Annotated in this window: 46 protein-coding genes and 2 pseudogenes (1 of these 48 only partly in view); 22 read left to right on the top strand and 26 right to left on the bottom strand. The window is 71.7% G+C overall.

Annotated features, from left to right (window positions below):
- The 5 genes from KUM38_RS23320 to KUM38_RS23340 form a co-directional block, all read right to left on the bottom strand.
- Positions 1–48: the beginning of a DUF190 domain-containing protein gene (locus KUM38_RS23320; RefSeq protein WP_217131370.1), read on the bottom strand. 300 nt of this gene lie to the left of the window's left edge; the window shows 48 of its 348 coding nt (coding positions 1–48); the start codon lies at positions 46–48; its stop codon lies beyond the left edge, outside the window.
- Positions 45–488: a fluoride efflux transporter CrcB gene (crcB, locus tag KUM38_RS23325; protein ID WP_217131371.1), complete on the bottom strand. Its 444-nt coding sequence runs from the start codon at positions 486–488 to the stop codon at positions 45–47. The genes KUM38_RS23320 and crcB overlap by 4 nt, the downstream gene beginning before the upstream one ends.
- 75 nt (positions 489–563) lie before the next feature.
- Positions 564–821, bottom strand: coding sequence for a helix-turn-helix domain-containing protein (locus KUM38_RS23330; protein WP_217131372.1), 258 nt, complete (start codon positions 819–821; stop codon positions 564–566).
- A gap of 165 nt (positions 822–986) precedes the next feature.
- Positions 987–2,546: an arabinogalactan endo-1,4-beta-galactosidase gene (locus KUM38_RS23335; protein WP_217131373.1), complete on the bottom strand. Its 1,560-nt coding sequence runs from the start codon at positions 2,544–2,546 to the stop codon at positions 987–989.
- Positions 2,547–2,661: 115 nt separating this feature from the next.
- Positions 2,662–4,683: a beta-galactosidase gene (locus KUM38_RS23340; RefSeq protein ID WP_217131374.1), complete on the bottom strand. Its 2,022-nt coding sequence runs from the start codon at positions 4,681–4,683 to the stop codon at positions 2,662–2,664.
- Between the two features lie 184 nt (positions 4,684–4,867).
- On the opposite strand from KUM38_RS23340, the gene KUM38_RS23345 reads away from it, so the two are divergent.
- The 5 genes from KUM38_RS23345 (at position 4,868) to KUM38_RS23365 (ending at position 9,533) form a co-directional block, all read left to right on the top strand.
- Positions 4,868–6,184, top strand: a complete 1,317-nt coding sequence (locus tag KUM38_RS23345; protein WP_217131375.1) for an ABC transporter substrate-binding protein — start codon at positions 4,868–4,870, stop codon at positions 6,182–6,184.
- Positions 6,181–7,107: a carbohydrate ABC transporter permease gene (locus KUM38_RS23350; RefSeq protein ID WP_217131376.1), complete on the top strand. Its 927-nt coding sequence runs from the start codon at positions 6,181–6,183 to the stop codon at positions 7,105–7,107. Before KUM38_RS23345 ends, KUM38_RS23350 begins: the two co-directional genes overlap by 4 nt.
- Positions 7,104–7,997 (top strand): carbohydrate ABC transporter permease, encoded by an 894-nt coding sequence (locus KUM38_RS23355; protein WP_217131377.1) that lies wholly within the window; start codon positions 7,104–7,106, stop codon positions 7,995–7,997. Before KUM38_RS23350 ends, KUM38_RS23355 begins: the two co-directional genes overlap by 4 nt.
- The gene (locus KUM38_RS23360) at positions 7,994–9,025 is read left to right on the top strand and encodes a LacI family DNA-binding transcriptional regulator (RefSeq protein WP_217131378.1); all 1,032 of its coding nucleotides are present in this window, start codon (positions 7,994–7,996) and stop codon (positions 9,023–9,025) included. The genes KUM38_RS23355 and KUM38_RS23360 overlap by 4 nt, the downstream gene beginning before the upstream one ends.
- A gap of 118 nt (positions 9,026–9,143) precedes the next feature.
- On the top strand, positions 9,144–9,533 hold the full coding sequence (locus KUM38_RS23365) for a MarR family transcriptional regulator (RefSeq protein ID WP_217131379.1): 390 nt from the start codon (positions 9,144–9,146) through the stop codon (positions 9,531–9,533).
- 18 nt (positions 9,534–9,551) lie between these two features.
- Here KUM38_RS23365 and KUM38_RS23370 read toward each other — a convergent pair whose 3' ends face one another.
- Complete coding sequence (locus KUM38_RS23370; RefSeq protein ID WP_217131380.1) at positions 9,552–9,956, bottom strand: SseB family protein; 405 nt, start codon at positions 9,954–9,956, stop codon at positions 9,552–9,554.
- A 199-nt stretch (positions 9,957–10,155) separates the two neighbouring features.
- Here KUM38_RS23370 and KUM38_RS23375 point away from each other — a divergent pair, with 199 nt between their 5' ends.
- Both KUM38_RS23375 and KUM38_RS23380 read left to right on the top strand, forming a co-directional pair.
- Positions 10,156–11,601 carry a glyceraldehyde-3-phosphate dehydrogenase gene (locus KUM38_RS23375; protein WP_217131381.1) on the top strand — a complete coding sequence of 482 codons (1,446 nt, stop codon included), beginning with the start codon at positions 10,156–10,158 and terminating at the stop codon, positions 11,599–11,601.
- 160 nt (positions 11,602–11,761) lie between these two features.
- Positions 11,762–12,730, top strand: coding sequence for a hypothetical protein (locus tag KUM38_RS23380; protein WP_217131382.1), 969 nt, complete (start codon positions 11,762–11,764; stop codon positions 12,728–12,730).
- A gap of 24 nt (positions 12,731–12,754) precedes the next feature.
- Here KUM38_RS23380 and KUM38_RS23385 read toward each other — a convergent pair whose 3' ends face one another.
- Positions 12,755–14,569, bottom strand: a complete 1,815-nt coding sequence (locus KUM38_RS23385) for an FAD-dependent monooxygenase (RefSeq protein ID WP_217131383.1) — start codon at positions 14,567–14,569, stop codon at positions 12,755–12,757.
- A 233-nt stretch (positions 14,570–14,802) separates the two neighbouring features.
- Between KUM38_RS23385 and KUM38_RS23390 the strand changes: the two genes are divergently transcribed.
- The 7 genes from KUM38_RS23390 to KUM38_RS23420 all read left to right on the top strand — a co-directional run bounded on the left by KUM38_RS23390 (position 14,803) and on the right by KUM38_RS23420 (position 20,104).
- Positions 14,803–15,927 carry a SchA/CurD-like domain-containing protein gene (locus tag KUM38_RS23390; protein ID WP_217131384.1) on the top strand — a complete coding sequence of 375 codons (1,125 nt, stop codon included), beginning with the start codon at positions 14,803–14,805 and terminating at the stop codon, positions 15,925–15,927.
- Positions 15,928–15,996: 69 nt separating this feature from the next.
- The gene (locus tag KUM38_RS23395) at positions 15,997–16,464 is read left to right on the top strand and encodes a cupin domain-containing protein (RefSeq protein ID WP_217131385.1); all 468 of its coding nucleotides are present in this window, start codon (positions 15,997–15,999) and stop codon (positions 16,462–16,464) included.
- Entirely contained in the window at positions 16,461–17,729 is a 1,269-nt protein-coding gene (locus tag KUM38_RS23400) for a beta-ketoacyl synthase (protein WP_217131386.1), read from the top strand. The genes KUM38_RS23395 and KUM38_RS23400 overlap by 4 nt, the downstream gene beginning before the upstream one ends.
- Entirely contained in the window at positions 17,726–18,970 is a 1,245-nt protein-coding gene (locus KUM38_RS23405; RefSeq protein ID WP_217131387.1) for a ketosynthase chain-length factor, read from the top strand. Before KUM38_RS23400 ends, KUM38_RS23405 begins: the two co-directional genes overlap by 4 nt.
- Before the next feature lie 27 nt (positions 18,971–18,997).
- Positions 18,998–19,258: an acyl carrier protein gene (locus KUM38_RS23410; RefSeq protein WP_217131388.1), complete on the top strand. Its 261-nt coding sequence runs from the start codon at positions 18,998–19,000 to the stop codon at positions 19,256–19,258.
- A 2-nt stretch (positions 19,259–19,260) separates the two neighbouring features.
- Positions 19,261–19,743, top strand: coding sequence for an SRPBCC family protein (locus KUM38_RS23415; RefSeq protein ID WP_217131389.1), 483 nt, complete (start codon positions 19,261–19,263; stop codon positions 19,741–19,743).
- A 25-nt stretch (positions 19,744–19,768) separates the two neighbouring features.
- Positions 19,769–20,104 (top strand): TcmI family type II polyketide cyclase, encoded by a 336-nt coding sequence (locus KUM38_RS23420; RefSeq protein WP_217131390.1) that lies wholly within the window; start codon positions 19,769–19,771, stop codon positions 20,102–20,104.
- A gap of 84 nt (positions 20,105–20,188) precedes the next feature.
- On the opposite strand, the gene KUM38_RS23425 is transcribed toward KUM38_RS23420, so the two are convergent.
- The 4 genes from KUM38_RS23425 to KUM38_RS23440 all read right to left on the bottom strand — a co-directional run bounded on the left by KUM38_RS23425 (position 20,189) and on the right by KUM38_RS23440 (position 24,950).
- The gene (locus tag KUM38_RS23425; RefSeq protein ID WP_217131391.1) at positions 20,189–21,217 is read right to left on the bottom strand and encodes a methyltransferase; all 1,029 of its coding nucleotides are present in this window, start codon (positions 21,215–21,217) and stop codon (positions 20,189–20,191) included.
- 54 nt (positions 21,218–21,271) lie between these two features.
- A complete protein-coding gene (locus KUM38_RS23430) occupies positions 21,272–22,339 on the bottom strand; it encodes a nitrous oxide reductase family maturation protein NosD (RefSeq protein ID WP_217131392.1) in 1,068 nt (355 codons plus the stop codon).
- A gap of 176 nt (positions 22,340–22,515) precedes the next feature.
- Complete coding sequence (locus KUM38_RS23435) at positions 22,516–24,093, bottom strand: MDR family MFS transporter (protein WP_254397644.1); 1,578 nt, start codon at positions 24,091–24,093, stop codon at positions 22,516–22,518.
- A 176-nt stretch (positions 24,094–24,269) separates the two neighbouring features.
- The gene (locus KUM38_RS23440) at positions 24,270–24,950 is read right to left on the bottom strand and encodes a TetR/AcrR family transcriptional regulator (protein ID WP_217131394.1); all 681 of its coding nucleotides are present in this window, start codon (positions 24,948–24,950) and stop codon (positions 24,270–24,272) included.
- 189 nt (positions 24,951–25,139) lie between these two features.
- On the opposite strand from KUM38_RS23440, the gene KUM38_RS23445 reads away from it, so the two are divergent.
- Together KUM38_RS23445 and KUM38_RS23450 are read left to right on the top strand one after the other, a co-directional pair.
- The gene (locus KUM38_RS23445; RefSeq protein ID WP_217131395.1) at positions 25,140–25,895 is read left to right on the top strand and encodes an IclR family transcriptional regulator; all 756 of its coding nucleotides are present in this window, start codon (positions 25,140–25,142) and stop codon (positions 25,893–25,895) included.
- Positions 25,896–26,015: 120 nt separating this feature from the next.
- Positions 26,016–27,185 (top strand): 4-hydroxybenzoate 3-monooxygenase, encoded by a 1,170-nt coding sequence (locus KUM38_RS23450; RefSeq protein ID WP_217131396.1) that lies wholly within the window; start codon positions 26,016–26,018, stop codon positions 27,183–27,185.
- An 80-nt stretch (positions 27,186–27,265) separates the two neighbouring features.
- Here KUM38_RS23450 and KUM38_RS23455 read toward each other — a convergent pair whose 3' ends face one another.
- Complete coding sequence (locus tag KUM38_RS23455) at positions 27,266–29,068, bottom strand: NAD(P)/FAD-dependent oxidoreductase (RefSeq protein WP_217131397.1); 1,803 nt, start codon at positions 29,066–29,068, stop codon at positions 27,266–27,268.
- Positions 29,069–29,227: 159 nt separating this feature from the next.
- Between KUM38_RS23455 and KUM38_RS23460 the strand changes: the two genes are divergently transcribed.
- A complete protein-coding gene (locus KUM38_RS23460) occupies positions 29,228–30,247 on the top strand; it encodes an SMP-30/gluconolactonase/LRE family protein (protein WP_217131398.1) in 1,020 nt (339 codons plus the stop codon).
- A 4-nt stretch (positions 30,248–30,251) separates the two neighbouring features.
- Here the strand turns inward: KUM38_RS23460 and KUM38_RS23465 are convergent, their stop codons facing one another.
- Both KUM38_RS23465 and KUM38_RS23470 read right to left on the bottom strand, forming a co-directional pair.
- Positions 30,252–30,836 (bottom strand): TetR/AcrR family transcriptional regulator, encoded by a 585-nt coding sequence (locus tag KUM38_RS23465; RefSeq protein WP_217131399.1) that lies wholly within the window; start codon positions 30,834–30,836, stop codon positions 30,252–30,254.
- 44 nt (positions 30,837–30,880) lie between these two features.
- Positions 30,881–31,519: a TetR/AcrR family transcriptional regulator gene (locus KUM38_RS23470; protein ID WP_217131400.1), complete on the bottom strand. Its 639-nt coding sequence runs from the start codon at positions 31,517–31,519 to the stop codon at positions 30,881–30,883.
- Between KUM38_RS23470 and KUM38_RS23475 the strand changes: the two are divergent.
- A pseudogene (locus tag KUM38_RS23475) lies at positions 31,504–31,659 on the top strand (SDR family oxidoreductase); the annotation flags it as partial. The gene KUM38_RS23470 and the pseudogene KUM38_RS23475 overlap by 16 nt on opposite strands.
- Before the next feature lie 13 nt (positions 31,660–31,672).
- Here KUM38_RS23475 and KUM38_RS23480 read toward each other — a convergent pair.
- The 10 genes and pseudogenes from KUM38_RS23480 to KUM38_RS23525 all read right to left on the bottom strand — a co-directional run.
- Positions 31,673–32,578 (bottom strand): LysR family transcriptional regulator, encoded by a 906-nt coding sequence (locus tag KUM38_RS23480; RefSeq protein WP_217131401.1) that lies wholly within the window; start codon positions 32,576–32,578, stop codon positions 31,673–31,675.
- Between the two features lie 36 nt (positions 32,579–32,614).
- Positions 32,615–33,814: a glycine C-acetyltransferase gene (locus KUM38_RS23485; RefSeq protein WP_217131402.1), complete on the bottom strand. Its 1,200-nt coding sequence runs from the start codon at positions 33,812–33,814 to the stop codon at positions 32,615–32,617.
- 28 nt (positions 33,815–33,842) lie between these two features.
- Entirely contained in the window at positions 33,843–34,871 is a 1,029-nt protein-coding gene (gene tdh / locus KUM38_RS23490) for an L-threonine 3-dehydrogenase (RefSeq protein ID WP_217131403.1), read from the bottom strand.
- A 168-nt stretch (positions 34,872–35,039) separates the two neighbouring features.
- Positions 35,040–35,615 carry a GAF domain-containing protein gene (locus KUM38_RS23495; protein ID WP_217131404.1) on the bottom strand — a complete coding sequence of 192 codons (576 nt, stop codon included), beginning with the start codon at positions 35,613–35,615 and terminating at the stop codon, positions 35,040–35,042.
- A gap of 58 nt (positions 35,616–35,673) precedes the next feature.
- Positions 35,674–36,303 carry an ATP/GTP-binding protein gene (locus tag KUM38_RS23500; protein WP_217131405.1) on the bottom strand — a complete coding sequence of 210 codons (630 nt, stop codon included), beginning with the start codon at positions 36,301–36,303 and terminating at the stop codon, positions 35,674–35,676.
- Entirely contained in the window at positions 36,281–36,652 is a 372-nt protein-coding gene (locus tag KUM38_RS23505) for a DUF742 domain-containing protein (protein WP_142191808.1), read from the bottom strand. Before KUM38_RS23505 ends, KUM38_RS23500 begins: the two co-directional genes overlap by 23 nt.
- Positions 36,653–36,654: 2 nt before the next feature.
- Positions 36,655–37,089: a roadblock/LC7 domain-containing protein gene (locus tag KUM38_RS23510; RefSeq protein WP_217131406.1), complete on the bottom strand. Its 435-nt coding sequence runs from the start codon at positions 37,087–37,089 to the stop codon at positions 36,655–36,657.
- Between the two features lie 56 nt (positions 37,090–37,145).
- Positions 37,146–38,981, bottom strand: a complete 1,836-nt coding sequence (locus KUM38_RS23515) for an ATP-binding protein (RefSeq protein WP_217131407.1) — start codon at positions 38,979–38,981, stop codon at positions 37,146–37,148.
- Between the two features lie 777 nt (positions 38,982–39,758).
- The gene (locus KUM38_RS23520) at positions 39,759–41,129 is read right to left on the bottom strand and encodes a hypothetical protein (RefSeq protein WP_217131408.1); all 1,371 of its coding nucleotides are present in this window, start codon (positions 41,127–41,129) and stop codon (positions 39,759–39,761) included.
- 325 nt (positions 41,130–41,454) lie between these two features.
- Positions 41,455–41,798 (bottom strand): annotated as a pseudogene (locus KUM38_RS23525) (MBL fold metallo-hydrolase); the annotation flags it as partial.
- 98 nt (positions 41,799–41,896) lie between these two features.
- Here KUM38_RS23525 and KUM38_RS23530 point away from each other — a divergent pair.
- The gene (locus KUM38_RS23530) at positions 41,897–42,712 is read left to right on the top strand and encodes a methyltransferase domain-containing protein (RefSeq protein WP_308409024.1); all 816 of its coding nucleotides are present in this window, start codon (positions 41,897–41,899) and stop codon (positions 42,710–42,712) included.
- A 174-nt stretch (positions 42,713–42,886) separates the two neighbouring features.
- Here the strand turns inward: KUM38_RS23530 and KUM38_RS23535 are convergent, their stop codons facing one another.
- Positions 42,887–43,897 (bottom strand): nitronate monooxygenase family protein, encoded by a 1,011-nt coding sequence (locus tag KUM38_RS23535; protein ID WP_217131409.1) that lies wholly within the window; start codon positions 43,895–43,897, stop codon positions 42,887–42,889.
- Positions 43,898–44,147: 250 nt separating this feature from the next.
- Here KUM38_RS23535 and KUM38_RS23540 point away from each other — a divergent pair, with 250 nt between their 5' ends.
- Together KUM38_RS23540 and KUM38_RS23545 are read left to right on the top strand one after the other, a co-directional pair.
- Positions 44,148–44,930, top strand: coding sequence for an alpha/beta fold hydrolase (locus tag KUM38_RS23540; RefSeq protein WP_254397614.1), 783 nt, complete (start codon positions 44,148–44,150; stop codon positions 44,928–44,930).
- Positions 44,931–45,385: 455 nt separating this feature from the next.
- Positions 45,386–46,564, top strand: a complete 1,179-nt coding sequence (locus KUM38_RS23545; RefSeq protein WP_217131410.1) for a low temperature requirement protein A — start codon at positions 45,386–45,388, stop codon at positions 46,562–46,564.
- A 108-nt stretch (positions 46,565–46,672) separates the two neighbouring features.
- On the opposite strand, the gene KUM38_RS23550 is transcribed toward KUM38_RS23545, so the two are convergent.
- Positions 46,673–47,740: a ferritin-like protein gene (locus tag KUM38_RS23550; RefSeq protein WP_217131411.1), complete on the bottom strand. Its 1,068-nt coding sequence runs from the start codon at positions 47,738–47,740 to the stop codon at positions 46,673–46,675.
- A gap of 494 nt (positions 47,741–48,234) precedes the next feature.
- On the opposite strand from KUM38_RS23550, the gene ilvC reads away from it, so the two are divergent.
- A complete protein-coding gene (gene ilvC, locus KUM38_RS23555; RefSeq protein ID WP_217131412.1) occupies positions 48,235–49,233 on the top strand; it encodes a ketol-acid reductoisomerase in 999 nt (332 codons plus the stop codon).
- Positions 49,234–49,517: the final 284 nt, after the last annotated feature.

Here is a 49,517-nt window from a genome sequence, read left to right on the forward strand (position 1 = left end):
GCCGACGTACACGGTCAGGCGGAGGACGGTGCCGGTCAGCCGGGTCATGGCTGCCTCCTGATCAGAACGCGGCGGGTCGCCGAGGCGGCCGCCCACACGGCGGCGAGCGCCGCGAGCGGGGTCACCGCGAGGTACACGAGACCGGCGCCCGCCCTGCCGGCGTCGAGCAGGTTCCGGACGTCGACGGCGTACGTCGAGAAGGTGGTGAAGCCGCCGAGGACGCCGGTGCCGAAGAACGGGCGCAGCAGGGGGTGGGCGGTGCGGACCTCGGTGATGATCACCATGAACACGCCGATGACGGCGCAGCCGGTGACATTGACCCCGAGGATCGTCCAGGGGAACCCGTGCGCCGAGGTCGGCCACCACAGGGACGCCGCGTACCGGGCCGCCGCCCCCGCTCCCCCGCCGAGCGCGACCACGGCGACGACGGGGCCCTGGGTGCGGAAGGCGTGGCGGACCCGAAGGCCCTCGGTTTCCGGGGCTGTCACCGTCGTACGTCTCCCACTCGCTCCGGATCAGCGTAACGCCCCGGAACGCGACGGGGCACGTCGCGGCCGTGGGCGCTACCAGCCCTTCTCGAACAGCCGCGTCACCTCGGCGATCCGCGCCTCGTCGCGCCGGTAGCGCACGCGCCCGGCACAGCGGCCGGTGCGCAGCAGGCCGAGGGCCGTGAGCAGCCGCAGGTGGGTGAGGGCGGCCGGGCGGGGCAGGCCGAGCCGTGCGGCGACGGCCTCCGCGGTCAGGCCGTCGGCCGCCGCGTCCTGTTCCCGCAGCAGCGTCAGGATGCGCAGTCGCGTGCCGTCGACGGGGGTCCTCAGCATCTCGTACACCTCCGCGCCGGGCCTCGCGCTCCGGAGCCCTTCCACTCTGCCGCGCGCGAGGGCTCCGTGTCCCGGACCGCAGGCACCTTGTCCGGGACTCAACGTACCTACGGAGAAAGGCTGTTCGGCCCCGCCCCACAAGTCGGCGGGGCGGGGCCGGCGGGCTCACCGGTGGCGGAACCAGGCCATCGCGGGCAGCGCGCGGTCGTCGTAGCCGAACAGCGCCTGGTTCTCCCAGCCGTTGCCGGAGGACGGGTCGGCGGGGTCCCAGCCGTTGCCGGCGCGGGCGGTCCAGGTGGCCTCCCAGTAGAAGACGCCGAGGCCGCGGCCGTTCGGGACGGCCTCCACGATGCTCGCCACGTCGTTCATCCAGCGGGTCTGGCCGGTGGCGGACGCCGGGTAGCCGGGGACGAGTTCGGCGTCGAGGTCGATGATGTTCTCGAGGCCGTCCTCGGTGTCCAGGCGGAACGGGTAGGCCGTCTCGGCGACGAAGACGGGCTTGCCGTAGCGGCCGGCCGCGTCGTCCAGGGTCGTCTGGAAGTCGTGCAGCGTGCCGTGCCAGTAGCCGTAGTACGACAGACCGATGGCGTCGAACTTCACGCCGTGGGAGACCGCGTTGTCGAACCACCAGCGGGTGCCGTCGAGGTCACCGCCCTCGGCGAGGTGCAGCGCGGCGACCGTGGACGGGCTGACCGCCTTGACCGCGTCGTAGCCGGAGTTGAGCAGTCCGGCGAGCTGGGTCCAGTTGTCGGTGGAGCCCTCGTTCCACAGCATGCCGCCGTTGATCTCGTTGCCCACCTGCACCATGTCGGCGGTGGTGCCCTGCTTCTTGAGGGCGTTGAGGACGTCGTACGTGTGGTCGTAGACGTCCTTCTTCAGCTGTCCGTAGCCGTGTCCGGCCCAGGCGGCGGGCTTGTACTGCTTGCCCGGGTCGGCCCAGGCGTCCGAGTAGTGGAAGTCGACCAGCAGCTTCATGCCCTGCGCCTTGATCCGCTTGGCCATGGCCAGGACGTGCGCCTTGTCGTTGTAGCCGTCGGCCGGGTCCACCCAGACCTTCAGGCGGGCGTAGTTCATGCCGGCGGACTTCAGGAGGGCGACCGGGTCTCCGGCGGTGCCGGACGCGGTCCGGTAGACCCCGCCCTTGGCCTCGCTCTTGGGCAGGGAGGAGATGTCGGCGCCCTTGACCGGCAGGCCCGAGGTGCCCCGGGCGAAGGTCAGGTCGTCGACGTTGATCCAGTTGCCGGCGCCTGCGTCGCTGTGGACGCTGATCGTGCACTGGTTGTTCGTCACCCGGACCGGCACGACGATCCGTATCCAGCCGGAGTCGGAGACCGGCAGGTCGGTGCGCTGTTCGGCGCCGCCGCAGTTCTTCAGGGCGAGGTACGCCGCGTTCTGGCCGCCGCCGGAGCGGACCCAGGCGGTGAGCTTGTAGTCGCCGTTGGCCAGGCCCGACAGGTACTGGTACGTCTCCGCCCGGTAGGCCGAGGACGACCAGTGGGACAGCCGGTGACCGCCGCTGCGGCCGCCGGACTCCGTGTACGAGGCGGCCGTGTCGCCGTACTCGGACCAGCCGGCGGGGGTGGCGGTGCCCGAACCGTCGCTCTCGAAGCCGCCGTTGGTGAGGGTGCTCGCGGCCGTCGCGGTCTGGGCGGGCAGGGCGGTGAGGGCGAGCCCGGCCACGAGCGGCGGCAGCAGGGCGCGGAGTGTGCGTCTGGGATGGAACATGGGCGTTCGTCGTCCCTTCGACGTGGGGAGGGGGATGCCCGGCGCCCGGAGGGCGAGGGCGAGGCCCCCTCCGCCCGCGGCCTGTGTGCTCACGCGGGCGGAGGGGAGTCGCGGCTCAGCCGTCGAGTCGGACGACCCGGACGGCTCCGGCCGGGACCGCGAGGCGGCCCGCGGCCCGTTCACCGGTCAGCAGCTCGGTGCCGGGGGCGTCCAGCGGCACCTTGGCGTCGGTGGCGGTGTGGTTGATCGCGAACAGGAAGGTGCCCGACTCACCGGCGCGGCGCACCACTTCGACGTCGCGGGGCAGGTCGGCGCGCGGGGCGATCGAGGTGTCCTCGACGGCCCGGCCGAGCAGGGTGGCGAGGCCCTCGGCGCCGAGCCGGGTGGAGACGTACCAGGCGGTGCCCTCGCCGAGGCGGTGCCGGGTGACGGCCGGGCGCCCCTCGGTCAGGCCGTCGGCGTACGTCCACACCGTCTCGGCGCCGCGCGGCACCACGAACTCCGTCCACACGTCGGCGTCGAGTTCCGCGCCGTCGGGGCCGGTCAGGCGGACCCGCTCGCCCTGGAGGAGGGGGGAGAACTCCTCGACGGTCAGGCCGAGGACGTCGCGCAGGGCGCCCGGGTAGGGGCCCTCGTGCACGGCGTCGTGTTCGTCGACGATGCCGGAGAAGTACGACACCACGAGGGTGCCGCCGTTCTCGACGTACTCCTTGAGGTTGTTCCCCGCCGCCTCCGTCATCAGGTACAGGGCCGGTACGACGACAAGCGGATACCTCGACACGTCGGCTTCGGGGTGGGCGAAGTCGACGGTGAGGTGGTGGTCGTAGAGGGCCTCGTACCAGGCGTCGGCGCGTTCGCGGGCGTCGTGGTCCTCGCTGGGGCGCCAGTCGAGGTTCTGCGCCCACCAGGACTGCCAGTCCCACAGCACGGCGACGTCGGCCTCGGTGCGGGTGCCCCGGATCGGCGCCAACGACCGGACGGACGCGCCGAGTTCGGTCACCTCGCGGAAGACGCGGGTCCCGGTGCCACCGTGCGGCAGCATCGCGGAGTGGAACTTCTCGGCGCCGCGCCGGGACTGGCGCCACTGGAAGAACATCGCGCCCTCGGAGCCGCGGGCCACGTGGGCGAGGGAGTTGCGGGCCATCTGGCCGGGGGCCTTGGCGGGGTTGCGGGGCTGCCAGTTGACGCCCGAGGTGGAGTGTTCGAGCAGCAGCCAGGGGGCGCCGCCGGCGACGGAGCGGGTGAGGTCGGCGGCCATGGCGAGGTTGACGTGGGTGCGGCGGCCGTCGGTGATCAGATAGTGGTCGTTGGTGACGAGGTCCACCTCGCGGCCCCAGGCCCAGTAGTCGACGGAGTCGCACTGGCTGAGGGCGGTCATGAAGTTGGTGGTGACCGGGACGCCGGGTGAGAGGCGGTGCAGGATGTCCCGCTCGGCGGTGAAGTTCTCGCGCATGGTGGCGTCGGCGAACCGCCGGTAGTCCAGCACCTGGGCCGGGTTGCCGACCGTCGGGGTCCGGCGCGGCGGGTTGATCTCGTCGAAGGCGGCGTAGCGCTGGCCCCAGAAGGCGGTCCCCCAGGCCTCGTTGACGGCGTCGACGGTGCCGTACTCCCGCTCCAGCCAGCGGCGGAAGTGGGCGGCGCAGGAGTCGCAGTAGCAGGCGGAGACGGGGACGCCGTACTCGTTGTGGACGTGCCACATCGCGAGCGCGGGGTGGTCGCCGTAGCGCTCGGCGAGCTGGGTGGTGATGTTCGCGGCGGCGGCCCGGTAGTCGGCGTTGCTGTGGCAGATGGCGCCGCGGGAGCCGAACCCCAGGCGCACGCCGTCCTCGGTGACGGGCAGCGCGTCGGGGTGGGCCCGGTAGAACCAGGCGGGCGGCACCACGGTGGGTGTGCCGAGGTCGACGCGGACACCGGCTCCGTGCAGCAGGTCCAGGTTGCGGTCGAGCCAGCCGAAGTCGTACGCGCCGGGCGAGGGTTCCAGCAGGGCCCAGGAGAAGATCCCGGCGCTCACCATGGTGACGCCGGCCTCCCGCATCAGCCGGACGTCCTCGTCCCAGACGCTTTCCGGCCACTGCTCGGGGTTGTAGTCCCCACCGAAGGCGAGCCCGGTGAGGCCCCTGGGGGTGGTCTCCGGCATGGATTCTCTCCCGATGTGTCGATCTTTTGGGAACGTGCACACACATTTTCGGCGGTGCGGAGCCAACATAACCGCACAGCAACAACCATTGACAAGTGTCCGGGATGTTTCTCTACTGTGAACGCTCACAGAAGCATGGCTGGTCTTCGCATCAGGCGAAGGCCCCAGGTCAGGGGAGAGTTCCATGCCGTACACGAAGCGCCGTCGCCTCGTGAGTTCCGCCGTCGCCGTCGCGCTCGGCGCCACCGCACTCGCCGCCTGCGGCTCGTCGTCCGACGACGAGGCGCAGTCGGGCCCGGTCTCACTGACGTACTGGACCTGGGCCCCCGGCATGGACAAGGTCGTGGACCTGTGGAACAAGGGGCCGGGCAAGAAGGAGCAGATCACCGTCACGGTGAAGAAGCAGGCGTCCGGCGACACGCTGGTCACCAAGATCCTCACCGCGCACAAGGCCGGCAAGGCGCCCGACCTGGTGCAGGCCGAGTACCAGGCGCTGCCCACCCTGGTCAGCAATGACGCGCTCGCCGACATAGCGGACAGCGTGGGCGACGCGAAGGGCAAGTTCGCCGAGGGCGTCTGGCAGCAGACCACGCTCGGCACGGACGCCGTCTACGCGGTCCCGCAGGACATCGGGCCGATGATGTTCTACTACCGCGAGGACCTGTTCAAGGAGTACGGGCTCTCCGTCCCGGCCACCTGGGAGGAGTTCGCCGAGACCGCGCGCAAGCTGAAGAAGAAGGCCCCCGACAAGGACCTGACCACCTTCTCCGCCAACGACTCCGGTCTGTTCGCGGGCCTCGCCCAGCAGGCCGGCGCCCAGTGGTGGACCACCTCCGGCGACAAGTGGAAGGTCGGCATCAACGACGCGGCGACGAAGAAGGTCGCCGCGTTCTGGGGCGGCCTGGTGAAGGAGGGCGCCGTCGACAACCAGCCGATGTACACCCCGGCCTGGAACAAGGCGCTCAACACCGGCAAGCAGATCGCGTGGGTGAGCGCGGTGTGGGCGCCGGGCACGCTGACCACGGCCGCGCCCGACACCAAGGGCAAGTGGGCGATGGCCCCGCTCCCCCAGTGGAACGAGGGCGAGAGCAGCACCGGCAGCTGGGGCGGCTCCTCCACCGGTGTCACCACCGACTCGAAGAACAAGGAGGCCGCCGCGAAGTTCGCCGCCTGGCTGAACACCGACGCCGACGCGCTGAACGCGCTGGCGAAGGAGAGCGGCATCTACCCGGCCTCCACCTCGGCCCAGCTCAGCGGCGCCTTCACCAGCCCGCCGGAGTACTTCTCCAACCAGCCCGACTTCTACGAGAAGGCCGCCGGGATCGCGAAGACCACCGCGCCGTCCGCCTGGGGACCGAACGTCAACGTCGCCTACACGACGTTCAAGGACGCCTTCGGCGCCGCCGCGAAGAACAAGTCGGACTTCACCGCCGCCCTGGACACCATGCAGCAGGACACGGTCGCCGACCTGAAGAAGCAGGGCTTCGGAGTCGCGGAGTGAAGTCCCCGGCCCGCCGGACGTCGTACGGGGTCAAGGGGGCACCGTACGCGTTCCTCGTCCCCGCGTCCCTCTTGTTCCTCCTGTTCTTCGCGCTCCCCATCGGGTACGCCGTCTGGCTCAGCTTCCGCAAGGTGCAGGTCTCCGGCCTCGGGCTGGGCGCCGGTGCCCGCGAGGAGGTCTGGGCCGGTCTGGAGAACTACACCGACGCCCTGTCCGACAGCGAGCTGCTGAACGGCGCGCTGCGCGTGCTCGGTTACGGCTGCATCGTGGTGCCGGTCATGCTGGGCCTCGCGCTGCTGTTCGCGCTGATGCTCGACTCCGAGAAGGTGCGGCTCGCCCCCTTCACCCGGCTCGCGATCTTCCTGCCGTACGCGATCCCCGGTGTGGTGGCGGCCCTGCTGTGGGGCTTCCTCTACCTGCCGGACGTGAGCCCGTTCTACTTCGTGCTCGACACGTTCGGTCTGCCGCAGCCGGATCTGCTGGACGGCGGGCCGCTGTACCTGGCGCTGTCGAACATCGCGGTCTGGGGCGGCACCGGCTTCAACATGATCGTCATCTACACCGCGCTGCGGGCCATCCCCGCCGAGGTGTACGAGGCGGCCAAGCTGGACGGCGCCACACCGCTGCAGATCGCGCTGCGGATCAAGATCCCGATGGTGGCGCCCTCACTGGTGCTGACCTTCTTCTTCTCGATCATCGCGACGCTCCAGGTGTTCAGCGAACCGACCGTCCTCAAGCCGCTCACCAACTCCGTGTCCACCACCTGGAGTCCGCTGATGAAGGTGTACCAGGACGCCTTCGGCAACGGCGACATCCACGCGGCCGCCGCCCAGGCGACCCTCATCGCGCTCGCCACCCTGGTGCTGTCCTTCGGCTTCCTGCGGGCGACCAACCGACGCGACAAGCAGGAGGCCGCACGATGAGCTCCCTCGCCCTGCGCAAGGCCGAGCCCGCGGCCGGCACCGCCCGCGGCCCGGCGCGCCCCCGCCGGACCGCGCTGGTCCCGACCGTGGCGCTGCTGCTCGGCGCGCTGTACTGCCTGCTGCCGGTCGCCTGGGTGGTCATCGCGTCCACCAAGTCCGGCTCGGAGTTGTTCTCCACCTTCACGTTCTGGCCGGGCACCGGCTTCGCCGACAACCTCTCCGACCTGAGCGCCTACCGCGACGGCGTCTACTGGCAGTGGATGGGCAACTCCGCCCTGTACGCCGGTCTGGGCGCGCTGCTGTCGACGTGCGTGTCGGCGGTCAGCGGCTACGCGCTGGCGGTCTACCGCTTCCGGGGCCGCGAGACGCTGTTCAACGTGCTGCTCGCGGGCGTGCTGATGCCGCCGGTGATCCTCGCCGTCCCCCAGTACCTGCTGCTGGCGAAGGCGGACCTCACGGACTCCTACCTGTCGGTGCTGCTGCCGCAGATCCTCTCCCCGTACGGCGTCTACCTCGCGCGGATCTACGCCGCGGCCGCGGTGCCGGCCGATGTGGTGGAGGCCGGGCGGATGGACGGCGCGGGCGAGTGGCGGATCTTCTCCCGGGTCGCGCTGCCGATGATGGCGCCCGGCCTGGTGACGGTCTTCCTGTTCCAGTTCGTGGCGGTCTGGAACAACTTCCTGCTGCCGTACATCATGCTCAGCGACGACGAGAAGTTCCCGATCACCCTCGGTCTGCACACCCTGCTCGAACAGGGCGCCAACACCCCGGCGCTGTACACCCTGGTGATCACGGGCGCGTTCCTCGCCGTGTTCCCGCTGGTCGCGCTGTTCCTGGTCGTCCAGCGGTTCTGGAGTCTGGATCTGCTCTCCGGGGCCGTAAAGTCATGACCATGGGCAATACGGGGGGCAGGCGCAAGCCGCCGACGATCCACGACGTGGCGCGCGAGGCCGGTGTCTCGCGCGGCACCGTCTCACGGGTGCTCAACGGCGGCCACTACGTCAGCCCCGCCGCGGCCCAGGCGGTCGACGCCGCCATCCGCAAGACGGGCTACGTCGTCAACCGGCACGCCCGCTCGCTGATCACCGGCCGGTCCGACTCGGTGGGCTTCCTGCTCACCGAGCCCCAGGAGCGGTTCTTCGAGGACCCCAACTTCAACGTCCTGCTGCGCGGTTGCACGCAGGCGCTGGCCGCACACGACGTGCCACTGCTGCTGATGCTGGCCGGCACGGACGACGAACGGCGGCGCATCACGCGGTACATCACCGCCGGGCACGTCGACGGGGTGCTGCTGGTGTCCAGCCACTCCGGTGACCCGGTGGCGGAGGAGCTGCGGGCTGCGGGGGTGCCGCTGGTCGCGTGCGGCAAGCCGATCGGGCTGGGCTCGAAGGTGAGTTACGTGGCCGCCGACGACCGGGACGGCGCGCGGGACATGGTGCGGCATCTGCTGGCGCTGGGGCGGCGGCGGATCGGCGTGGTGACCGGTCCGCTGGACACCCCCGGCGGTGTGGAGCGCCTGGCCGGTTACCGGGAGGTGCTCGCCGAGGCGGGCGTCGAGGCCGACGAGCGGCTCGTCGTCTCCGGCGACTACAGCCGGGCCAGCGGCGAGGCCGGCGCCGAGCGGCTGCTGGCGCGGGCCCCGGACGTGGACGCGGTGTTCGTCGCCTCCGACCTGATGGCGCAGGGCGTGCTCACCGCGCTGCACCGGGCGGGGCGCCGGGTGCCCGAGGACGTCGCGGTCGGCGGTTTCGACGACTCCCCCGCGGCCGTCGCCGCGAGCCCCGAGCTCACCACGATCCGCCAGCCGTGGGACCGCATCAGCACCGAGATGGTGCGGGTGCTGCTGGCGCAGATCGGCGGCGAGGACCCGGCGGCGGTGATCCTGCCGACGGAGCTGGTGAAGCGGGACTCGACGTAGGCCCTCCGGACGGGCCGGGCGGGCGGGATCGGAGAAGCCGTACGACGCTCCCCCGGCCCGGCGTGAGGGGACGTCATCGCACGTTCATTGAATGTCGAACAAGTGTTACCGTTCGAGTATGGCAGCGGAGACGGCCGACGCGAGGCTCGAGGAACGGTGGCGCGGCATCCTCGCGGTGCACGCGCGCACCCTGGGCGAGATCGACCGCGCGCTGCATCCGTACGGCCTGGGCGCCTCCGACTTCGAGGTGCTCGATCTGCTCGCGACCGCCACGCCCCCCGACGGCGAGCAGTGCCGGGTGCAGAACCTGGTGGGCCGGGTCCACCTCAGCCAGAGCGCGCTGTCCCGCCTCATCGCCCGCCTGGAGAAGGACGGCCTGGTGGAGCGCAGCATGTGTCTGGAGGACCGGCGGGGCGTGTACGTGCAGCTCACGCCGAAGGGCCGCGAGCTGCACGCCGAGGCGCTGCCGGTGCAGCGCGCCGCCCTGGCCCGCACGCTGGGCGAGTAGCGCGCGGGCCCGGCCGGCTCACGGGCGGGCCAGCAGCGTGCGCACTCCCTCCGAGGTGAGCGTCAGACGGTGCTCGGAGCTGCCGTCGATGGTGAGTGACAGCTCCTCGGCCGGCCACTGGGCGGCGAGCGCGCCGAGCGGGACGAGCCGGTAGCGGGAGACGAACGGCAGCAGTCCGGCCATCTCCAGTTCGGACGTGAACACGGGCACCACCTGGGTGCCGCCCGGCTGCTCCAGCACCGGAAGGGCGACCGCACCGGGGTCGGCGGCCTCCTCGTCGCCCGCGTCGTCCGGCACCGGGATCAGTACGTCGCTGTTCGCGAGGGCGTCCAGCGCCCTCGCGTCCTCGGTGTTCTCCGACAGTGCGTCCAGGGCCCGCTGCGCGGGCGTGGGGGCGTTGTTCTCGTGCGCGGGTGTTTCCATGGCAGATTCCCTGGTAGCGGCGGTCGTACGGCCCGCCCGGGACAGACTCCGGCCCGGGCACAGTGCTGCACGCGTACCCGTTCGCATGTCGCGCAACCCTGCGAGTCCCGGCGCCTCCTCCCGCCTTCCGGCACCCCCTCCGGGCCCGACAACCCGCATGGCTATCATATGAGCACCCTCTAGCTCGAAAGATGATCCTGTGACTGTCAACGAAGACTCGTTCACCCGTTGGAAGCACCGCGAGGAGATCGCGGAGTCGATGATCCCGATCATCGGGAAGCTGCACCGGGAGCGGGACGTGACCGTCCTGCTGCACAGCCGCTCCTTGGTGAACAAGTCGGTGGTCAGCATCCTCAAGACCCACCGCTTCGCCCGGCAGATCGCCGGTGAGGAGCTCTCGGTCACCGAGACGCTGCCCTTCCTGCAGGCGCTCACCACGCTCGACCTCGGCCCGTCCCAGATCGACATCGGCCTGCTCGCCGAGGCCTACCGCGCCGACGACCGGGGCCGGTCGGTGGCCGAGTTCACCGCCGAGGCCGTCGCCGGCGCGACCGGCGCCGACAAGATCGACCGCCGCGAGCCGCGCGACGTCGTCCTCTACGGCTTCGGCCGCATCGGCCGCCTCCTGGCCCGGCTGCTCATCGAGAAGTCGGGATCCGGCAACGGGCTGCGCCTGCGCGCGATCGTGGTCCGCCGGGGCGGTGAGCAGGACATCGTCAAGCGGGCCTCGCTGCTGCGCCGCGACTCCGTGCACGGTCAGTTCCAGGGCACCATCACCGTCGACGAGGCGAACAGCACGATCGTCGCCAACGGCAACACCATCAAGGTGATCTACGCGGGCGACCCGACGGAGATCGACTACACGGCGTACGGCATCAAGGACGCCATCCTCATCGACAACACCGGCAAGTGGCGCGACCGCGAGGGGCTTTCGCTGCACCTACGGCCCGGCATCGACAAGGTGGTGCTGACCGCGCCCGGCAAGGGCGACGTGCCCAACATCGTGCACGGCGTCAACCACGACACCCTCAAGCCGGACGAGCGGATCCTGTCCTGCGCGTCCTGCACCACCAACGCGATCGTCCCGCCGCTGAAGGCGATGGCGGACGAGTACGGTGTGCTGCGCGGGCACGTGGAGACCGTGCACTCGTTCACCAACGACCAGAACCTGCTGGACAATTACCACAAGTCGGAGCGCCGCGGCCGTTCGGCGCCGCTGAACATGGTGATCACCGAGACGGGCGCCGCCTCGGCCGTCGCCAAGGCGCTGCCGGACCTCGACGCGACCATCACCGGCAGCTCGATCCGGGTCCCCGTGCCGGACGTCTCGATCGCGATCCTCAACCTCCAGCTGGGCCGCGCGACCGACCGTCAGGAGGTCCTGGAGCACCTGCGCAACGTGTCGCTGACCTCGCCGCTCAAGCGCCAGATCGACTTCACCAGCGCCCCCGACGCGGTCTCCAGCGACTTCATCGGCTCGCGCCACGCCTCGATCGTCGACGCCGGCGCGCTCAAGGTCGAGGGCGACAACGCGATCCTCTACCTCTGGTACGACAACGAGTTCGGCTACTCCTGCCAGGTCGTCCGGGTCGTCCAGTACGTTTCCGGGGTGGAGTACCCGACGTACCCGGCCCCGGCGGTCTGACCCGGGAAGCCGGCAAGCGGAACGGACGCGGCGACGGGGCGGGGCCGGTGGGATGCCCGGCCCCGCCCCGGTCTGCCCGCAGTACCGGCGGTAAGGGGCAGATCGGTAACGATCATCCCGTCCGGGTTGCCGGGGCCCGTGAAGTTCCTAGTCTTCCGGCATGGCCCTCTTCAGCAGTCGCACCAGCAGACGCCCCCGTATCGTGCCCGCCCTCGACGACGCCGAGCTGGCGCGCGTGCTGGGGCGGTTGAGCAAGCGGAACGGGAGCGGCAAGGCCGCGGACGTGACCCTCGTGTCCTCCTTGCTGAAGGAGACGGGGGACGACTGGGACCGCCGCGGTCACCGGGTGTCCGTACTGGCCGAGGCGACGGCCGACGCGGGGATCGCGGCGGCGTGGCTGGGCAGGGAGCCGCAGAGCGCGGACGCCCTGCTGTTCCACTCCTGGACCGAGTTGGCGCGCGGTCTGCGGGACGGGCGCCTGGAGGACGCCGGGCAGCTGATCTCCCGGTGCCACCAGGCCGCCGAGCGAAGACCGGAGGATCCGCTGCCGTGGGTGGTCCTGCTCGGTGTGTCGCGGATCGAGCGTTACGGCCAGAACGACGTCAACGCCATCTGGCGGGAGGCCACCGGGCGCGACCGCTGGCACCGTGAGGCGTATCTGCAGATGCTCGCCTATCTGTCGCCGGAGGAAGGGGGGTCCAGCGCGGCCGTCCTCGACTTCGTCGACGTGGTGCGCACCCGTATCCCGGCCAACGCACCGTGTGCGGCGGTCGAGTTGACCGCGGCCGTGCGGCAGTACCAGGGGCTGCTGGCACAGGGCGGGGTGCGGGCCATGACGGCCGGTCAGCTGTGGGAGGGCGGGCAGATCGCCGCCGCGCTGGAACAGGCGGCCGCGCTGTGGGCGAAGCCGGGCTTCTTCCAGCACGCGGCGGCGCAGGCCGATCTGAACGTGCTGGCGTACGCGTTGTGCGCGGCCGGGCGCGCCGTCGACGCGCATCATGTGTTCGAGACACTGCAGGGCACGGTCACGCCCTGGCCGTGGAACACCGACGGGCCCGCGATCCAGCGGTTCGAGCAGCACCAGTCCAAGGCGGAACGGGGACGGCAGGGCGGCGTCGGCGGAGCGTGACGCCCGCCGACCGCCGCTCCCCCGTCAGCTCCGCGCCAGGACGGTGGTGACGGCCTCCCGCAGCGCCGCCGCCGGGTCCGGTACGGGCCCTTCGGAGCGCCAGGCGACGAAGCCGTCGGGGCGGACCAGTACCGCGCCGTCCGCGGTGATCCCGTGCGTCCGGGCCCAGTCGGCACCGTCCTCGGGAGTCAGTTCCGCGCCGGGGCCGTCGCCCACCCGGTACGCGTCGAGCGGTACGGACAGGTCCTTCGCGACCTTCGCCGCCGCGGTGTGCCAGTCGCAGGCGCCGTTCGCGGAACTCAGCAGCACGCACGACCGCTCGTACAGGTCGAGCGTGGAGATCCGGGTGCCCGAGCGGTCCAGCCACACGTGCGGGGCGCGGCTGCCGGGCTCGCCGGTCAGCATCACGCCGTCGGGGATGATCTGCGCCGCCGGGTCGGCGCCCAGGACCGCGCCGCGCGGATAGCGGTAGCAGAGCGCCACGTTGAGGATGCCGCCCGGCTTCATCCCGGGACCGCCGGGACCGCCGGGGCCACCGGCTCCGGGACCGCCTGGGCCACCGGGACCGCCGGCTCCGGGACCGCCAGGACCGCCGGGAGCACCGACTCCGGGACCACCGGGGGCACCCGGACCGCCGGCTCCGGGACCACCGGGGGCGGGGGCTCCGAGGGCGGGGGCTCCGGGGGCCGGCGTGTACCCGGGGTGGCTGTGCTCGCTCGAGCGGGAGGAGGCACGGGCGCTGGTCGCCTCCGCGACGGGCCGGCGTTCGGCGTCGTAGGACTCCAGCAGGCCGGGCGCGGCCCAGCCGCCGAGCACGGCGGCCAGCTTCCAGGCGAGGTTGTGGGCGTCCTGGATGCCGGTGTTGGAGCCGAACGCCCCGGTGGGCGACATCTCGTGGGCCGAGTCGCCGGCCAGGAACACCCGGCCGTCGGCGTACCGCTCGGCGACCCGCTCGGCGGCGTGCCAGGCGGCCCGGCCGGTGATCTCCACGTCGAGGTCCGGCACGCCGACGGCCTTCCGGATGTGGGCGACGCACCGCTCGTCGGTGAACTCCTCGAGGGTTTCGCCGTGTTCGGGGTGCCAGGGGGCGTGGAACACCCAGTGCTCCCGGTTGTCGACCGGCAGCAGGGCCCCGTCGGCGTCCGGGTTGGTCAGGTAGCAGACGATGAACCGCCGGTCCCCGACGACGTCGGCGAGGCCGCGGGAGGTGAACGTGAGGCTCACGTTGTGGAACAGGTCGCCCGGGCCCTTCTGCCCGATGCCCAGCGACTCGCGGACGGGGCTGCGCGGACCGTCGGCGGCGACGAGGTAGTCCGCCCGGATCCTGGTGTGCTCGCCGGTCTCCCGGCTCTTGACCAGCACCGTCACCCCCTCGGCGTCCTGGTCGAAGGACATCATCTCCGTCCCGAAGCGCAGGTCCCCGCCGAGTTCGCGGGCTCCCTCGAGGAGCACCGGTTCCAGGTCGTTCTGGCTGCACAGGCACCATCCGCTGGGGCTGAAGCGGGCGAGCCCGCCGCCGGGGTCGATCTCCTGGAGCAGCCACTCGCCCTCGTCGCCCGCCAGGCTCGGGGTCTGCCAGATGCCGTGGTTGTCCGCCAGGACCGACGCGGCCCGGCCGATGCGCTGCTCGAGCCCGGCCGTCCGGAACAGCTCCATGGTGCGTACGTTGTTCCCCCGCCCGCGCGGGTGGATCGACGTGCCCGCGTGGCGTTCGACGAGCGTGTGCGGCACGCCGAGGCGCCCCAGGAACAGGGACATGGACAGACCCACCAGGGAGCCGCCGACGATGAGGACCGGCGTGCGGTGATCCGCCCGGCCGGCCGTATCCGATCGATGCATTGAAACGCCTCCAGCGTCGCCCTCGACGGGCTGTGGAACAGGACGCACCTTTCATGCCCGGTGCGGGCCGGTCCGCGTCCCGGCGGCACCCGGATGGCGCGCGGTTCACCCACCTGCCCCGTGTCGCTCGCGCACACCGGAAAGTCGCGTCAACGATCGACTCATGGCGACCCCGGACCTTCGGACACGGCGGTCGTTGTCTGACCTTCCGAAGAAGAGGAGAGGTGCGCCGGATGACCATGTCGGCACGCATTTCGCAGTCGGCGTTCGACGGCTCGAGGCTGCGGGTGATCCTGCTCCTCGACCTGTACGAGGGGGCCCAGGAACAGTTCCTCGCCGCGTACGAGCACATGCGCAACAAGGTCGCGTCCGTCCCCGGTCACATCAGTGACCAACTGTGCCAGTCGATCGAGAACCCCTCGCAGTGGCTCATCACCAGCGAGTGGGAGAGCGCCCTGCCGTTCCTCGCGTGGGTGAACAGCGAGGAGCACATCCAGATCGTCCGGCCGATGCACAGCTGTGTCCGGGACACCCGGTCGATGCGCTACAGCGTCCTGCGCGAGACCCACCCGGAACAGCCGCTCACTCCCGAGGCCGCGAAGGCGGGCCTCCAGAAGGCGGCCCGCGTGGGCGCCGGGATGACCCGCCACGCCCTCACCTTCACCGTCAAACCGGGCTCCGAGTCCAAGGTCGTGGACATCCTGGCCAACTACGACGCGCCCGAGACGCGGATCAACGGTGTCACGCGACTGCACCGCACCTCGCTCTTCATGCACGGCAACCGCGTCGTGCGGGCCGTGGAGGTGGAGGGCGACCTGCTGGCCACCCTGTGCCACGTGGCCAGCCAGCCCGAGGTCCAGGCGGTGGAAGAGGCCATCAACCCCTATCTGGAGCAGGACCGGGATCTGTCCGACTCCGACTCCGCGCGGGTGTTCTTCACCCGGGCGGCGCTCCCGGCCATGCAGCACGTGGCGACCGACCGCCCGGAACCCGCCGGCCTGCGGCGGCACATGCTGTACTACCCGGCCGTGGCGGACCACGGCCTGGAGCTGGCCCGGTTCCTCGCCCGCCAGGACGAGGCCGCGGCGAGCGACCCGGACAGCCTGGTGTACGCGAGCACCGTCTTCCAGCGCGACGACGTCGTGGTCCGCATGATCGACGTCACCGGCGAGCTCGATCTCGACCCCGCCGCCGCCCTCGGCGTCAAGGCTCCGGGCAAGGCGGCCGAGCTGGAGCGTCTCCTGGACGGCGCCGCGATCGGCGTCGAGGGCTCCCTGGACTCGGAGCGCAACCTCAACCGGCTCCTGGCGCACGCCGACATGATGCCCGTCACCGACCGCAGCTCCGCGGATTCCTGACGGCCGACCGCGGTGACGTCCGCGGCCGTGCCCGCCCGGACGTCACCGGCACACCCGGAGGTAACAACCATGTCCCAACAGCATCCACGCATCGTGGACCTGAGCGAGACGGAACCCAACCGACGGCGCGGAGGTGACCTCAGGACCCTGCTCACCCCGGCCACCGTGGGCTCCACCAGCGGCTTCATGGGCCTGGCGATCATCAAGCCCGGCGAGCGCATCGGCGAGCACTACCACCCGTACTCCGAGGAGTTCGTGTACGTGGTCAGCGGCGCGCTCGAAGTGGACCTGGACGGCGAGCCGTTCGCGCTCCGCGCCGAGCAGGGACTGATGATCCCGATCGACATGCGGCACCGCTTCCGCAACGTCGGCGACCAGGAGGCGCGCATGGTGTTCCACCTGGGCCCGCTCGCCCCGCATCCGAGCCTCGGTCACGTCGACACCGAGGAGACCGAAAGTGCCGTCGCGGGGCCGCAGTTGAAGGTCGGCGGTCCCGAGCACGGCCGGCCGACCGAGCCGAGCGAGGCCATAAAATGACCCGCCGGGTGGCCGTCACCGGTATAGGTGTGGTCGCTCCCGGCGGCATCGGAGCGACGGCGTTCTGGGATCTTCTGACAGCCGGCCGCACCGCGACCCGCGGCATCTCCCTGTTCGATCCGGCGGGCCTGCGCTCGCGCATAGCCGCCGAGTGCGACTTCGACCCGTACGAGCACGGCCTGGACGCGGACCTGTGCCAGCACGCGGACCGTTACATCCAGTTCGCCGTGGTCGCCGCCGCCGAGGCCGTGCGCGACTCCGGCCTCGACACCGAGGCCACGGACCCCTGGCGCACCGCGGTCTCGCTGGGCAGCGCGGTCGGCGGCACCACCCGGCTGGAACACGACTACGTGCTGGTCAGTGAGCGGGGCCGGCGCTGGGACGTGGACCACGGGCAGGCGGAGCCGAAGCTGCACCTGGCCTTCTCGCCGAGCACGCTCGCCTCGGTCGTCGCCGAGCGGTTCGGCGCCCGGGGCCCGGTGCAGACCGTCTCCACCGGCTGCACCTCCGGGCTCGACGCGGTCGGCTACGCCTTCCACACCGTCGCCGAGGGCCGGGCCGACGTCTGCATCGCCGGGGCGTCGGACTCGCCGATCTCACCGATCACGATGGCCTGCTTCGACGCCATCAAGGCGACGTCACCCAACAACGACGACCCCGAGCACGCCTCCCGGCCCTTCGACGCCCACCGCGACGGCTTCGTGATGGGCGAGGGCGCGGCCGTGCTCGTCCTCGAGGAGTACGAGCACGCGCGGGCCCGCGGCGCGGAGATCCTCTGCGAGATCAGCGGCTACGCCACCTACGGCAACGCCTACCACATGACCGGTCTGACCAGTGAGGGACTGGAGATGGCCCGGGCGATCGACACCACGCTCGACCAGGCCCGTATCGACCCCACGCTGATCGACTACGTCAACGCGCACGGCTCCGGCACCCGGCAGAACGACCGGCACGAGACGGCCGCCGTGAAGCGGTCCCTGGGCGCGCACGCCCACGAGACGCCCATGAGCTCCATCAAGTCGATGGTGGGGCACTCGCTGGGCGCGATCGGCGCGATCGAGGTGGTCGCCTGCGTCCTCGCGCTGAAGCACCAGGTGGTGCCGCCCACGGCGAACTACGAGACCCCCGACCCCGAGTGCGACCTGGACTACGTGCCGCGCACCGCCCGCCCGCGGAAGCTGAACCATGTGCTCTCCGTCGGCAGCGGATTCGGCGGTTTCCAGTCCGCGGTGCTGCTCTCCGGGCCGGGCGGGAGGACACGATGAGCAATCGGCGCCCCGGGCGTGCGGCCGTCACCGGCATCGGTGTGGTCGCGCCCAACGGACTGCGGACCGACGCCTACTGGAAGTCCGTCCGCGAAGGCCTCAGCGTGCTGGACCTGATCAGCCGCGAGGGCTGTGACCATCTGCCGCTGCGGGTGGCGGGCGAGGTCCGGGCCTTCGACCCGTCGGCCCTCATCGAGGACCGGTTCCTGGTGCAGACCGACCGGTTCAGTCACTTCGCGATGGCCGCCGCCGCCCTCGCCCTCGACGACGCCGGACTCGGCGGTGATCCCGCCGAGCCGTTCTCCGTCGGCGTGGTCACCGCCGCCGGATCGGGCGGCGGCGAGTTCGGCCAGCGCGAGCTGCAGAAACTGTGGGGGCAGGGCTCCAAGTTCGTCGGCCCCTACCAGTCCATCGCCTGGTTCTACGCCGCGAGCACCGGCCAGATCTCCATCCGCAGCGGCCTCAAGGGGCCGTGCGGGGTGGTGGCGAGCGACGAGGCGGGCGGTCTGGACTCCCTCGCGCACGCGGCCCGGGCCGTGCGGCGCGGCACCGACGTCATGGTCGTGGGGGCCGCGGAGGCGCCGCTGGCCCCTTACTCGATGGTGTGCCAGCTCGGCTACCCCGAGCTCAGCACCCTCGACGACCCCGACCGTGCCTACCGTCCGTTCACCGAGAAGGCGTGCGGTTTCGTGCCCGCCGAGGGCGGTGCGCTGCTCGTCGTCGAGGACGAGTCCCGTGCCCGTGACCGCGGAGTGCCCGTACGGGCCGTCGTGGCCGGCCACGCCGCCACGTTCACCGGGGCCTCCCGCTGGGCGGCGTCCCGGGAGGGCCTGGCCCGCGCGATCCGCGGCGCCCTCGACGACGCGGGCTGCGCGCCGGAGGAGATCGACGTCGTGTTCGCCGACGCCCTGGGCGTCCCCGAGGCGGACCGCGCCGAGGCGCTGGCGATCGCCGACGCCCTGGGCGCGCACGGCACCCGCGTCCCGGTCACGGCGCCCAAGACGGGCATCGGGCGCGCCTACTGCGCGGCACCCGTGCTGGACACGGTGGCCGCGGTGCTCGCCATGGAGCACGGCTCGGTGCCCCCGACGCCCAACGTGTTCGACATCTGCCACGACCTCGACCTGGTGATGTCGCGCGCTCGTCCCGCCGAGCTGCGCACCGCCCTGGTCCTCAGCAGGGGACTGATGGGCTCCAACGCGGCGCTGGTCGTGCGCCGCGGTGACGATTCCGCCCGGTAGGTCCGGGCGGGGAAGGAGAAGTCACCCGTGATCACCTCCGAAGTGACCTTCGACGAGCTGGCCGCGCTGATGAAGCAGGCGGCCGGCATCACCGTCGACCCCCAGGAACTGAAGCGGTCGGCGGAGTCCCCCTTCGACGTCTTCGGCCTCGACTCGCTCGGCCTGCTCGGCATCGTCGGCGAGCTGGAGAACCGGTACGGCGCGTCGCTTCCCCCCGACTCGGAGCGCTGCCGGACGCCCCGGGAGTTCCTGAACCTCGTCAACAGCACCCTCACGGCTGGAGCCTGAAAGTGGCCGGACACACCGAGAACAGCATCACCATCGACGCTCCCTTCGACCTCGTGTGGGAGATGACCAACGACCTGGAGAACTGGCCGCGGCTGTTCAGCGAGTACGCGTCCGTGGAGGTCCTCTCCCGTGAGGGCGCCACGACGAGGTTCCGGCTCACCATGCACCCGGACGAGAACGGCAAGGTGTGGAGCTGGGTGTCGGAACGCACCCCGGACCGCGAGAAGCGCACGGTCCACGCCCGCCGTGTCGAGACGGGTCCGTTCGCCCACATGGACATCGTGTGGGAGTACGCGGAACTGCCGGACGGTGTGCAGATGCGCTGGACGCAGGACTTCGCGATGAAGCCCGACGCCCCGGTCGACGACGACTGGATGACGGACAACATCAACCGCAACTCCCGTACGCAGCTGGCCCTCATCCGGGACCGGATCGAGCAGGTCGCCCGCGACAGCGAGAGCGCGTCCGTCGCGTCCTCGCGCTGAGCACCGGTCCAGGAAAGGAAAGCCGATGCACCACGCCCTCATCGTCGCCCGGATGAAGCCCGGTTCGGCGCCGGACATCGCCGACGTGTTCGCCGCCTCCGACCGGGGTGAACTCCCCCATCTGATCGGGGTCAGCCGGCGCAGCCTCTTCCAGTTCGGGGACGACCTGTACCTGCACCTCATCGAGGCCGAGCAGGACCCGGCGCCCGCGATCGCGAAGGTCGCCGGACACCCCGAGTTCCGCGGCATCAGCGAGCGGCTGGAGGCGTACGTCAGCCCGTACGACCCGGCCACGTGGCGCAGCCCCAAGGACGCCATGGCGCAGTGCTTCTACCGCTGGGAGCGGAGCGCCGGCTCCTGAGCGGGCGGCCGCCGACACCCCGAGGCCGCCGGTCCCGCGTCAGTCGCGGAGCCGGCGGCCTCGGGGTTGTCGGCGTGTCTTCGGTCAGCCGGGGACGGTGCACTCGAAGGCGTGGAGATAGGCGTTGACCGGGCTGATGCCGTCGATGACGAGTCCCGCGCCGGTCAGCCGGTCGACCATGCTCTGCCGGGTGTGCTTGGCGCCGCCGACGTTGAGGAGCAGCAGCAGGTCCATGGCGGTGGTGAACCGCATCGACGGGGTGTCGTCGACGAGGTTCTCGATGACGACGACGCGGGCTTCGGGCCGTGCCGCCCGGCGGACGTTGGCGAGCACCCGGCGGGTGCTGTCGTCGTCCCACTCCAGGACGTTCTTGATGATGTACACGTCCGCCCGGACGGGGACGTCCTCGCGGCAGTCCCGGGCCACGACCTCGGCCCGGTCGGCGAGCGAGCCGCCCTCGCGCAGCCGCGGGTCGGCGTTCTCGACGACGCCCGGCAGGTCGAGCAGGGTGCCGTGGAGGTGGGGGTGCTTCTCCAGGAGGCCGGCCAGGACGTGTCCCTGGCCGCCCCCGATGTCCGCGACGGAGGAGGCGTCGTCCAGGTCGAGCAGCCGGGCCACGTCGCGCGCGGACTGCTCGCTGGACGTCGTCATGGCCCGGTTGAACACGTGGGCGGACTCGGGGGCCGACTCGTTGAGGTGGGTGAAGAATTCCTGGCCGTACACGTCCTCGAAGACGTTGCCGCCCGAGCGGACCGCCTCGTCGAGCAGCGGCCAGACGTTCCAGGTCCACGGCTCGGTGCACCACAGGGCGATGTACCGCAGACTGTGCGGGTCGTCCTCGCGCAGCAGCCGGGACATCTCGGTGTGCTCGAAGGTGCCGTCGGGGTTCTCGGTGAAGACGCCCTGGCAGGACAGGGCGCGCAGCAGCCGCCGCAGGGTGTGCGGCTGGGTCTTCACCGCCGTCGCCAGGTCCTCGACGGTCATGGGGGTGTCGTCCAGCGCGTCCGCCACGCCCAGGCGGACGGCCGCGCGTACGGCGGCGGCGCACGCCGCCCCGAAAACGAGCTCCCGCAGCCGCATGGGCGGCGGGGTAGCCGGATCAACGGTGGTCATCCGTTGCCTCGCTTCTGCTGTCGTGCAGGTGGTGGGGGCGGTGGGGCGGGCCGGTCAGCACATGCCCGCGGGCTCGGAGAGCGTGCAGGTGTTGCGGCTGAACGTGTTGTTCTTGGCGGTGTCCCGGTCGGCCAGGTCGGCCGGGCTGTTGCCGGTCACCAGGTTGTCGCGGATGTCGTTGCGCTCGCTGGGGGTGCCGACGAGGCTCTTGAAGAGCACGATGCCGCCGGACAGCGGGGAGGTGCCCTTGTTGTCCTCGACCCGGTTGTAGGCGACCAGGGTTTCCTCGGTGCCGGTGAGGACGATGCCCGACCCCTGCAGGAAGGGCAGCCGGGGCGTCTTGGGGCAGTGCTTGTTGTTGGTGTGGACGTAGTTGTGCGTCACGCGCAGGTCGCCGGCGCGCGGCCTGGACTCGTCGCCCACCACGAAGACGGCGGCGCAGTTGCCGGTGGCCTCGTTGTGGTCGACGGTCAGGTTCCGCAGCCGGCGCACGGTGACGCCGACCCGGTTGCCGTCCATCCGGTTGTGACGGATCACGGTCCGCTCCGTGTCCCGGGCGCCTTCCTCGGTGTCGACGGTGTTGGCCACGAACAGCCCGGCGTCGCCGTTGTCCCGGGCGAGGTTGTGGCTGAGCACGCTGCGCACGGAGCGTTCCTCGGCGATGCCCCACTGGCCGTTCTTCTCCGCCACCACGTGCTCGACCCTCAGCCCGTCGGTGCCGGTGGCCCACAGCCCGTTCTCGGCGAATCCCCGCACCGTCAGCGACCGTACGCTGACGTCCTCGAGCGGGCTCTTGTCGGTGCCGGTGACACAGATGCCGTTGCCGGCCTTGGCGCAGGCGCTCCTGCTCTTGCCGTCGTCCGCGGCGGGCACCAGTACGGTGCGGCCGGCACCGTGGCCGCGCAGGGTCAGGTCCGACATCTTGACGTCGACGCTCTGCCGGTAGGTGCCGGGCGCGAGGAGGACGGTGTCCCCCGGCTTCGCGGCGTCCACGGCCTTCTGGATCGACTGGCCGGGCTGTACGCGGTGCACGGCCGGGTGGTGGGCCGACGGAGCGGCACCCAGCCCCGCGGTCACGGCTGCGGCGGTACAGGCGAGAAGGGTGACATGTCGTTTGTTCATGAGCCGAAGCTATGAGCGGGGGTCGGGCCCCGCCACCGGTGATCACCCAGGTGGGCCGAGGCCCGCGCCCGACGGGTGATCACCCGGTCGGCCCCTCTCCCGTGGACGCCGGAAGGGGCCGCCCCTCGTTGGGCGGCCCCTTCCGTTTCCGAGGGTCCTGTCGGCCGGGTCGTGGCTCAGGCGACCGGGGTCGCCCGGTCCTTGTCCGGCGTGGTGTCCGCGGTGGCGGACTCCTCGGCGAGGCGCTCCAGGCCGCTGGTGGTCTTCAGCGGCTTCTCCTTCAGGAACACGACGGCGACCAGGGCGAGCAGCGCGAACGGGGTGGCGATGAGGAACAGGTCGGCGGTGGCGACACCGTAGGCGTGCTCCACGATCTCCCGCATCGGGGCGGGCAGCGTGCTCATGTCCGGGACGCTGTGCCCGCCGCCGCCCGAGCCGCCCTCGGCCCCTCCGGCGGCGCCCGCCTTCTCCAGCCCCTTGGCCATCTCGTCGGCGACCCGGTTGGCGAGGATCGCGCCGAGGACGCTGGTGCCGATCGTGCCGCCCATGCTGCGGAAGAAGGACAGCACCGAGGTCGCGGCGCCCAGTTCGGCCGCGGGGACGTCGTTCTGCGCGGCGAGCACCAGGTTCTGCATCAGCATGCCGACGCCGACGCCGAGGACGGCCATGTACAGGCTGAGCAGTCCGAAGTGCGTGTCCGCGTCGATCAGGGAGAGCAGCGCGAGGCCGACGGTCATGATGACCGCGCCCGCCACCAGGTGGTTCTTCCACTTGCCGGTCCGGCTGATCAACTGCCCGGCGACGGTGGACGACACCAGCAGACCCAGGATCATCGGCAGGCTCATCAGACCGGCGATGGTCGGCGACTTGCCCAGGGACACCTGGAAGTACTGCGAGAGGAAGACGGTCCCGCCGAACATGGCGACACCGACCAGGAGGCTGGCCACCGTGGTCAGGGTGACCGTGCGGTTCTTGAAGATGTCGAGCGGGATGACCGGCTCGTCGGTACGGGCCTCGACGAGGACCGCCAGGGCCAGCAGCAGCACGCCGCCGGTCACGAGCGCGGCGGTCTGCCACGACGCCCAGTCGAACTGGTTGCCGGCCAGCGAGACCCAGATGAGCAGCGCGCAGACACCGGCGACGATCAGGAAGGCGCCGAGCCAGTCGATCTTCACCTGGCGTTTGACGGTGGGCAGCTTCAGCGTGCGCTGCAACAGGGCGATGGCCAGCAGGGCGAACGGCACGCCGATGAAGAAGCACCAGCGCCAGCCCAGCCAGTCGGTGTCCACCAGCACACCGCCGATCAGCGGTCCGGCCACGGTGCCGACGGCGAACACGGCGCCGAAGATGCCGGAGTACCTGCCCAGTTCCCGGGGCGGGATGACGGCGGCCATGACGACCTGCGCGAGGGCGGTCAGACCACCCGCGCCGATGCCCTGCACGACCCGGCTGAAGATCAGCAGCGTCGTGTCGTGGGAGAAGCCCGCCAGCAGCGAACCGATCACGAACATCAGCAGGGAGAGCTGGAGCAGCAGCTTCTTGTTGAACAGGTCGGACAGCTTGCCCCACAGGGGCACCGTCGCCGTCATGGCCAGCAGTTCGGCGGTGACGACCCAGGTGTAGGAGGACTGGCTGGCACCCAGGTCGGCGATGATCGTCGGCAGCGCGTTGGAGACGACGGTGCCCGCCAGGATGGCGACGAACATGCCGGCCATCAGGCCCGACATGGCCTGGAGTATCTGCCGTTGGGTCATGGAGGTGGAAGGCGCGTCGGCGGGCGCCGGGGGTGAGGTCACGGGATCTCTTTCGGACGGTGGTCGAAACGGTCACGCGCGGGGCGGGCGCCGGCAGGTGCCGGCACGCTCGTGGGCGCGGAACGGACAGTGGGGGCGGCGGCCGCGGCGGGAGGCCGGGCGGCCGGTGTGAGGACCTACGCGGGAGGTGCCGGGAGACCGGCGGCGAGGAGGGCGAACACCTCCTGGAAGACGTCGAGGAAGGCGGCTTCCTCCTGCCGGGCGCACCAGTGCTCCACACTGGTCCGCACCGCGGTGCCCGCCACCGCGGCCAGCAGCCGCGGGTAGAGGTCGAGCGCACCGCGCCGTTCCTCGTCGGTCGCGGGGGCGGGCGGGGACACGGCTGACGTCGGCCCGCCGGCGCGGATGCGCGCGGCGATGGCCTCGGCCAGTTCGGTCTCGTCCGCCATGTGCGCGCCGAGCGTGCGGACCAGCAGGTGCGGCGAGGCGTGCACCACCTGGGCGTGCAGCCGCCACAGCTCGTGCTGCTGCTCCGCCTCGGCCAGTTCCGCGGCCAGGGCCTCGCGCAGGGCCTGGAGCGGGGAGAGCGCGGCCGGCGCGTCGAGCACGGCCTGCCGCATCCGCGCGCCCGCGTCCGCGTCGATCACGACGAAGGCGTCGTCGCGGGTGTCGAAGTAGTTGAAGAAGGTCCGCACGGACACCCCGGCCGCCGCGCTGATCGCCTCGACGGTGACCTTCTCCGCGCCGTGTTCGGCGGCCAGCCGCACGGCGGCCTCGGCGAGAGCGGCACGCGTCGCCCGCTTCTTCCGCTCCCGCAGCCCGCCCTGCGCGGCACCCTTCTCCGTCATACCTTGCATGCTATGCAAAGATGCACGCCGTGCAAAATTAGCTCCGGTCGGCTCCTGCCCGGCGGGCGGGCCCACCGCGCACGGCGGCGCGCGGGCCGTCTCCGGCACCCTGTGCGAGGAGACACCTGATACTCGGCACGGCGGCAAGCCGGCCGGTCGGCCGCCCGCACGCCGCGGAAGAGCCGGGAGGGACGGACGATGGCGAACTCACGGTCCGGGGAGACGGTCACCGAGCGGATCGTCCGCGTCCTCGAGACGTTCGACACCGACAGGACCGTGCAGACGGCGGCGGAGATCGGACGGCGCGCGAGGCTGCCGTCGTCCACGGCGCACCGGATCGTGGCCGATCTCGTGGAGTGCGGGCTGCTGGAACGGGACGAGGAGCAGCGGGTGCGGCTGGGCATGCGGCTGTGGGAGTTGGCGCTGCGCGGCTCCCACGCCCTGCGCCTGCGGCAGGCGGCCCTGCCGTTCATGGAGCGGGTGCAGGCCCGGGTCCGGGAGCACACCCAGCTCGCGGTGCTGGAGAACGGCGAGACCCTCTTCGTGGAGCGCCTGTCCCATCCGCACGCGGGCGCGAACATCACCCGGATCGCCGGGCGCCTCCCCCTGCACGCCTCGTCGTCGGGGCTGGTGCTGCTCGCCCACGGCCCGGAGGAGCTGCGGGAGCGGGTCCTCGCCGGGCCGCTCGAGGCGGTCTCGCCGGAGACCGTGACCGACCCCGCGCTGCTGCGCCGCGTCCTGGCCGGCGTCCGGCGTGACGGCGTCGTCGTGGCTCCGGGGACGGTCGAGGCCGTCTCCACGGGCGTCGCCGTGCCGGTGCGCGAGGGACGCGGGCGGGTGGTCGCCGCGCTGTCGGTCGTCCTTCCCCGCTCCACGCCGACCGGTCCCGTGGCCGAGGTGCTGCGCTCCGCCGCCGCGGGCATCTCGGCGACGCTCGGCGCGCACCGCCCGTAGACAGCGGTCCGACCGGGGGTCGCGGAGATCCGATTCCCGTTCAATGGGAAGGGCCGTCGTCAACGGGGACGGACCGGCGCCAGACTCCCTCCCACCCCGTCGGCCGTCGAAGGAGACGACATGCCCGTACGCACCCGAGTCGCCGTCATCGGAGCAGGCCCCGCCGGTCTGCTGCTGTCCCATCTGCTCGGCCGCCACGGCATCGAGTCGGTCGTCATCGACTCCCGCAGCCGCGAGGAGATCGAGACCACCATCCGGGCCGGCATCCTGGAGCAGGGCACCGTCGAGATCCTCAGCGAGACGGGGGCCTCGGAGCGGGTCCTCACGGTCGGGCAGAAGCACGAGGGCATAGAGCTGCGCTTCGACGGCGAGGGCCACCGGATCGACTTCGCCGCGGCCGTCGGCCGGGCGGTGTGGCTCTATCCGCAGCACGAGGTGCTGAAGGACCTGGTCGCCGCGCGCCTCGCCGCCGGCCAGGACCTCCGCTTCGGGGTGACCGCCGAGCGCGTGGAGGACGCGGAGACGGACCGGCCGCGCGTCGTGGCCAAGAACGCCGAGGGCGACACCGTGGAGATCGAGGCCGATGTCGTCATCGGCGCGGACGGCTCCCGCAGCGTGGCCCGCGAGGCCGTCACGGGCACGTACGGCGGCTACTTCCGGGAGTACCCGTTCGCCTGGTTCGGCATCCTGTGCGAAGCTCCGCCCAGCGCCGAGGAGCTGATCTACAGCAACTCCCCGGACGGCTTCGCCCTCATCAGCCGGCGCAGCCCCGGTGTGCAGCGCATGTACTTCCAGTGCGACCCGACGACCGACACCGGGGCGTACTCCGAGGAGCAGCTGTGGGAGATCCTGCGGTCGCGCGTCCCCGGCACCACCCTCAACGAGGGCCCGATCTTCCAGCGGGACGTGCTCCGTTTCCGCAGCTTCGTCGCGCACGAGATGCGCCGGGGCCGGGTCGTGCTCGTCGGCGACGCGGCCCACACCGTGCCGCCCACCGGCGCCAAGGGCATGAACCTCGCGGTCGCCGACGTCGTCGTCCTCACCGAGGCGCTGCGCGCGCTGCTGCTCGACGGGGACGCGTCCCTGTTCGACGCCTTCCCCGACACCGCCCGGAAGCGCATCTGGAAGGCGCAGCACTTCTCCTGGTGGATGACGAGCATGCTGCACCTGCAGCCCGGGGCGAGCGACTTCGACCGCATGCGCCAGATCGGCGAGCTGCGCTCGGTCGTCGAGTCCGACGCCGGCCGCGCCTACCTCGCCGAGGGGTACACGGGCCGGCCGCTCGGGTGACCGCCGGGGCGGACGGCGCGCTGGTCGCCGTACGGTCCTGACGCCTGATCGGCCAGCCGCGCCCGTGCGTTCGTCAGGCGTCAGGCGAGCACCTCGTCCATGGACTCCTCCCGCCAGCGGCGCAGGAGTTCGTGGAAGGCGTGGGCGCCGTGCGGATAGGCCGTCGGGCCGCCCGGGCGGCCGAGCCCTTCGCGGTTGTAGTAGCCGGGAGTGCACTCGGCGTGGAACCACTCGTGGTCGGGGGCGCCTTCGGCCATGACGGCGAGCCAGGCGTCCTCCGCCTCGCGGGACGGTTCGACGAGGGCGCCCTTGGCCTCGGCCGCCGCCACGAGGGCGGCGGCGTGCACGGCCTGTTCGTCCAGGACGTGCGTGAAGTTGACGCTGCTGGCGTTCTGCAGGGAACCCATCCGGATCAGGTTCGGGAAGCCGTTGGCGGTGAAGCCGTGCAGGGTGCGGATGCCGTCGCGGGCCCACGCGTCGAGCAGCTGGATCCCTCCCCTGCCGTGGACGGGCAGCTTGCCGGAGCTGACGCCGGAGACGCCGACGGAGAATCCGGTGGCGAAGATCAGGCAGTCGAGCGCGTACGCGGTACCGCCGACCACGACACCGTCCTCGGTGACGCGTTCGATGCCGTGGGTGTCCGCGGTGTCGACCAGGGTGACGTTGCTCCGGTTGAAGGCCGCGTAGTACGTGTCGGAGAAGGTGGGGCGCTTGCAGGCGTACCGGTACCAGGGCTTGAGCGTCTCCGCCGTCGACGGGTCGGTGACCGCCCGGGCGACCCGGGCCCGCACCTCGTTCATCTTCGCCGCGTCGGCGATCTCATAGGCGGCCTCGAAGGCCTCCCGGTCGGCCGGGCGACGGAAGCTCGGCAGCAGCTTCTCCAGCAGGCCCGCCGACGACGTCCAGCCGTCCGCCACGAGGTCCTCGTCGAACGTCTCGCCCGAGACGACGCGCAGGAAGTTCTCCCGGCGTGCGCGGGCCCAGCCCTCGCGGTCCGCGCCGACGTCCCCGGCCGTGGTGCGGCGATTGGCGCGCACGTCCACCGTGGAGGGGGTGCGCTGGAAGACGTGGACGTGCCCGGCGTCCTCGGCCAGCATCGGGATGACCTGCACACCGGTGGCGCCGGTGCCGACGACGCCCACGCGCTTGTCCGCGAGCCCGGTCAGGCCGCCCCGCGGGGTGCCGCCGGTGTAGGCGTAGTCCCAGCGGGACGTGTGGAAGGTGTGCCCCTTGAAGTCCTGGATGCCGGGTATCCCGGGCAGTTTCGGCTCGGTCATCGTTCCGGTGCTGGTGACGACGTACCTCGCCCGGAACCTGTCGCCGCGGTCGGTGGCCACGATCCAGGTGCGGGAGCTCTCCTCCCAGGTCAGCGCGGTGACGGTGGTGGAGAACAGGGCGTCCGCGTACAGGTCGTACTGGCGCGCGATCCGCATCGCGTGCTGCCGGATCTCCTCGCCCGGGGAGTACTTCCACTCCGGTACGTATCCGGTCTCGTCCAGCATCGGCAGGTACACGTGGGACTCGATGTCGCAGTGGATGCCCGGGTACCGGTTCCAGTACCAGGTGCCGCCGAAGTCACCGCCCTTGTCGAGGATCCGGACGCGCGCCACGCCCCGCTGCCGCAGCCGCGCCCCGGCGAGGAGGCCGCCGAAACCGCCGCCGACGACGGCGACGTCGACGGTGTCGCGCAGCGGCTCGCGCCCGGCCGGCTCGCCCGCGTACGGGTCGGCGGCGTAGAAGCCGAACTCGGCGTCGGCGCCGAGGTACTGGCGGAGGCCGTCGGGCCGTACGCGCCGCTCGCGTTCGTGGCGGTAGCGCCGCCGCAGCGCGGCGAGCTCGTCGGGGGCCGGCGTGTGAGGGGACGTCGTGTGGAGGGACGTCATGTGGGGGGACCTCGCTTCTCTCCGTCTGCTCTCGGAGCCGGACGACCACGAACCGCCGTGGGAACGAACGGCCTCGGCGCACCGTAGCAACAACCGGACAGTGTTGTCCGGTTAGGGTTCGGGGGCACGTCGACCTTCGGACAGGAAGAAGTGACACCCATGCGACGACTCCGGAACCGATCCCTTGCCGTGCTGGCCGCGCTCGGCGCGCTGGCCCTGACCGGATGCGGCGGCGACCGGCACGCTCCCGGCGACGGGGCGGCCCGCACCGCCGCGGGCCGGACCGTCACCGCCCACCAGCTCATGCGGCTGACCTCGGTCCACGAGGAGACCGGAATGACCCTGCTGGAGGGCCCGGTGTTCGGCGAGGACGGCGAGCTGACCGTCGTCGACGTCACCGCGCCCGCCGGGGAGCCGAAGGTGCTGCGCGTCGATGTCCGGAAGAAGACGGCGCGGAAGGTCTTCACGGACGACCGGGGCGCCTACACCTCGGCCCAGTTCAGCCCGTACGACGGACGGCTCTACCTGTCCGACTTCGCGCACGGCGAGATCGTCTCCCTGGCCCCCGACGGGAGCGACCGGCGCACCTTCTTCACCGGTGAGGTCGACGGCGCGCGGATGCGGCCCGACGACATCGCCTTCGACCGGGACGGCAACCTGTACGTCAGCGACTCCCTCGGCCTGTCCGAGGGCGAGGCGCGCGGACGTGTGGTGCGCGTCGGCCGGGACGGCGGGGACGTCACCGTCCTGGCCGACGGTCTCGCCGCGACGAACGGCATCTCGTTCGACGTGGACTACCGCGGGCTGTGGATCAGCGAGCTGACGGAGAACCGGATCTCCTACCTCCCCGTCGGGGCACGGGCCGGGGTGACCGGCCGGCACACGGCCGTCCGCGTCGACGGCGGCGTCGCCCAGACCGACTCCCTCGCCGTGGACGCGGACGGCAACCTGTACCAGGCGCTGCACGGCCGGCCCGCGATGGCCGTCTACGACCGGTACGGCGAACGCCTCGCGACGGTGCGGGTGCCGGCCCGCGCCGAGGGACTCGAGTCGGCGACCAATGTGGCGATCACCCCCGGCGGGACCAGGGCGTACATGACCGTCAGCGGACCCGCCGGCGGGTACCTGTACACCTTCGACGCGCTCGCGGAGGGCATCCGGCAGTCCAACGGCGGCTGAGCGCTCAGCCCTCGAAGGGCCGCACCGGCCCCACCGTGACGCCGAGCAGCCGCCAGGCCGCCAGCGCCCGATGTTCCCGCGTCCCGGGCGTGGGGCCGGTGACGGCGCCGGAGACCATGGCGACGGCCAGCATCAGGTCGTCCGTCAGGCGGTGGCCGTCCGGCAGGCACCCGCGCAGGGCGCGCTCGACCCGCTCGGACAGGTCCCGGGCGTACGCGTGGGCGGGGAAGCGACCGCTCACCCCGTCGGCGTGGAGGAGGCCGATGAAGGCCGCCGACTGCGCCAGGTGCCAGGTCAGCACCCCCAGCACCCCGCCCGCGGTCGCGCCCTCGGCGGCGGCCGCCTGCTCGATCTGGCGCACGTTCTCCTCCAGGACCGCCGCCGCGACGGCGTCCCGGTCGGGGAAGTGCCGGTACAGCACGCCCTGCCCGACACCGGCCCGGCGCGCGATCGCGGACAGCGGGGCGTCCAGACCGTGCGCCGCGTAGACCTCCCGGGCGGCGGCGACCAGGGCGGCCCGGTTGCCGGCGGCGGCCCTCGGCCCCCGGTTCGCGGGCCTCCGCCCGTCCGGCGTGGCGTGCTCGGTCATCCGGACAGGGTAGCGGGAAGCCACCGCCGTCCCGCCGCGCGGCCCTAGCCGATCCCCTCCGCGGCGACGGCGAGCGCCCGGCGCAGGGTCGCCTCCAGCCCGGCCCCGGCCGCTTCGCGTCCGCCCCGCGTGTGAGCGCCGCGCCAGGCGTGGTGCTCGACGGCCGCGCGCAGGGCCGCGTTGGACATCGCCGCACGGATCGTCACGTCCAGGTCGTCGGCCGGCAGCCCGGCCCGCTCGGCCAGGGCGCGGGCGAACGCCGGCTCGGCCTCGTCGTAGGTCTGGAGCCAGACGGCGCGCAGTCCGGGTTCGGTCCGGGTGAGCCGGACCAGGGCGCCGACGGTGTCCTGGTCCGGCCCGCCGGCGACGCCGGCCCCCGCCGCGAGCCACCGGTCCATGGCCTCGTCCAGAGGCTGCCCGGACGGCCATTCCCGCAGGAAGACGGCGATGGTGTCGATGCCTTCCGAGAACAGCGGCGTCACACAGCTCTCCTTGCTCGGGAAGTAGCGCCACACGGTGCGCGCCGACAGGCCGACGGCCCGGCCGATCTGTTCGCCGGTCGTGGACGCGACGCCCTGGGTGACGAACAGTTCCACGGCCGCGCGGGCGATCTCCCGGCGGATCTCGGCCCTGCGCGCCTCGGTCAGGGGCGGTCGTCCCGTGCGGCCACGGCCCCGCGACACTCGGCCCCCACTTCGTCAACCTCGGCCGCCTGGCCCGGCCCGAGGAACAGGCCGCGGCCATCCTGTTCCTCGCCTCGGACGCGGCCGGCAACATCAACGGGGCGATCCTGCCGGTGGACGACGGCTGGTCGGCGGTCTGACCACCGCGCCGGCCTACGCCTCTCCGGCCGCCGCGCGGAGGGCGTCGAGGACCGGGCGGATCAGCGGGTGTCCCTCGGCGCCGCGGCGCACGGCTGCGAAGACGCGGCGGGTCGGGGCCACCCCGTCGACCGGGCGGACGACCACACCCGTGAGGTCCGTGCCGCGTAGCGCCGAGCGGGGCACCAGGGCGACGCCGACGTCCGCCGAGGCGAGGGCGACCACCGCGCGGAAGTCGTCCGAGGAGTGCTCCAGACGGGGCTGGAACCCGGCGCTCTCGCAGGCCAGCACGACCACGTCGTGGCACGGGTTGCCGGGGTACGGGCCGATCCACGGGTCCTTGGCCAGCTCGGCGAGCGGCACCTCGGCGGTGTCGGCCAGGCGGTGGGTGACCGGGACGACCGCGTCGAAGGGCTCGGCGTACAGCGGTACGTGGGTCAGCCGCGGGTCGTCGGCGGACGGCGCCCCGCGGTACTCGACCGCCACGGCGACGTCGACCTGCCGGTCGAGGACCATCAGGAGACTGGCGTCCCCCTCGACGTCCTGGACCCGGATGCGGATGCCGGGCGCCGATCCGGCGAGGCGGGCCACCGCGGGCGCGACGACCTGGGCGATCCCGGTGGCGAAGGCGGCGACCGTGACGGTCCCGGCCTCCCCCGACCCGTAGGCGGCCAGTTCGGCCTCGGCCCGCTCCAGCTGGGCGAGGACCGCGTTGGTGTGGCCGAGCAGGATCTCGCCGGCCGGGGTGAGCCGTACGCCCTTGGCGCCGCGCTCGACGAGACGGTGGCCGGTCTCCTGCTCGAGGGCGGCGAGCTGCTGGGAGACGGCCGAGGGGGTCAGATACAGCGCGGCGGCCGCCGCCGTGACCGTGCGGTGGTCCGCCACCGCACGGAGGATGTGGAGCCGCCGCGCCTCGATCATGCAAGCGATTGTCTCAAATCGTTCGGTGTGCTCCGCTCAGGCGTCGAGCTCCGCCCGCGCCGCCACGAAGGCGTCCACCGCGCGGTTCACGTCCTCGGTGGAGTGGGCGGCGGACAGCTGGACGCGGATGCGGGCCTGGCCCTGCGGCACCACCGGGTAGGAGAAGCCGATCACGTACACCCCGCGCTCCAGCAGCAGCTCCGCCAGGCGTCCCGCGCGGGCGGCGTCGCCGATCATCACCGGGGCGATGGCGTGGTCTCCGGGGAGGACGTCGAAGCCCTCCTCGGTCATCCGGCGGCGGAACAGGGCGGTGTTCTCGGCCAGCCGGACGCGCAGGTCGTCGGCCGACTCCAGCAGGTCGAGGACCTTCAGGGAGGCGGCGGCGATCACCGGCGCGAGCGTGTTGGAGAACAGGTACGGGCGGGAACGCTGGCGCAGCAGGGCGACGATCTCCGCACGGGCGGCGACGTAGCCGCCGGAGGCGCCGCCGAGCGCCTTGCCGAGGGTGCCGGTGATGATGTCGACGCGGTCCATGACGCCGTGCAGTTCGGGCGTGCCGCGCCCGCCGGGGCCGACGAAGCCGACGGCGTGCGAGTCGTCGACCATGACCATGGCGCCGTGCCGGTCGGCGAGGTCGCAGATCTCGTCCAGCGGGGCCACGTAGCCGTCCATGGAGAAGACGCCGTCGGTGACGATCAGCGTGCGGCGCGCGCCGCCCTCCGCCGCCTCCTTGAGTTGGCGCTCCAGGTCGGCCATGTCGCGGTTGGCGTAGCGGAAGCGGCGGGCCTTGGAGAGCCGGATGCCGTCGATGATCGACGCGTGGTTCAGCGCGTCGGAGATCACCGCGTCCTCCGGGCCGAGCAGCGTCTCGAAGACACCGCCGTTGGCGTCGAAGCAGGAGGAGTAGAGGATCGTGTCCTCCTGGCCGAGGAACGCCGACAGCCGGGCCTCGAGCTCCTTGTGCACCTCCTGGGTGCCGCAGATGAAGCGCACGGACGCCATGCCGTAGCCCCAGCGGTCCAGGGCCTCGTGGGCGGCGGCGACCACCTCGGGGTGGTCGGCGAGGCCGAGGTAGTTGTTGGCGCAGAAGTTGAGGACCTCACCGGGACGGCCGCCGGCGGTGACGTTCACGGTGGCGGACTGGGGGGTGCCGATGACGCGCTCGGGCTTGTGCAGTCCGGCGGCGCGGATCTCGTCGAGGGTGGCGCGCAGGTCGTCGCGCACGGAGTCGAACATCGTGGAAGCTCCTAGAGAGGCAGATGACTTACGCGGTCCAGTCGAGGATGACCTTGCCGCCCTTGCCGCCGGCCGCGTCCTCGAAGGCGGCGTCGAAGTCGCGGTAGTCGTAGCGGCCGGTGATCACGGGGGCGAGGTCCAGGCCGCCCTCCAGCAGCACCGACATGGCGTACCAGGTCTCGAACATCTCACGGCCGTAGATGCCCTTGATGGTGATCATCGAGGTGACGACGCGGGCCCAGTCGACGGGGAACTCCTCGGCCGGCAGGCCGAGCATCGCGATCCGGCCGCCGTGCGTCATGTTGGCGATCATGTCCCGCATCGCCTCGGGGCGGCCGGACATCTCCAGGCCGACGTCGAAGCCCTCGCGCAGGCCGAGGATGTGCTGCCCGTCGGCGATGGTCGACTCGGCGACGTTCAGCGCCAGGGTCGCCCCGATCTTGCGGGCGAGTTCCAGGCGCTCCTCGCTGACGTCGGTGATCACGACGTTGCGGGCGCCCGCGTGCCGGGCGACGGCGGCGGCCATCAGACCGATCGGTCCCGCGCCCGTGATGAGGACGTCCTCACCGACGAGCGGGAAGGACAGGGCGGTGTGGACGGCGTTGCCGAACGGGTCGAAGATCGCGGCGACGTCGAGGTCGACGGGGACCCGGTGCACCCAGACGTTGGTGGCGGGGAGCACCACGTACTCGGCGAAGGCGCCGTCGCGTCCGACGCCGAGGCCGACCGTGGCCCGGCACAGGTGACGGCGGCCGGCCAGGCAGTTGCGGCACTTGCCGCACACCAGGTGGCCCTCGCCGCTGACCCGGTCACCGGTCTTGATGTCGGTGACGTCCCCGCCGGTCTCCACGACCTCGCCGACGAACTCGTGCCCGAGGACCAGCGGGGTGCTGATCGTCTGCCGCGCCCAGCCGTCCCAGGACCGGATGTGCAGGTCGGTGCCGCAGATACCGGTGCGCAGCACCTTGATCAGCACGTCGCCGGGTCCGACGGCGGGCTCCGGGACGTCCGCGAGCCACAGCCCGGGCTCCGCCTTCTGCTTGACCAGCGCCTTCAACGCTACGGCTCCTGAGAGTGAGTCCCCGGCCCCGGGCACGCCGAAGCGGCCCGGTCCGGGAAGAGGAGTGGAATCGCACTGCAATCTGCCGTACGCCACCCTCACCGGTCCATCGAGGTTTTCTTAAGCGTGGCCACAGCTTTCCTTCACACCGTCACCCGTCCGGCCTCACAGCGGCAGCCCGTCCTCCTCCCGGCGCTCCAGCCGTACGACGAGATCCGCGGCCCGCTCCTTGATGGCGGCGAGCCCCGGCTGCCCCCAGGCACGCGGCTGGATGTCGGTGACCGACACGGTGCCGAGCACCATGCCGGTGCTGTCGATGAGCGGCGCGCCCAGGTAGGAGCGGATGCCGAACTCGTCCACCACCGGGTTGCCCGCGAACCGCGGGTAGTCGCTCACGTCCTCCAGGACCAGCGCCTTGCGCCGGGCCACCACATGGGGGCAGAAGCCGTGGTCGCGGGGCAGCACCCGGCCCAGCAGGGCGCCGGTGCCGTCGCTCCGCACGACCGGCGCGACGGGCGGGGTGTGCAGGCCCGCGAAGAACTGCCCGTTCTCACCGGGCAGGTTGACCATGGCGTACGGCGCTCCGGTGAGCTCGGCGAGGCCGTACGCGAAGGCGTCGAGCGCGGGCTCGGGGCGCTCCCCCAGTCCCAGCAGGCGCAGCCGGCGGGCGCGCTCCGGGGCCTCCTTGTCCTCGGGGGTGAGCAGCAGACGACCAGCCGGGCGGGGCGGGTCGTAGCTCATGGGCGGGCTCCCGGGTTGTGGAGGAAGGTCATATATGGGCTCCGAGGGTGTGCGGGGATCACATGTGGGCGCCATACCCCGTCGCGGCGGCCGGGGTGTGGGCGATGAGGTGGCGGACCAGGGTCAGCAGGGTCTGGACGCCGGAGCTGGAGATACGGGCGTCGCAGCGGACGACGGGGATCTCCGCGGGGAGGTCGAGGGCGGCGCGCACCTCCTCGGGGTCGTAGCGGAAGGCACCGTCGAACTCGTTGACGGCGATGATGAATCCGAGACCGCGCTGCTCGAAGAAGTCGACCGCCGCGAAGCACTCCGCCAGGCGCCGGGTGTCGGCGAGGATGACCGCGCCGAGCGCGCCCTCGCAGAGCTCGTCCCACATGAACCAGAACCGTTCCTGGCCGGGAGTGCCGAACAGGTACAGCACGTGTTCCGCGTCGAGGGTGATGCGGCCGAAGTCCATGGCCACGGTCGTCTCGACCTTGTTCTCGATGCCGTCGAGGTTGTCGGTGCCGGCACTGACCGTGGTGAGGAGCTCCTCCGTGCTGAGGGGCGCGATCTCGCTGACCGCGCCGACGAAGGTCGTCTTGCCCACGCCGAACCCGCCCGCCACCAGGATCTTGAGTGCGGTGGGGAACGGGTCGTCGCCGTGGTCCGCGCCGTCGGCGTGGTCAGAGCTGTCGTCGTAGTCCATCGAGCACTGCCTCCAGAAGGGCCCGGTCCGTCGGGTTGTGGTGGAACGCGGGGGGCTTGTCGGTCAGCGCCCCGCATTCGACGAGGTCCGCCAGCAGCACCTTGGTGACGGCCACCGGCAGCCTGAGATGGGCGGCGACCTCGGCGACCGGGACGGGGGCGCGGCACAGGTCGAGGGCCTGTGCGTGCTCGGGGCCGAGATAGCCGAGGGGGGTGGCGCCGGTGGCTCTGACCTGCGACATGAGGTCGAGGGCTACGGTGGGACGGGTGCGGCCGTTGCTGACCGTGAAGGGGCGCACCAGCCGTCCGGCCGCGTCGTCGAGCCAGGGCCCGTCACCGGCTGCCGTCACGCTCAAGGCCTCATCGCCGGCGGTTCGACGCCCTGCTGGCGGGGAGCGGTCATCAGGTACGGCCGTACGGACTTGACCAGCATCGCCATCTCGTAGCCGAGCACCGCCGCGTCGGCCTCGCGGCCGGCCATGACGGCGAGGCAGGTGCCGGAGCCGGCGGTGGTGACGAACAGCAGTGTCGAGTCGAGCTCGACGACGACCTGGCGGACGTCGCCGCCGTCGCCGAAGCGGATGCCGGCGCTGCGGCCGAGGGAGTACAGGCCGGAGGCCAGGGCGGCCATGTGGTCGGCGGCGTCCGGGTCGAGTCCGTGCACGGACTTCACCAGTCCGTCGCAGGACAGCAGTACGGCGCTGTTGGTGTGCGGTACGCGTTGCACGAGGCCGCTCATCAGCCAGTCGAGGTCGGATACCTGGACGGTCGGCGCATCGCTCGCCATGGTGGATCGACTCCTTGGGGTACGAAGGTCTGCGGGAGCACTGAGGGTGGTGCCGGTCATCCGGCGGGGGCGCTCCCGTCGTGCCGGGCGGGGTGGTCGGTGGGGGGTACTGGTACGGCGGGCCGCGGTGCGGCGGGGGGCTCCTGCCGGGACTCCGCGAGGCTGACGCCGCGTTGGAAGGCGGCCATCAGGTTGGGGTCGTGCCCGGCGACGTACTCGGTGTCCTGGCGGGGAGCGGGGCCGTCGCGGAGCTGCGGGGCGATGTGCTCCTGGGCGCGGCGGCGGGGCAGCCGGGGTTTGCCCATGGTGCCGCGCACCGTGCCGCCGCGCGGGGCGAGGGACGTGGTCCCGTGGTCCGTGAGGGCGTCCCGGTCTCCGTGGTGGGTGCCTGGTACGGCCTCGGTGGGGTGGGGGCGCACCTCACGGGCACCGCGCAGGGGCAGTGGCGGGGCGAGCGTGTCGCCGGAGGGAGACGGGGCCGGGGTGTGGGGGCGCGGGGGCACGGGCGTGAGGGGGACGACGGGTGCGGGCGGCGCGTCCACGGGAGTCGGTACGGACGACGTGTGACGGGCCGTCGGGACGGCGCCGGTGCCGGTGTCGTACGGCTGCGGTGCCGCGCCCGGCCCGCCGGCGGCTCCGGACCCCGTGCCGAGCAGTGCCTGCGGCACCACGAGCACGGCCTGGACCCCGCCGTAGATGTTGTTCTGGAGCCGGACGTGGATGCCGTGCCGCTTGGCGAGCTGGGAGACCACGAACAGGCCGATCCGGCCGTCGGCCAGCAGGCTGGCGACATGTACCTGGTCGGGGTCGGTGAGCAGCGCGTTCATCCGGTCCTGCTCGCCGACGGGCATGCCGAGTCCGCGGTCCTCGACCTCGACGGCGAGCCCGGAGGTGACGAGGCTGGCCCGCAGCAGCACCTGGGTGTGCGGGGCCGAGAACACCGTGGCGTTCTCGACGAGTTCGGCGAGCAGGTGGATGACGTCGGCGACGGCGTGCCCGCGCAGGGTGCCGTCGACCGGCGGCACGAGCTTGACCCGTGAGTACTGTTCGACCTCGGCGATCGCCGAGCGCAGCACCTCGGTCATGGGGACCGGGTTGCTCCACTGCCGCCGGGAGACGGCCCCGCCGAGCACGGCGAGGTTCTCGGCGTGGCGGCGGATGCGGGTGGCGAGGTGGTCGACGTGGAAGAGCCCCTTGAGCAGGTCGGGGTCCTCCATCTCGTTCTCCAGCTCGTCGAGGATGGAGATCTCGCGGTGCACCAGGGACTGCAGGCGCCGGGCGAGGTTGACGAACACCTCGAGCTTCTGTTCGCTGCCGGTCTGGCTGGAGAGCTGGGACGCCTGCACGACGGCCTGGACGGCCCCGTCGTGCGCGCGGGTGAGGTCGGCGGCGAGCAGGTCGAAGTCGGCGTCGTCGTCGAGGGCGTCGGCCTGTTCGCCCCGCCGCTCACGTGGGGGCGGGGCGTCGCCGCGGCGCAGCGTCTCGACCAGGGCGCGCAGGTCGGCCTCGTGCCGGGCGGTGCTCCGGCGCAGCGCGCCGATGCGGTCGTGCACGGACCGGGCGGCGCGGTCGGCGGCCACGGCGGCGATGACGACGCCGGCGCACGTCACCGAGGTGGCGCCGCCCAGGACGGCCCACAGGGTGAGGCTCGGCCGGACCCCGGTGGAGCGGACGGTGAAGAGCACGGCCGCGCAGGCGCTGAGGGCCACCGCCACGGGCGGGAGCACGGCGAGACGCAGCAGTTGGGGCCGTATCGGTGTCTCGGGCAGCGCGGGAGCGGTCCGCGAGGGCGGCCGACCGTGCCGCCCGCCCTCGCGGCGGTCCGCCGGACCGGCCCGGCGGGCCCGGGCGTCGGCGGGGTGCGCATCGCTGCGATCCGGCTCGCGGGCCACGACCGTGGTGCCGACGGTGCCCCGCGCTCCGGCCGGACCCGGGACGCCGGCCGGGCCCGGGCGTCGGGGCCCTTCGCCCCGTCCGCTCCCTCGTCCGCCTTGTGGCTGCACGTACCGGTCCCCGCTCCCTGATCCGACTGTTGGACGCGGCCCCTGACGCAGAAGCGCCCTACGACATGAGGTGCCGCGGTGCCGCCCGACCGACACTCACCGTAGTCGCCACCGCATCATGTGCGGTGGGCAGTTGACAAACTCATGCGGACAGCATCGCGCTCTGGTATGAGGCTTCGTACGACAGACCGATAACCCTCTCGAGCGAGGGATCGCGAATAAGCAAAGAGCGATCGAGGCTGGTCACAAGCGGTCGCCGCGGATCCGTGAGGATGAAGGGCACCCGGTGGCCGGAATCACGCCGGAACACCTTCACCCCGCCCGGAGCCGACAGGTCGGACGCTTCCGGCCACCGCCGAGGCACCTTGCCCCTTCGGCCAGAACATCACTCACCGTAACGTCCCGGCCGGGACAGGGAGGCGTCCACCGCCGAGGCGGTGTGCGGGGCGAGGGCGGGCTCTCCCTGGGCCGGCAGGAGGCCGTCGTCGTCGTACGGCAGGTCGGGACGGGCCCGGACGCCTTCGCCGGCAGGCGGTGTTCCTCATCGCGCCACGACTCGTACACCGGCGGGTCGTTGTCCAGCCGCGCGCCGAACGGCACCTGCCGCCCTGTGAAACGCGGGTTCGGAGCAGCCGCCCGGGCGGCTGCTCCGAACCCGCGGGCCGGTCAGTTGACGGCCAGGACCGCCGTGTTGTTCGTGAGGTCCGGGTCGAAGTCGAAGGGGTACTCGCCGAACTCGCCGTACGGCGGGTGGATGCTCACGGCACCGGTCGCGCCGGGCACCACGGTGTCGACGCGCACGGAGAACGCGAACGTGCGCCGGGTGTCCTCCAGCACCCAGTACCGCAGGTCGCAGTCGTAGCGCGGGGCGCCCGTCTGCTTCGGGTGGTAGCCGCCGTCGCGGGTGCGCGGGGAGCAGCCGGACGGCACACCGGTGACCGTGGTGCCCTCGGGCACGACCAGCCGGACCTCGGCGACCGGGTCGCCGGAGCCGAGGTTGCCGAGCCAGGCCGGTCCGTTGTTCTTGAACGTGAGCTCGGCCGTGACCGTCTCGCCCGCCGCGCCGGAGACGGTGTCACCGGTCACGGAGAAGTCCGCGGTGTTCTCCGCGCCGATCTGGAGGACCGTGTAGTCGTTGTAGGAGTCGATGTCCTGGGCACCGCCGCCCGGCTCGACGTCGATGTCGAGCCGCTCGCTCAGCGCGTGCGGGGCGAGTCGCACCGTCAGCGGCTCGGGCAGCTCGAAGGACTCGCCCGGCGCCAGCACCTGATCGAACGTGCAGATCGCCTTGTTCGACGGTGCGTAGTCGTTGCCGTCCGTCGTGGTGTAGGCGCAGGCGTCGTACCGGGTCAGGTCCGTCAGGCCGTACGAGGCGTACAGCTTGACGGTGAACCCGTTCGCGCTCTCGTTGCCGTTGTTGGTGACCCTGAACGGGATCGTCCGCTCGTCGCCGGGCAGACCGTCCTCGATGTCGGCGACGGGGCCGATGGCGAGATCGGGTCCGGCGCCGACGGTGAGCGTGGTGTCGAAGCTGTCGTGCGGCGCGGTGAGCGTCCCGTCGGGGCCACCGGTGGCCGTCGCCCCGTAGGTGATCCTGCCCTGCGCGCCGGCTTCGGCGCCGTCGGCCGCGCGCACCGTCAGGAACACCTGGTCCTCGTAGTCGCCCCCGATCGCGGGGACCACGGGGATGTCGCACACCGCGCCGGCGCCGCTCGGCGTGCAGTTGTCGGACCAGGTCACCTCGGCGACCCCGGCGAGGTCGGAGACGTCGATGGTGAGCCTGCCGTCGGTCACCGTGAAGTTGTCGTTGTCGTGGTAGATGCCGACGCCGAGGGTGCGGGACTGCGGCTGACCGCCGTCGGTGCCGGTCGGCAGCGTCTGCTCGTACGGCGTGTTGATCCACAGCTGGTCGGTCTGCGGCGGGTCGTCGGCGGCGGACGCGGGCGCGGCGAGGCCGGCCGTCAGCAGACCGGCCGCCACCGCCACGGCGGCGCCGGATCTGAGACGTACCGGGCGTCCGGCAGATAACAGGCTCATCGTTACCCCCCAAGGGTGTGGTAAGGCGACTGGCGCGCCAGGAGCCCCGGCGCACCGAAAGGATCATCACACGGCGGGAAAGCCCGGCGCGCCCCGGTTTCCGGCCCCGTCGGAGAACACGTGGAGGAGTGCTTCCAGACGGCGGAGCAGGAGTACGGCCCGGACGACCACCGGGTTCGCCGCTGTCCCGGCCGGCACCGCTCCATGACCGCCCCGTCCAAGGCCCGCATCACACGGTCGCGCCTTTCGGACGTAAGGTGCTCCGGCCTCCGGGCCGTCTCCCCGAACTCGTCCCCGACCGACGTCACCGCTCACCGCTCACCGCTCACCGCTCACCGGCGAGGTCGAGATCACCCTGCTCGTCCCGGCCACACCCTCAGCGCCCCTCGGACGCCGCCACGGACGCGCGATCGGACCGGACACCGCCCGCCACCACGCCTCCACCGGCAGCCTCCCCGCCGGCTCGAACGGCTCACCCGGCCGCGGGAACGCCACCGCCTGCCCCGCCTCCCCGGCCACGTCCTTCATCCACTCCCCCGGCTCCGCCCACGCGTGCGGCGCCAGGTTGAAGGTGCCCCAGTGGATGGGCAGCAGCACGCCGGCCGCGTCACCGCCCTGCAGGTCGAGATGGGCCCGGACGCCTTCCTCGGGCGTCATGTGGATGCCGGGCAACATGACGCCCTGGCAGGCGCCAGGAAACCAGGAGTCGTCGAACGACGTCGGCATGGCTGCGGCCGGTAGGGCTGCGGGGCCGGAATCCTGGACGCGTGCAAGAGCAGCAGCGGTACGACGTGTGGTCGGCCGGGGCCGCCTACGAGCGGTACATGGGCCGCTGGAGCCGCCGCGTCGCCGAGCGGTTCGGCGCCTGGCTCGGCGCCGCCGACGGTCTGCGCTGGCTGGACGTGGGCTGCGGTGCGGGCGGCCTGACGACCGTGGTGGTCGCCCGCTGCCGACCCCGCGCGGTGGTGGGAATCGACCGGTCGGAGGGGTTCGTCGCCCAAGCGCGGGCGTCCGCCTCCTCGCCCGCGCACTTCGTCGTGGCCGACGCGATGGCGCTGCCCGTACGCGACGAGGCGTGCGACGTGGTCGCCAGCGGCCTGGTCCTGAACTTCCTGCCCTCCCCCGCCGCGGCGGTCGCCCGGATGGCGCGGGTGACCCGGCCGGGTGGCCTGGTCGCCGCGTACGTGTGGGACTACGCCGAAGGCATGGGCTTCCTGCGACGTTTCTGGGACGCCGCCGTCGAGGTGGACCCGGCCGCGGCCCCGCTGGACGAGGGCCGCCGGTTCCCGGTCTGCCGCCCGGAGGCGTTGCGCGCGGTCTGGGCCGGGGCGGGACTCGCGGACGTGTCCGTCGTCCCGATCGAGGTGCCCACGGTCTTCACCGACTTCGCCGACCTGTGGGACCCCTTCCGGGCGGGCCAGGGTCCCGCGCCGGGTTATCTCGCCGCCCTCGCCCCGGCCCACCGGGAGCGGGTACGAGACGCACTGAGCGCGAAAGTTCCCCGGGAGGCGGACGGCTCCGTCGCGCTCACGGCCCTGGCCTGGGCGGTACGAGGCCGCAGGAGCGACCGGGCTGCCCCGTAGTGCTTCGTCATGTCGGGTGATCTCGGCCTGGTAGGGGGCATCGTCCGGGTACGAGGTCGGGGGAGGTGGAGCCGCTTCGGTGTCAGTTGTCGGAGTGCGTTGCCGAGGTGTTCGGCTCGTCGCCTCGGCGGGATCAGCGGGCTCGGGTCGGCATCCTGCTGCGAGACGCCGGCGTCAGCCGTTCCCACCGGGTTCATCCGCGCCGTTCTTCGCCGGCGCCAGGTCGGCGAGAGCGCGTAGCGTCGCCTCTGCCTCGGTGATCAGCCGGTGGACGAGTTCGGCGGCCGGGGCGATGTCGCGGACGAGGCCGGCGGTCTGGCCCGTCAGCGGGATCAGTTCGTGCGCCGTACCGTCGCGCATCGACGTCATCACCTCGCTGCGCAACGCCTCGGCCCGGTCGGCGGCCGCTTCGGGGTCGGCGTTCCCCTCCTCGACGAACCGGGTGCGCAGCGACCGGGGGACGGTCATGTACCCACCCTCGGTCGGCGGGGGCAGGATGTGCTCGACGAACGCCACTTTGACAGCGTCCTGACTAGCGGCGGAGACGATGGCTGCCTTCCAGTCGTCGCTGACCCCGCATTCGGCCGAGGCCAGGAATCGGGTGCCGATGTTCACGCCCTGCGCCCCCAGGGCCAGTGCCGCGGCGATGCCCCGCCCGTCGGCGACGCCGCCGGAGGCGAGTACCGGCAGCGGCCGGACGGCGTCGACGACCTGCGGTACCAGCGCCATTGTGCTGACATCGCCGCAGAACCCGCCGGCTTCGGTGCCCTGCGCGCTGATCACGTCGACGCCGGCCTCGGCCGCGCGCACCGCCTGCTCGACCGTCGTCACCTGCTGCAGAAAGATCGCGCCGGCATCGTGGACGCGGGTCACCAGGTCATCCGGCTCGCCGAGCGCGAGGGAGAACACCGGTGGGGACTCGGCGATCACCGCGTCGAAGACCTCGGGGTCGAACGGCCGCCGGGTCATGTTCAGCGCGAACGGCCGGTCGGTGAGATCGCGCAGCCGACGCACGTCGTCACGGACCTGCGCCGGCGTGCGCAGCGTGGTGGGGACGCTGCCCAGCGCCCCGGCGTCGCTGACCGCCGCGGCAAGCCGCATGCTCTGCTGCCAGGGCCCTCCGAGCGGCCCTTGCACGATCGGCACCTCGATGCCCAGTACTCCGCACACCGGTGTCCGCAGCATCGCGCCTCCATCCCGCAGGACCCGAGACAGGGATCGTCCGGACATCAATCCTAGGCGTGACGGTTCCCGGCCACCTGTCGAACCGTACGGACGGAGACCTCATCGGTGCTGGAGGGTTTGCCTTCCGGGTCATGCCGGGTCCTGGTCCCGGCGCCTGGAACCTCGAGCCGAGGCAGAGTGCGGGACAGACCACCGACGCGTGCTTCCGTGCACGGGTGCGCGTCCTGGACCGTCCCCCTACGATGCGGATATGCCGGACTTGGAACTGGCGTCGCGGCGACTCGGCAGCGGGCCGCCCCTGATGGTCGTCCTCCAACTCGACCGGGACGGCTGGGCGCCCGTCCTGGAGCGTCTCGCCCGCGAGCACGAGGTGGTGGCCGTCGACCTCCCGGGCTTCGGTGACAGCCCCTCGCTCCCCGAAGGGACCACGCCCACCGTCGAGGCGCTGGCCGCCGCCGTCGCCGAGTGGCTCCCCGGTGCCGACCTCACCCGCCCGCCCGTCGTGGGGAACTCCCTCGGTGGGGCCGTCGCCCTGGAACTGGCCCGCAGCGGCGCGGTCGGCAGCGCCGTTACGCTGTCCCCCATCGGGCTGTGGACCCGCCCCGAGGCCGCCTACGCTCTCGGTTCGCTCCGCGTCGCCCGCACGATGGCACGAGCCTGCGCCGAACGCCCCCACTGGATCGCCGGACACCCGGTCGGGCGCACCGTGGCCTTCTGGCAGCTCGCCGCCCGGCCCTGGCGGATCCCGGAGGCGGCGGCCGCCGGCGCGCTGCGCAACCTGGCCCGCTCTCCCGGCTTCGAGCCGACGCAGCGCGCTGTGCGCGCCTACCGGCTGCGGGCCTTCACCCCTGAGGTCCCGGTCACGGTCGGCTGGGGCACACGGGACCTGATGACCCCACCCCACCAGGCACTCAGGGCAGCACGACTGCTGCCGGGCGCCCGGCACGTCTCGCTCAGGGGCTGCGGGCACTCACCGATGTCCGACGACCCCGAGCGGGTCGCCCGGGTGGTGCTCGACACCGTCAGCGGCTGACTTGGCAAAGGGCACCGGGCTGCCAGGGGGCGGCAGCGTCCAGGCAGGGCTGTCCAAGTCCTGCCGCCTGGGCAGCCCTCTCCTGCAGGCTCAGCGCCTCACCACGCGTGTTCGGACGACGAACGCCTCAACCTGAGGTTGGAAAGGGTTCAGTCTCCGGGGACGGCAGGGTCCGTTCCCTGATGGTGCGCGGTGCTTCACAAGGGCTGTCACCGATTGCCACCGGATCTGGTCGTAGTCAGTGGCGATGCAAGGTGAGGGGCCGGCCGTGGTCACTGCGAACAACGTCTCACCGCAACAATGTGGCGCAAGGCCGGCAAACCAGGTTCGTTCTCGCCCGCGAAGGCCTCCGTCACCGCACCCGAAGAGTCGAGGCACAGTGCCTCCGGGCGCCTGGTGACTGCCCTTGCCACTTGTCGCCTCTGACACCGCTTCGACCTTGAGATCAGGACGTGATGAATCAGTCACCGTACGCGCACAGCGCTTGGTACCGGCCGATGCTCGCCCGCCACGCCGGCGAGGATCACCGCACAGCCAGTGCCCTGGAACTGTTCTTCGACCTCTGCTTCGTCGCCGCCGTGGCCCAGGCGTCCTCGGCATTCGAGCACGAGGTGGCAGCCGGCCGTTCGCTTCACGGTCTACTCGGTTACGCACTCGTGTTCTTCGCGATCTGGTGGGCATGGATGAACTTCACCTGGTTCGCCTCCGCATACGACACGGACGACGTTCCCTATCGTCTCCTGACCTTGGTCCAGATCACGGGGGCTCTGTTCGTGGCAGCGGGCGCCGCAGAGGCCCTGGAGCACGGAGACTTCACGGTCATCACCTGGGGCTATGTCGTCATGCGGCTGGCCATGGTCACTCAATGGCTGCGTGCCGCGTACACGGACCGGGAGCGCCGAAGGTCGGCGCTGAGATACGCCCTGGGCATCTTCGTCCTGCAGATGGGCTGGCTGGTCCGTCTGTTCCTGCCGCACGACGGAGGCATCGCCTCCTTCGCTCTCCTCGCCCTGGGTGAACTCGCTGTGCCGGTCTGGGCCGAACGCGCCGTTGGCACCACGTGGCACCCGCAGCACATAGCCGAGCGCTATGGACTGTTCACTCTGATCGTGCTCGGCGAGTCCATCATGGCCGCCAGCCTGGCCGTCCGCACCGCCTTGGACACGCACAAGGAGCTCGGTCCGGTCCTGGCCATCGCGCTGGGCGGACTCCTGACCGTCTTCGCGCTCTGGTGGCTGTACTTCGCCCAGGATGCACCGCGTCGCCTCAGAACCCAGTCCACAGCCATGTTGTGGGGCTACGGGCACTACGTGGTGTTCGCCGCTGCGGCTGCGGTGGGAGCGGCGCTGGCGGTCAACGTCGCCCACGTCACCGACCATGGGGTTCTTACCGACGTCCAAGCCGCCGCGACGTACACCGTGCCTGTCGCCCTCTTCATCGTCTGTGTGTGGCTGCTGCACCGGCGGGCCGCCGCACGGCCGTCCGCCAGAGCCGACGTCCTCTCCCCGGTCGCGGCTCTCGCCGTACTCGCCACTACTTTCACGACGTTCGCTGTACTGTGCACCGGTGTCATCGCCTCGCTGTTGATCGGTGCGCACTTGGTCGCAGCCCGGCGCGCGACCCACGAATCCTGACCGGACCGCGCCGACACCGGCACTCGAACACCCGCAGGGTGCCGGTCTGTGTCGGTGCGGTGACCGGAGGAGCCGCGGCGGCCCGTCCGCATCGGGCTCACGCCCGTCTTACCCGCGATCTTCGGGTGCGACGTAGTCGAAGGTCGGGCCCGCGGCCAGTGCGTCGTCGTCCTGGAGAGCCATCAGGCTCTGCGCCTGCCCCTTGATCGCGTACATCGTGCCCACCGATATGCCCAGCATCGCCGGATTGCCGTTGAACGCCTGCTCCAACTGCTGCAGCATCTTGCAGTACGTCTTGTTGAACGCTTCCTGCGCGATGCGGATCGCGCTGCCTTCGGGGTGATCGTCCAGCCGCGGGTTGGGGCGCAGCGGGCGGACTCCGGCGGGCTCCACGGTCACCACGTCTCCGGTGGGGCCGGACTCAGGCGTGTCACCGGGCTGGTAACGCCGGCCCAGCGCGAGTTCCTTGAACCGGTAGTAGTGGGAGACCGCCTTGGTCTCGGGGTGGAACAAGTCGATGTCCCCGTCCCAGACGTCGGCGCGGGCCGCGCCCTCCCCCTGCTCGACGATCTCCTTCAACGCCGCGAGTGCCGAACTGAGGTCGGTGACCGGGCTGAGACGGCCCGCGGTGTGGGCGAACGGGCCACCGGCGACCTGACGGGTGGGGTCCCCGGTGAAGACCTGGTCTTCCCCCAACTCGATGGACAGGCGCCGCAGACCCTTCTCGATCGCGTCGTAGAACTGCCCGATGGTCTCGTAGTTGTCACCCTCCGCCGCGTCCCCCGGATGCGCCGGCTGTTCGAGACGGAGGAACATCTTGAGGGCCTCCTGCCCGAACGGGAGCAGGGCCAACTCGATGGAGGGGTCCGCGTGCGGCATGACGCGGGGGTAGGGAAGCAGCAGGTGCGGCGCGTCGAGGCGGGGCTGTCCGCCTACCGCGTTGAGCAGGTTCGCGGCCAGGGCGAGGTGAATCATCTCCTCGACGAAGACACCCCCGATGAGCTGTGCGGCGTCCGCGTTCCGCTCGGGGTCGAGGGAGTAGAGAGCCGTGAGGTAGGGCGGGAGGGTGGCATGTTCCACTTCGATGGCCCACTGCAGGTGCCTGCGCAGGTCTTCCAAGCTCTCGATGCCTGTCGCAGACGGGCCGGCAGAGGTGTCGAAACGGTTTTCAGGCATGGGGCTGGGCTCTCTTTCGATGTCCTGGGCGCAGGGGAGGCGAACCTGAGGCAGCCGATGGTCGCGCGGCGGTGTCGTCACCTTGAGGACTGACCTGTTCGCACGCCGCCACAGGGTGAGCAGGCGCCTTGCGGTCACACCTTTGACAGGGCAAACACAACATCTGTGACACTCGGGTTCACCCCCGCATGCCGATGACGGACCGGGATCGCGCCTTCCCGTACGTGAGATCCCAGCGCCTCGGCGCACGGCCTGTACCGTCGGACCGTCATCCAGATGCCCCGTCAGTGCAGTTGGGTGTGAGATAGTGTTTTGGCCTATCGGCCAGTGTTGACCCACCACTCGTTCGCGTCTTCACATCCCAGCGGGACGAGTGTGCCGTCCCCCTGGTCTCCTGTGTCTGCTTTCCACACTCTCCGGAGGCGCAGTGCTCACTTTCAGCCCGCCCTCGACGACCATGGTGCCCGGAGAGTTATCCACGAGAGGTGAGTCCCATGGCTGAGTTGTTCTACGACGCCGACGCCGACCTGTCCATCATCCAGGGCCGCAAGGTCGCGGTCATCGGTTACGGCAGCCAGGGCCACGCCCACGCCCTGTCGCTCCGTGACTCGGGTGTCGACGTCCGTGTCGGTCTGCACGAGGGCTCCAAGTCCAAAGCCAAGGCCGAGGAGCAGGGCCTGCGCGTGGTGAGCCCGTCCGAGGCCGCCGCCGAGGCCGACGTCATCATGATCCTGGTCCCGGACCCGATCCAGGCCGAGGTCTACGAGAAGCACATCAAGGACAATCTGAAGGACGGCGACGCGCTGTTCTTCGGCCACGGCCTGAACATCCGCTACGGCTTCATCAAGCCCCCGGCCGGCGTGGACGTCTGCATGGTCGCCCCCAAGGGCCCGGGCCACCTGGTGCGCCGTCAGTACGAGGAGGGCCGCGGCGTTCCCTGTCTCGTGGCCGTCGAGCAGGACGCCACGGGCAACGGCTTCGCGCTGGCCCTGTCGTACGCGAAGGGCATCGGCGGCACCCGCGCCGGCGTCATCAGGACGACCTTCACCGAGGAGACCGAGACCGACCTCTTCGGTGAGCAGGCCGTCCTCGCCGGTGGTGTCACTGCCTTGGTCAAGGCGGGCTTCGAGACGCTGACCGAGGCCGGTTACCAGCCGGAGATCGCCTACTTCGAGTGCCTGCACGAGCTGAAGCTGATCGTGGACCTCATGTACGAGGGCGGCCTGGAGAAGATGCGCTGGTCGATCTCCGAGACCGCCGAGTGGGGCGACTACGTCACCGGTCCGCGGATCATCACCGACGCCACCAAGGCCGAGATGAAGAAGGTCCTCGCCGAGATCCAGGACGGCACCTTCGCCAAGAACTGGATGGACGAGTACCACGGCGGCCTGAAGAAGTACAACGAGTACAAGAAGCAGGACTCCGAGCACCTGCTGGAGACCACCGGCAAGGAGCTGCGCAAGCTCATGAGCTGGGTCGACGAGGAGGCGTGAGCGTGGGTCGGGCGGTGGCCGACATCGTCGGCGTGACCACCGGCTGTCGGTTCGCCGACTGACCGCCCTTGCGTGAAGGGTCTGCCGCTGGAGTGCCGCCTCCGTCCGGTTCGGTTCGGACGGAGGCGGCACGGTACGGGGAGAGGGACGGCGGGGACTTGAGTCCTTCTCCCCGGACTTGGGGAGGGCTGGTGCTCAGCCCATCTCCTCCAGCGACTTGCCCTTCGTCTCCTTGACGAACTTCAGGACGAACGGGATGGAGAGCGCGGCGAAGAGCGTGTAGA

The sequence above is a fragment of the Streptomyces sp. AC558_RSS880 genome (genome assembly GCF_019049255.1).
Lineage (GTDB): Bacteria > Actinomycetota > Actinomycetes > Streptomycetales > Streptomycetaceae > Streptomyces.

Excerpts from the sequence above, each read along its gene's own strand:
- KUM38_RS23550 (WP_217131411.1), bottom strand. The coding sequence starts at position 47,740 with ATGCCTGAAAACCGTTTCGACACCTCTGCCGGCCCGTCTGCGACAGGC.
- KUM38_RS23545 (WP_217131410.1), top strand. The coding sequence starts at position 45,386 with ATGAATCAGTCACCGTACGCGCACAGCGCTTGGTACCGGCCGATGCTC.
- KUM38_RS23465 (WP_217131399.1), bottom strand. The coding sequence starts at position 30,836 with ATGACCGAGCACGCCACGCCGGACGGGCGGAGGCCCGCGAACCGGGGG.
- KUM38_RS23340 (WP_217131374.1), bottom strand. The coding sequence starts at position 4,683 with ATGCCGGAGACCACCCCCAGGGGCCTCACCGGGCTCGCCTTCGGTGGG.
- KUM38_RS23395 (WP_217131385.1), top strand. The coding sequence starts at position 15,997 with ATGTCCCAACAGCATCCACGCATCGTGGACCTGAGCGAGACGGAACCC.
- KUM38_RS23385 (WP_217131383.1), bottom strand. The coding sequence starts at position 14,569 with ATGCATCGATCGGATACGGCCGGCCGGGCGGATCACCGCACGCCGGTC.
- KUM38_RS23445 (WP_217131395.1), top strand. The coding sequence starts at position 25,140 with ATGGCGAACTCACGGTCCGGGGAGACGGTCACCGAGCGGATCGTCCGC.
- KUM38_RS23435 (WP_254397644.1), bottom strand. The coding sequence starts at position 24,093 with ATGACCCAACGGCAGATACTCCAGGCCATGTCGGGCCTGATGGCCGGC.
- ilvC (WP_217131412.1), top strand. The coding sequence starts at position 48,235 with ATGGCTGAGTTGTTCTACGACGCCGACGCCGACCTGTCCATCATCCAG.
- KUM38_RS23360 (WP_217131378.1), top strand. The coding sequence starts at position 7,994 with ATGACCATGGGCAATACGGGGGGCAGGCGCAAGCCGCCGACGATCCAC.
- KUM38_RS23370 (WP_217131380.1), bottom strand. The coding sequence starts at position 9,956 with ATGGAAACACCCGCGCACGAGAACAACGCCCCCACGCCCGCGCAGCGG.
- KUM38_RS23330 (WP_217131372.1), bottom strand. The coding sequence starts at position 821 with ATGCTGAGGACCCCCGTCGACGGCACGCGACTGCGCATCCTGACGCTG.
- KUM38_RS23480 (WP_217131401.1), bottom strand. The coding sequence starts at position 32,578 with ATGATCGAGGCGCGGCGGCTCCACATCCTCCGTGCGGTGGCGGACCAC.
- KUM38_RS23440 (WP_217131394.1), bottom strand. The coding sequence starts at position 24,950 with ATGCAAGGTATGACGGAGAAGGGTGCCGCGCAGGGCGGGCTGCGGGAG.
- KUM38_RS23425 (WP_217131391.1), bottom strand. The coding sequence starts at position 21,217 with ATGACCACCGTTGATCCGGCTACCCCGCCGCCCATGCGGCTGCGGGAG.
- KUM38_RS23430 (WP_217131392.1), bottom strand. The coding sequence starts at position 22,339 with ATGAACAAACGACATGTCACCCTTCTCGCCTGTACCGCCGCAGCCGTG.
- KUM38_RS23495 (WP_217131404.1), bottom strand. The coding sequence starts at position 35,615 with ATGAGCTACGACCCGCCCCGCCCGGCTGGTCGTCTGCTGCTCACCCCC.
- KUM38_RS23380 (WP_217131382.1), top strand. The coding sequence starts at position 11,762 with ATGGCCCTCTTCAGCAGTCGCACCAGCAGACGCCCCCGTATCGTGCCC.
- KUM38_RS23345 (WP_217131375.1), top strand. The coding sequence starts at position 4,868 with ATGCCGTACACGAAGCGCCGTCGCCTCGTGAGTTCCGCCGTCGCCGTC.
- KUM38_RS23390 (WP_217131384.1), top strand. The coding sequence starts at position 14,803 with ATGACCATGTCGGCACGCATTTCGCAGTCGGCGTTCGACGGCTCGAGG.
- KUM38_RS23510 (WP_217131406.1), bottom strand. The coding sequence starts at position 37,089 with ATGGCGAGCGATGCGCCGACCGTCCAGGTATCCGACCTCGACTGGCTG.
- KUM38_RS23355 (WP_217131377.1), top strand. The coding sequence starts at position 7,104 with ATGAGCTCCCTCGCCCTGCGCAAGGCCGAGCCCGCGGCCGGCACCGCC.
- KUM38_RS23450 (WP_217131396.1), top strand. The coding sequence starts at position 26,016 with ATGCCCGTACGCACCCGAGTCGCCGTCATCGGAGCAGGCCCCGCCGGT.
- KUM38_RS23335 (WP_217131373.1), bottom strand. The coding sequence starts at position 2,546 with ATGTTCCATCCCAGACGCACACTCCGCGCCCTGCTGCCGCCGCTCGTG.
- KUM38_RS23535 (WP_217131409.1), bottom strand. The coding sequence starts at position 43,897 with ATGCTGCGGACACCGGTGTGCGGAGTACTGGGCATCGAGGTGCCGATC.
- KUM38_RS23365 (WP_217131379.1), top strand. The coding sequence starts at position 9,144 with ATGGCAGCGGAGACGGCCGACGCGAGGCTCGAGGAACGGTGGCGCGGC.
- KUM38_RS23500 (WP_217131405.1), bottom strand. The coding sequence starts at position 36,303 with ATGGACTACGACGACAGCTCTGACCACGCCGACGGCGCGGACCACGGC.
- KUM38_RS23520 (WP_217131408.1), bottom strand. The coding sequence starts at position 41,129 with ATGAGCCTGTTATCTGCCGGACGCCCGGTACGTCTCAGATCCGGCGCC.
- KUM38_RS23485 (WP_217131402.1), bottom strand. The coding sequence starts at position 33,814 with ATGTTCGACTCCGTGCGCGACGACCTGCGCGCCACCCTCGACGAGATC.
- KUM38_RS23460 (WP_217131398.1), top strand. The coding sequence starts at position 29,228 with ATGCGACGACTCCGGAACCGATCCCTTGCCGTGCTGGCCGCGCTCGGC.
- KUM38_RS23400 (WP_217131386.1), top strand. The coding sequence starts at position 16,461 with ATGACCCGCCGGGTGGCCGTCACCGGTATAGGTGTGGTCGCTCCCGGC.
- KUM38_RS23420 (WP_217131390.1), top strand. The coding sequence starts at position 19,769 with ATGCACCACGCCCTCATCGTCGCCCGGATGAAGCCCGGTTCGGCGCCG.
- KUM38_RS23405 (WP_217131387.1), top strand. The coding sequence starts at position 17,726 with ATGAGCAATCGGCGCCCCGGGCGTGCGGCCGTCACCGGCATCGGTGTG.
- KUM38_RS23540 (WP_254397614.1), top strand. The coding sequence starts at position 44,148 with ATGCCGGACTTGGAACTGGCGTCGCGGCGACTCGGCAGCGGGCCGCCC.
- KUM38_RS23455 (WP_217131397.1), bottom strand. The coding sequence starts at position 29,068 with ATGACGTCCCTCCACACGACGTCCCCTCACACGCCGGCCCCCGACGAG.